General features: G+C 64.7%; 45 protein-coding genes and 1 pseudogene. 27 read left to right on the forward strand and 19 right to left on the reverse strand.

Annotated elements, in window-relative coordinates; all coding sequences use genetic code 11:
* Positions 1–318 precede the first annotated feature (318 nt).
* From CKO40_RS16475 to CKO40_RS16500, 5 genes are all read right to left on the reverse strand, one after another.
* Entirely contained in the window at positions 319–957 is a 639-nt protein-coding gene (locus CKO40_RS16475; protein ID WP_242477125.1) for a Uma2 family endonuclease, read from the reverse strand.
* A gap of 105 nt (positions 958–1,062) precedes the next feature.
* A complete protein-coding gene (locus CKO40_RS16480; RefSeq protein WP_200347518.1) occupies positions 1,063–1,659 on the reverse strand; it encodes a Uma2 family endonuclease in 597 nt (198 codons plus the stop codon).
* Between the two features lie 242 nt (positions 1,660–1,901).
* On the reverse strand, positions 1,902–3,497 hold the full coding sequence (gene bioA, locus CKO40_RS24495) for an adenosylmethionine--8-amino-7-oxononanoate transaminase (protein ID WP_242477126.1): 1,596 nt from the start codon (positions 3,495–3,497) through the stop codon (positions 1,902–1,904).
* Between the two features lie 47 nt (positions 3,498–3,544).
* Positions 3,545–4,615: a quinolinate synthase NadA gene (nadA, locus tag CKO40_RS16495; protein ID WP_200347520.1), complete on the reverse strand. Its 1,071-nt coding sequence runs from the start codon at positions 4,613–4,615 to the stop codon at positions 3,545–3,547.
* A gap of 103 nt (positions 4,616–4,718) precedes the next feature.
* Positions 4,719–5,414, reverse strand: a complete 696-nt coding sequence (locus CKO40_RS16500; protein ID WP_200347522.1) for an NUDIX hydrolase — start codon at positions 5,412–5,414, stop codon at positions 4,719–4,721.
* A 525-nt stretch (positions 5,415–5,939) separates the two neighbouring features.
* Between CKO40_RS16500 and CKO40_RS16505 the strand changes: the two genes are divergently transcribed.
* Positions 5,940–6,983 (forward strand): cytochrome-c peroxidase, encoded by a 1,044-nt coding sequence (locus tag CKO40_RS16505; RefSeq protein WP_200347524.1) that lies wholly within the window; start codon positions 5,940–5,942, stop codon positions 6,981–6,983.
* 82 nt (positions 6,984–7,065) lie between these two features.
* On the opposite strand, the gene CKO40_RS16510 is transcribed toward CKO40_RS16505, so the two are convergent.
* Both CKO40_RS16510 and CKO40_RS16515 read right to left on the reverse strand, forming a co-directional pair.
* On the reverse strand, positions 7,066–8,055 hold the full coding sequence (locus CKO40_RS16510) for an ROK family protein (protein ID WP_200347525.1): 990 nt from the start codon (positions 8,053–8,055) through the stop codon (positions 7,066–7,068).
* A gap of 28 nt (positions 8,056–8,083) precedes the next feature.
* Positions 8,084–9,553, reverse strand: a complete 1,470-nt coding sequence (locus CKO40_RS16515) for a dynamin family protein (protein WP_200347526.1) — start codon at positions 9,551–9,553, stop codon at positions 8,084–8,086.
* 580 nt (positions 9,554–10,133) lie between these two features.
* On the opposite strand from CKO40_RS16515, the gene CKO40_RS16520 reads away from it, so the two are divergent.
* From CKO40_RS16520 to CKO40_RS16570, 11 genes are all read left to right on the forward strand, one after another.
* Positions 10,134–11,273 carry an efflux RND transporter periplasmic adaptor subunit gene (locus tag CKO40_RS16520; RefSeq protein ID WP_200347585.1) on the forward strand — a complete coding sequence of 380 codons (1,140 nt, stop codon included), beginning with the start codon at positions 10,134–10,136 and terminating at the stop codon, positions 11,271–11,273.
* An 82-nt stretch (positions 11,274–11,355) separates the two neighbouring features.
* A complete protein-coding gene (locus CKO40_RS16525; protein ID WP_200347527.1) occupies positions 11,356–15,324 on the forward strand; it encodes an efflux RND transporter permease subunit in 3,969 nt (1,322 codons plus the stop codon).
* A gap of 684 nt (positions 15,325–16,008) precedes the next feature.
* Entirely contained in the window at positions 16,009–16,338 is a 330-nt protein-coding gene (locus CKO40_RS16530; RefSeq protein WP_200347528.1) for a hypothetical protein, read from the forward strand.
* An 80-nt stretch (positions 16,339–16,418) separates the two neighbouring features.
* Positions 16,419–17,051 (forward strand): ParA family protein, encoded by a 633-nt coding sequence (locus tag CKO40_RS16535; RefSeq protein ID WP_200347529.1) that lies wholly within the window; start codon positions 16,419–16,421, stop codon positions 17,049–17,051.
* Positions 17,052–17,244: 193 nt separating this feature from the next.
* Positions 17,245–17,769: a hypothetical protein gene (locus CKO40_RS16540; RefSeq protein ID WP_200347530.1), complete on the forward strand. Its 525-nt coding sequence runs from the start codon at positions 17,245–17,247 to the stop codon at positions 17,767–17,769.
* 24 nt (positions 17,770–17,793) lie between these two features.
* Positions 17,794–18,756: a 5'-nucleotidase gene (locus CKO40_RS16545; protein ID WP_200347532.1), complete on the forward strand. Its 963-nt coding sequence runs from the start codon at positions 17,794–17,796 to the stop codon at positions 18,754–18,756.
* A 656-nt stretch (positions 18,757–19,412) separates the two neighbouring features.
* Positions 19,413–21,419 carry an FAD-dependent oxidoreductase gene (locus tag CKO40_RS16550; protein WP_200347534.1) on the forward strand — a complete coding sequence of 669 codons (2,007 nt, stop codon included), beginning with the start codon at positions 19,413–19,415 and terminating at the stop codon, positions 21,417–21,419.
* 4 nt (positions 21,420–21,423) lie between these two features.
* Complete coding sequence (locus CKO40_RS16555) at positions 21,424–22,830, forward strand: cytochrome c3 family protein (protein WP_200347536.1); 1,407 nt, start codon at positions 21,424–21,426, stop codon at positions 22,828–22,830.
* Between the two features lie 54 nt (positions 22,831–22,884).
* Complete coding sequence (locus CKO40_RS16560) at positions 22,885–23,493, forward strand: Tll0287-like domain-containing protein (RefSeq protein ID WP_200347538.1); 609 nt, start codon at positions 22,885–22,887, stop codon at positions 23,491–23,493.
* 4 nt (positions 23,494–23,497) lie between these two features.
* Positions 23,498–23,881 carry a c-type cytochrome gene (locus tag CKO40_RS16565; protein ID WP_200347540.1) on the forward strand — a complete coding sequence of 128 codons (384 nt, stop codon included), beginning with the start codon at positions 23,498–23,500 and terminating at the stop codon, positions 23,879–23,881.
* 362 nt (positions 23,882–24,243) lie between these two features.
* Positions 24,244–24,672, forward strand: coding sequence for a CBS domain-containing protein (locus tag CKO40_RS16570; RefSeq protein WP_200347542.1), 429 nt, complete (start codon positions 24,244–24,246; stop codon positions 24,670–24,672).
* Between the two features lie 59 nt (positions 24,673–24,731).
* Here CKO40_RS16570 and epmB read toward each other — a convergent pair whose 3' ends face one another.
* Positions 24,732–25,802: an EF-P beta-lysylation protein EpmB gene (epmB, locus tag CKO40_RS16575; RefSeq protein ID WP_242477128.1), complete on the reverse strand. Its 1,071-nt coding sequence runs from the start codon at positions 25,800–25,802 to the stop codon at positions 24,732–24,734.
* A gap of 79 nt (positions 25,803–25,881) precedes the next feature.
* Here epmB and efp point away from each other — a divergent pair, with 79 nt between their 5' ends.
* Both efp and epmA read left to right on the forward strand, forming a co-directional pair.
* Positions 25,882–26,454 (forward strand): elongation factor P, encoded by a 573-nt coding sequence (efp, locus tag CKO40_RS16580; protein ID WP_200347544.1) that lies wholly within the window; start codon positions 25,882–25,884, stop codon positions 26,452–26,454.
* Between the two features lie 409 nt (positions 26,455–26,863).
* On the forward strand, positions 26,864–27,844 hold the full coding sequence (gene epmA / locus CKO40_RS16585; RefSeq protein WP_200347545.1) for an EF-P lysine aminoacylase EpmA: 981 nt from the start codon (positions 26,864–26,866) through the stop codon (positions 27,842–27,844).
* 68 nt (positions 27,845–27,912) lie between these two features.
* Here epmA and asd read toward each other — a convergent pair whose 3' ends face one another.
* The 3 genes from asd to CKO40_RS16600 form a co-directional block, all read right to left on the reverse strand.
* Positions 27,913–28,827 (reverse strand): archaetidylserine decarboxylase, encoded by a 915-nt coding sequence (gene asd / locus CKO40_RS16590; RefSeq protein WP_420827392.1) that lies wholly within the window; start codon positions 28,825–28,827, stop codon positions 27,913–27,915.
* On the reverse strand, positions 28,820–29,473 hold the full coding sequence (locus CKO40_RS16595) for an SCO family protein (protein ID WP_200347548.1): 654 nt from the start codon (positions 29,471–29,473) through the stop codon (positions 28,820–28,822). The genes asd and CKO40_RS16595 overlap by 8 nt, the downstream gene beginning before the upstream one ends.
* Before the next feature lie 146 nt (positions 29,474–29,619).
* Positions 29,620–30,807 carry a pyridoxal-phosphate-dependent aminotransferase family protein gene (locus CKO40_RS16600; protein ID WP_200347550.1) on the reverse strand — a complete coding sequence of 396 codons (1,188 nt, stop codon included), beginning with the start codon at positions 30,805–30,807 and terminating at the stop codon, positions 29,620–29,622.
* A gap of 150 nt (positions 30,808–30,957) precedes the next feature.
* On the opposite strand from CKO40_RS16600, the gene msrB reads away from it, so the two are divergent.
* The 4 genes from msrB (at position 30,958) to CKO40_RS16620 (ending at position 34,085) form a co-directional block, all read left to right on the forward strand.
* Complete coding sequence (gene msrB / locus CKO40_RS16605) at positions 30,958–31,365, forward strand: peptide-methionine (R)-S-oxide reductase MsrB (protein WP_200347552.1); 408 nt, start codon at positions 30,958–30,960, stop codon at positions 31,363–31,365.
* 262 nt (positions 31,366–31,627) lie between these two features.
* Positions 31,628–31,768 carry a hypothetical protein gene (locus CKO40_RS16610; protein WP_200347554.1) on the forward strand — a complete coding sequence of 47 codons (141 nt, stop codon included), beginning with the start codon at positions 31,628–31,630 and terminating at the stop codon, positions 31,766–31,768.
* Between the two features lie 493 nt (positions 31,769–32,261).
* Entirely contained in the window at positions 32,262–33,368 is a 1,107-nt protein-coding gene (locus CKO40_RS16615; protein WP_242477129.1) for a D-alanyl-D-alanine carboxypeptidase/D-alanyl-D-alanine-endopeptidase, read from the forward strand.
* A gap of 288 nt (positions 33,369–33,656) precedes the next feature.
* Entirely contained in the window at positions 33,657–34,085 is a 429-nt protein-coding gene (locus CKO40_RS16620; RefSeq protein ID WP_200347558.1) for an FKBP-type peptidyl-prolyl cis-trans isomerase, read from the forward strand.
* A 25-nt stretch (positions 34,086–34,110) separates the two neighbouring features.
* On the opposite strand, the gene CKO40_RS16625 is transcribed toward CKO40_RS16620, so the two are convergent.
* A complete protein-coding gene (locus CKO40_RS16625; protein ID WP_200347560.1) occupies positions 34,111–34,695 on the reverse strand; it encodes a hypothetical protein in 585 nt (194 codons plus the stop codon).
* Between the two features lie 134 nt (positions 34,696–34,829).
* Between CKO40_RS16625 and CKO40_RS16630 the strand changes: the two genes are divergently transcribed.
* On the forward strand, positions 34,830–35,729 hold the full coding sequence (locus tag CKO40_RS16630) for a RibD family protein (RefSeq protein WP_338074203.1): 900 nt from the start codon (positions 34,830–34,832) through the stop codon (positions 35,727–35,729).
* A gap of 268 nt (positions 35,730–35,997) precedes the next feature.
* Here CKO40_RS16630 and CKO40_RS16635 read toward each other — a convergent pair whose 3' ends face one another.
* Positions 35,998–36,528, reverse strand: a complete 531-nt coding sequence (locus tag CKO40_RS16635) for an EF-hand domain-containing protein (RefSeq protein WP_200347562.1) — start codon at positions 36,526–36,528, stop codon at positions 35,998–36,000.
* A 260-nt stretch (positions 36,529–36,788) separates the two neighbouring features.
* Here CKO40_RS16635 and CKO40_RS16640 point away from each other — a divergent pair, with 260 nt between their 5' ends.
* The 3 genes from CKO40_RS16640 (at position 36,789) to CKO40_RS16650 (ending at position 39,968) form a co-directional block, all read left to right on the forward strand.
* Positions 36,789–38,477: a glutamine--tRNA ligase/YqeY domain fusion protein gene (locus CKO40_RS16640; protein WP_200347564.1), complete on the forward strand. Its 1,689-nt coding sequence runs from the start codon at positions 36,789–36,791 to the stop codon at positions 38,475–38,477.
* A 12-nt stretch (positions 38,478–38,489) separates the two neighbouring features.
* Positions 38,490–39,068 carry a DUF1569 domain-containing protein gene (locus tag CKO40_RS16645; RefSeq protein ID WP_200347566.1) on the forward strand — a complete coding sequence of 193 codons (579 nt, stop codon included), beginning with the start codon at positions 38,490–38,492 and terminating at the stop codon, positions 39,066–39,068.
* Positions 39,069–39,209: 141 nt separating this feature from the next.
* A complete protein-coding gene (locus CKO40_RS16650) occupies positions 39,210–39,968 on the forward strand; it encodes an LOG family protein (RefSeq protein WP_242477130.1) in 759 nt (252 codons plus the stop codon).
* Positions 39,969–39,986: 18 nt separating this feature from the next.
* On the opposite strand, the gene CKO40_RS16655 is transcribed toward CKO40_RS16650, so the two are convergent.
* Positions 39,987–41,447 (reverse strand): cryptochrome/photolyase family protein, encoded by a 1,461-nt coding sequence (locus CKO40_RS16655; protein WP_200347568.1) that lies wholly within the window; start codon positions 41,445–41,447, stop codon positions 39,987–39,989.
* 139 nt (positions 41,448–41,586) lie between these two features.
* Here CKO40_RS16655 and CKO40_RS16660 point away from each other — a divergent pair, with 139 nt between their 5' ends.
* The 5 genes from CKO40_RS16660 to CKO40_RS16680 all read left to right on the forward strand — a co-directional run bounded on the left by CKO40_RS16660 (position 41,587) and on the right by CKO40_RS16680 (position 53,246).
* Positions 41,587–42,621: an LOG family protein gene (locus CKO40_RS16660; protein WP_200347570.1), complete on the forward strand. Its 1,035-nt coding sequence runs from the start codon at positions 41,587–41,589 to the stop codon at positions 42,619–42,621.
* Positions 42,622–42,735: 114 nt separating this feature from the next.
* The gene (locus tag CKO40_RS16665) at positions 42,736–45,606 is read left to right on the forward strand and encodes a putative bifunctional diguanylate cyclase/phosphodiesterase (RefSeq protein ID WP_200347572.1); all 2,871 of its coding nucleotides are present in this window, start codon (positions 42,736–42,738) and stop codon (positions 45,604–45,606) included.
* A gap of 103 nt (positions 45,607–45,709) precedes the next feature.
* Complete coding sequence (locus CKO40_RS16670) at positions 45,710–46,651, forward strand: phosphate/phosphite/phosphonate ABC transporter substrate-binding protein (protein WP_200347574.1); 942 nt, start codon at positions 45,710–45,712, stop codon at positions 46,649–46,651.
* A gap of 87 nt (positions 46,652–46,738) precedes the next feature.
* Entirely contained in the window at positions 46,739–49,183 is a 2,445-nt protein-coding gene (locus tag CKO40_RS16675; RefSeq protein WP_200347575.1) for an EAL domain-containing protein, read from the forward strand.
* Positions 49,184–49,547: 364 nt separating this feature from the next.
* On the forward strand, positions 49,548–53,246 hold the full coding sequence (locus CKO40_RS16680; protein WP_200347576.1) for an EAL domain-containing protein: 3,699 nt from the start codon (positions 49,548–49,550) through the stop codon (positions 53,244–53,246).
* 187 nt (positions 53,247–53,433) lie between these two features.
* On the opposite strand, the gene CKO40_RS16685 is transcribed toward CKO40_RS16680, so the two are convergent.
* From CKO40_RS16685 to CKO40_RS16705, 5 genes and pseudogenes are all read right to left on the reverse strand, one after another.
* Positions 53,434–53,685 (reverse strand): hypothetical protein, encoded by a 252-nt coding sequence (locus CKO40_RS16685; RefSeq protein WP_200347577.1) that lies wholly within the window; start codon positions 53,683–53,685, stop codon positions 53,434–53,436.
* Complete coding sequence (locus tag CKO40_RS25195; RefSeq protein WP_338074206.1) at positions 53,637–54,101, reverse strand: BREX system Lon protease-like protein BrxL; 465 nt, start codon at positions 54,099–54,101, stop codon at positions 53,637–53,639. Before CKO40_RS25195 ends, CKO40_RS16685 begins: the two co-directional genes overlap by 49 nt.
* Positions 54,102–54,152: 51 nt before the next feature.
* Positions 54,153–54,530 (reverse strand): annotated as a pseudogene (locus tag CKO40_RS25200) (anti-phage BREX system Lon protease BrxL); the annotation flags it as partial.
* A 105-nt stretch (positions 54,531–54,635) separates the two neighbouring features.
* Positions 54,636–55,034, reverse strand: a complete 399-nt coding sequence (locus CKO40_RS16700; protein WP_200347581.1) for a PIN domain-containing protein — start codon at positions 55,032–55,034, stop codon at positions 54,636–54,638.
* On the reverse strand, positions 55,021–55,323 hold the full coding sequence (locus CKO40_RS16705; protein ID WP_200347582.1) for a hypothetical protein: 303 nt from the start codon (positions 55,321–55,323) through the stop codon (positions 55,021–55,023). Before CKO40_RS16705 ends, CKO40_RS16700 begins: the two co-directional genes overlap by 14 nt.
* Positions 55,324–55,455 lie beyond the last annotated feature (132 nt).

Below are 55,455 nucleotides of genomic sequence, written 5' to 3' on the forward strand. Positions count from 1 at the left end.
CGCGCAGCAGTCCCGCGACGCTGAGGTGCTGGCGTGAGAACGGACCACTCATCAATACCTGCCTCGCAGCTTGAGAAGGTCGTGGCAGTATACTGATTCGGCTTCAAAAGTTTACGAAAGATTTTTTTCGGCTCAAAGCCAACTTATTGTTTCTAAAGCAGATATTTTTGCGGCGGGAATTGCTGAAGACCAGGTATCGAAGCGTTTGCGTCATCGTTAGTTCGCGCGACAGGGCGTGCGCACGGTCAAGGTTGCGGTGGGGCGAATGTGCGGCCCTTCAATGAGGGCTTCAATCTGGGCGAGCGCTGCCGCGAGGCCTTAACGAGCTGCTGTCAACGAACGGCGTAACTGCTGGATTGCCTCGGTCTGCGTCGGCGCGGTCATGCAGGATTCGATCAGCGCCGGATCGAGCGATGGCAGCTTCCGGCTGCGCTCGAGGGATTGGTACTGGTCGCCGTCGAGGCCGTAGACGTCGAGCCGCCTATCCTGCCAGAACCAGACCTCGGGCACCCCGAGCGCGCGATAGACCTCGAGCTTGTTCAATCCGCCGCTCGAGCGCACGACCTCGATGGCGATATCCGGCCGGCTGGGGTCGTCTCCGAGGGGTTCGAGCAGATAACACTCGTCGGGCTCGGCTCCCCGTTGTGCCAGCTTTGATTTGATGGTCCAGGAGCCCGCTCCGCTCAAGGCAACATCCATCTCGAGTGCCCAGATCTCGATCAGGCGGCCGATCGTTGTCTTATCGAACTCGTGATGCCGGGATGGGGTCATCAGCTCCAGCACTCCATCGATGAAGGTCAGCCTCGGGGTCGCGGATTCACCGCGGATCTCGAGCAGACGCTCGTAGTCGTTCCATTCGGCGTGATCGAGCACGACGAGTTGATCGTCCGCTTGCATGGCTCGAAGCGCGGGGCGGCGAGCCGATGAGTCGACGGTGCGTTCAGCGGTCAGGGTCATGGCGAGCCTCGGGTGAAAGGGATCTGCGAACCTTGAGCCTATCGCCGGATGGATGCCGGGACACCGAGATCCCCAACGCAGTTGATGCAGGCGAAGTGGATGCGATCACGACACCGTCGACCAGATCTCGGTAACAGGAATGCACAAATTCGGCAGTAGCATGGGCGTTACCACCTCTGTCGGGTCTGGCCGCAGCATCACGCGATAGCCGTCTGCCCCTGGCTCGCGATAGATCTCCAGACGCTGTTGCTTCAGATCGAGGAGCCAGACCTCGGGGACGCCGTGAGCGGCGTAAAGGGGAACCTTGATCTCCTGATCGTAGCGCGGCGAGGTATCGCAGATCTCGATCACCAGCAGGGTGTCAGCGGGCGTTGGATTCGCATTCTCATAGAAGTCTTCGCGCGGACGCAGCAGCATCAGATCCGGTTCGGGCTCCGAGTCGGGGCGTAACGTGAGCGGGTCTTGCACGGCGACCAAAGCGTCGTCTCCGGCACCGCGGGTTAGCAACCGATTCAGTCGTTTGTTCTTACCGGCGTGGTTCGGTTTGATAGGCGGCATCGCGCGGAGCTCCCCTTCGATCAGCTCGACGCGATCGTCTTCATCGAAGATCCCGGCGTTGATCATCTGGTGATAGGCATCCACCCCCAAACGGAACACCGGGCGGAGCTCTGTCAGGGTCGGTTGAGTGTCGACGACGGTCATTGTGGGATCTCCGGGGCGACAAGCAAAAACAGCTAACACCGATCGCTTCGCGCCGCGGCTTGCATCGGATCACCGAAGCGCGCCTGCAATGTTAGCCAATCGGGCCTGCCTTCGTAGACGGGAAGGAAGCCGTTACGGCGTGGTTCTGCGATACCGGCGGCTCAGCAATGCCGGATACCGTGAATCACACGGGATGCATCGTCCGGGGATGCATCGTCCGTGGAGGCACCGTGCCATGAGCGTTAGGACCGATCTGGCACTCGGGGCGCTTGCTCGGCGAGCACCTTGACAACCGCTGCGGTCAGCCGCTGGAGTTCGGCGTCGCTGATGGCGAACGGCGGCATCAGATAGACCAGGCGCCCGAACGGGCGCACCCAGACCCCGCGCTCGACGAAGCGGCGCTGGATCGCGCGCATCGTGACCGGCTGCACCATTTCGACTACGCCGATGGCGCCGAGCACGCGCACCTCGGCGACGCCGGGCAGGTCGCGGCAAGGCGCGAGGCCGGCCGCGAGGGCGCGTTCGATCCGCGCGATATTGGCCTGCCACGCTTGGCCTTCGGTTCTCCTGCTAACGTCTCCGCGCTGGTCGCCGACACGGGTCGCCTCATCGGAGAGTCCGGCGCTGCGGCGGTTGGTGGAGGCACCGACGGCGAGGCTGCCGACGCAGTTGCCGTGAGCGCGGCTGCTTGCCGCGACGCCCGGTTCCTCAGGATGGGGGCTCACGTCGAGGCTCGTCGCCGTCCTCGAACCGGCGCGGTCGGCGGCGCTTGCGCGAGTTCCCGCCTCGGAGGGTGTCTCCGATAGGGGATTCGGCTCAAGCAACAGGTCGATACTGGCGTTGGCGATCGCGCAGGCGAGCGGGTTGCCCATGAAGGTCGGGCCGTGCATGAAGGCACCCGGCTCGGCGCTGGAGATGGTTTCGGCGACCTGCTTGGTGGCCAGCGCTGCCGCCGAGGTCAGATAGCCGCCGGTGAGGGCCTTGCCGAGCGCCATGATGTCCGGGCTGATCCCGGCATGCTCGCAGGCGAATAGCTTGCCGGTGCGCCCGAAGCCGGTCGCGATCTCGTCGGCGATCAGGAGCACGCCATGGGCGTCGCAGAGCTCACGGACGCGCTGCAGGTACTCGGCCGAGTAGAAGCGCATGCCGCCGGCGCCCTGGACGATCGGCTCGAGGATCACCGCCGCGATCTCGTCGCGATGGGTCTCGATCAGCTGCTCGAACTCGGCGATCTCGGCGTCGCTGCAGGGCTCGCCGAAGCGCGGTGCCGGCGCCGGCGCGAAGAACTGCTGCGGAAGCACCTGGTTGAACAGGTGGTGCATGCCGGTCACCGGGTCGCAGACCGACATCGCATGGAAGGTGTCGCCGTGGTAGCCGGAGCGCACGGTCAGAAACCGCGCGCGGCGCGTCTCGCCGCGGGCCTGCTGATACTGCATCGCCATCTTCATCGCGACCTCGACCGCGACCGAGCCCGAGTCGCAGAGGAACACATGCTGCAACGGCTCGGGTGTGATCCAGACCAGCCGCTCGACCAGCCCCACGGCCGGGGCGTGGGTCAGCCCGCCGAACATCACGTGCGCCATCTGCTCGAGCTGCTCGCGCGCGGCCTGATTGAGCGCCGGATGGTTGTAGCCGTGGATCACGCACCACCAGGAGGCCATGCCGTCGATCAATCGGCGGCCGTCCATCAGCTCGAGCTCGCAGCCGTGCGCGGCCCGGACCGGATAGACCGGGTCGCGGTCGATGGTCGAGGTGTAGGGGTGCCAGGCATGGCGTCGGTCGAGCTCGAGCAACCGCTCGATCTCAGGTGGCTGCGGGGATGCGTTGCGACGGCTCATAAGCGATTATCGGCTGGCGGTGTCTGCGACTGGCGCTGTCGGCAGGCTCAGCGCGTATCGCGGCGCTGGCCGATGCCGTGCTCGCGCGCGAAGTCGAGCATGCGCTGGATCGGGATCACCGCGCGCTGGCGGGTCGACTCGTCGATCCGGATCTCCTGATCGCCGCGCTCGAGGACCGCGGCCAGGTTCTGCAAGGCATTCATCGCCATCCACGGGCAATGCGCGCAGCTCTCGCAGGTGGCGCCTTCGCCGGCGGTCGGGGCGGCGATCAGCTGCTTGTCCGGCGCGAGCTGGTGCATCTTCCAGAAGATGCCCTCGTCGGTGGCAACGATGAATTCAGCGTTGGGCAGGTCGCGCACGGCGTTGATCAGCTGTGTCGTCGAGCCGACGACATCGGCCTGATCGATGACCTCCTCGGGGGACTCCGGATGGACCAGCACGGCCGCATCCGGGTGCAGCCGGCGCACCCGCTCGAGCGCGAACCCCTTGAACTCCTCGTGGACGACGCAGGCGCTGTCCCAGAGCAGCATGTCGGCGCCGGTCATCCGCTGCACATAACGGCCGAGGTATTTGTCCGGGGCCCAGAGGATCTTCTCCCCTTGCGCGTGCAGGTGCTTGACGATCGGCAGGGCGATGCTCGAGGTCACGACCCAGTCCGCGCGCGCCTTGACCTCGGCGCTGGTGTTGGCATAGACGACCACGGTGCGATCGGGATGGGCGTCGCAGAAGGCGCTGAAGGCGTCCGCCGGGCAGCCCTCGTCCAGCGAGCAGGTCGCCTGCAGCGTTGGCATCAGCACCCGCTTCTCGGGGTTCAGGATCTTGGCGGTCTCGCCCATGAAGCGCACGCCGCAGACCACCAGGGTCTTGGCGTCGCTCTCGCTGCCGAAGCGCGCCATCTCCAGCGAGTCGGCGACATGGCCGCCGGTCTCCTCGGCCAGCGCCTGCAGGTCACCGTCGACATAGTAGTGCGCGACCAGAACCGCATCCTGCTCGGCGAGCAGGCGCTTGATTCGGTCTTTGAGCGCCTCCTTCGCGGTCCCGTCGAGGGCGGGCCAGGTCGGGTGGGCCGGGACCTCGATGCGGTCGCGGACGGGGGTTTCGGCGTTGGCGGTGTTCATACTGAATCTCCGGGCTCCCTGCATTGAGGGGCGCTGATACCTCGCTGCGCTTGGCGCCTGTAGCCGGACCCGAACGTATCGGTTTGGCCACGTGCGCGCGCGCTCATTTCAAGTACGTGATCCGATCGCGTCCGGTGAGGCGGTAGACGCGAGCCGGCCGGTGCTTGCCGCGGCGCCGCAGCTCGCCGGTCGCTTCGATCTGCTCCAGTGCCTGGGCCCACTTTCGGAAGTTACGCTTATCGATCTCGGCATCAACCAGGGTCTCGTAGACCTGCTGCAGCTCGCCGAGCGTGAAGGTTTCCGGCAGCAATTGGAAGGCGATGGTCGAATAGTCCAGCTTTGAGATCAGCCGCCGATGGGCGACCGCGATGACCTCGTCGTGATCGAATGCGAGCGGCGGCAGGGCCTTCACCGGGAACCAGGCCGCAGCGGCCGCATCGTCGCCGGCGCGCACTGACAGCTGCTCTTCCGGCGCCAGGGCGAGGTAAGCGACGCTGATGACGCGCTCGCGCGGGTCGCGCCCTGGTCGTCCGAAGGTCCCGAGCTGCTCGAGATAAAGATTCTCGACACCGGTCTCCTCGGCAAGCTCGCGCGCGGCACAGTCGTCGAGGTCTTCATCGATATCGACGAAGCCACCTGGCAACGCCCAGCTGCCCTTGAACGGCTCGTTGCCGCGCTCGATCAGCAGCAGCTGCAGCGCGTCGTCGCGAATCGTGAAGAGCACGACGTCGGTCGTCACCGCTGGATGTGGGTAGCGGTAGCAGTAGGGCTGGTCGGTGTCTTCGCGCGAATCGGTCATCTCGAGTTGGGCATGGTTGCGCTGTTGCACTCAACTGAAAAGCGGTCCGAACCGACGGCTAGGGGCCTGGCGGTTTCAACATCCCACTTCAGCTGAGCGGTTACCTGCTCTGGGCAGCGGCTAGCGACCGCTTCTCACTCAAAGTTAGTGTTAAAACTACACCTTTGCAAGCTCGAGATTGCGCCGCACTGCGAACCGTTTGCGAATGATGTCGGCAATGGATGTCAGGCTCGGCTCCCGCTCGCTCTTGCTGTGTCGCCGGATGAATGCGGCGGATGAATGCGGCGGATGAATACGGCACATGCCTGACTGGTGTAGGCGCTGGTTCCCTCCAGCAGTGGATGCTGACGGCCGCGTCGTCGGCGGCTTCCATGCAGCGGTTAATGGTGCGACGATTCAGCTGCGGTGGGCTGATTCAACGGTCTGCGGCGATCGGCCGCGTTTGGAGTAGGCCTTCCCTTGGAAGGCCGCTTCTCGGTACTGGCCAGCAATAGCAATAACACCATGTGAGAGAGGAATCCGGCGATGAAGATCACGACAATGTCGCTTGCGGTCACGTTCGCGATGACCAGTCTTGCCGCCTCAGCGGACGAGGCTGCACTGCGCCAGAAGGCGATCGATGCCGGGCTCGAACCCGTGCCCTATGGCCTCCAGCAGGTTGAGGACAATCCGGTCACGCGCGAGAAGATCGCGTTGGGCAAGATGCTGTTCTTCGATCCGCGGCTGTCGGCGAGCGGCGTGATCAGCTGCAACACCTGCCATAACGTCGGCACCGGCGGCGACGACAATCTGCCGACCTCGGTCGGGCATGGTTGGCAGACGGGGCCGCGCAATTCACCGACGGTGTTCAATGCCGTGTTCAATGTCGCCCAGTTCTGGGACGGTCGCGCAGAGGACCTGAAGGCGCAGGCAAAGGGACCGGTGCAAGCGGGCGTTGAGATGGCTAACGAGCCCGAGCAGGTGGTCAGGACCCTAAACAGCATGCCGGAGTACGTTGAGCGCTTCGGTCTTGCCTTCCCCGGCGAGGAGGACGCGGTCACCTTCGATAACATGGCCAAGGCGATCGAAGCCTTCGAGGTGACCCTGGTGACGCCCAACGCGCCCTTCGATCAGTGGCTCGAGGGCAATGACGGTGCGATGAGCGATGAACAGAAGGCCGGTCTCGAGCTCTTCATCGACAAGGGCTGTGCCGCCTGCCACAGCGGTGTCAACATCGGCGGACAGGACTACTATCCGTTCGGTCTGATCAAGCGGCCCGGCGCCGATATCCTGCCGCCCGAGGACAAGGGTCGCTTCCAGGTCACCGAGACCGCTTCGGATGAGTACGTGTTCCGGGCGGCGCCGCTGCGCAATATCGCGCTGACCGCGCCGTACTTCCACTCGGGCCAGATCTGGGATCTCGAGCAGGCCGTTGCGGTGATGGGCACGGCCCAGCTCGGTACCCAGCTCTCCGATGACGAGGCGGCCACGATTGCGGCCTTCCTCGAGGCCCTCACCGGCGAGCAGCCGACCATCGAGTATCCGACGCTGCCGCTGGAGACCGACGCGACGCCGAAGCCCCGCTTGTAGCGGTCGACAAACGGCGGCTGCGCTGCGCAGCCGCCTGCGCGTAGCCGCCGTTCAGTGCGTCAGGACCGGTCCTGTCTCGAATTCAGCGCGAATAGCTCGGCAGCGCGTCCGCGGGGTCTACCGCGGCATCCGGTCGTGCTGCGGTGATCTCCGCCGGGCGCGCGCCGTCGCGCCAGAGCCAGGCCGCGCCGCGCACGCCGCTGGAGTCGCCGAAACGCGGCGGGACGATCCGGGTGGCGAGCCCGTCGCTGAAGGCGTGCGGCTGGATGCGCTCCGGCAGGTTGGTGTAGAGCCTTCGCAGGTTCGAGAGCCCGCCGCCGAGCACGATCACTTCGGGGTCGAGCAGGTTGATGACGCTGGCCAAGGCCCGGGCGAGCCGCCCTTCGTGGCGTTCCAATGCGGCTTCGGCGTCGCGATCACCCTGCGCCGCCGCGTCCGCGATCTCCTCGCCGGTCAGCCGGCGGCCGGTGCTGCGCTCGAGGTCGGCGGACAACGCGGGACCAGAGACCCAGGTCTCGATGCAGCCGCGCTTGCCACAATAGCACTCAGGACCGGGGAGTTCGTCCGGGGCAGGCCAAGGAAGCGGGTTGTGGCCCCATTCGCCGGCGATCGCGTTCGGGCCGCTGAGTAACTGCCCGTGCACCGTGATGCCGCCGCCGGTGCCGGTGCCGATGATCACACCGAATACCGATGCGGCGCCGGCCGCGGCGCCGTCGGTGGCCTCAGAGAGCGTGAAGCAATCGGCGTCGTTGGCGAGCCGGACCGGACGCCCGAGGCGCTGCGCGAGGTCCGCGTCCAGCGCGCGGTCATTGAGCCAGACGGAGTTGGCGTTTCGCACGTGGCCCGTGAACGGCGACAATGCGCCTGGGGTGCCGACACCGACTGTTGTCTGGACGCCAAGCACTGATTCCAGCTCGGCGACGAGCTGAGCAATCGCATCGAGGGTGCCCGGGTAGTCGCCGCGCGGTGTGGCGATGCGCTTCCGCGCCAGCATGCGGCCGTCTGCGGCGAGCGCGGCGGCCTCAATCTTGGTGCCGCCGAGGTCGATGCCGATATGCACTGGCGCGCCCATCGAGCCGATGCCATCGAGCCGATGCGGCTCAGCCCTTGAGCGGCGGCGTCTTCAGTCCGCGCGGGTTGGTGAAGCGTTCGTTCAGGTTCTGCACATAGGCCTCGCAATCATGCAGGACCTTCGACACCCGGCCTTCTGACCAGTCGTTCCAGCCCAAAGGCTTACCGGAGAAGACGGTGCGCCAGCTGCGCGTGTTGAGCTGAAACGCGTTCAGCACATCGCCGGGCAGGCGCTCATCGCGCATCTGCTTGCGCAGCCAGGGCAGCACGCTCAGCGCGGCGAGCTTGCGCACCCCGAGATGGGCGGCCACCAGCATGAGCACGACGACGAGCTCGGCGCCTTCGAGCCCGTACGAGATGCCCATCCCTTCGATGGCTTGCAGCCAGCTTGGCTGATAGGAGAGCCCCTCCCAGTGGCCGGCTGAGACGCTCCAGAACAGGAACACGATCAGGAGCGCAGTCAGGATGAGCCCGTCGGCGAACAGGGTCCGGCTGCGCCAGCGGCGCACCGCGGTCTCGAGCAGCGGTACGGTCTCATCGGCGAAGGTGGTAGCGGTATGGCGCAGCGAGGCGACGATGCGATAGGCGCGCTCGATCTCGACCTGGTCCATGCGCTCGTAGATCTCGTTGAGGTCCTGATCACGCTTGCGCTCGAACCGCTCGCGCTTGGCACCGTCCTGAATCGAGGGGGCAGAGCCGCTGAATACCGTGTAGAAGCGTCCCGTGGTCATGCCCACCTCGCCCAGCGCACGGAGCCAGGCGGCGACGACATCCTCCGGGTTGTCTTCCTTGGCAGCTGTGTCGAGCTGATTCAGCACATAGAGGAACTTGCTCGAGTCGGGCCGGTTCTTGGTCCGGACGACGAGATGCTGCAGCGTGTCGCGCATCGCCCCCGGTTCGGGATGGCGGGCATCGAACAGCACCAGCACCAGATCGGAGAGGTCGATCATGTGGTCGGTGATGCTGAGGATCGCGTCGCGCTGGGCGTCGGCGTCGAAGCCGGGCGAGTCGATCAGGATCTTGCCCCGCAGCCGGTCGCTGCAGCAGGTCTTGAGCTGCAGATAGGCATCGATCCGCTTGCCTTCACCGCCCGCCACGCGCTCGATCTCGCGCGACATCTGATAGAACGGAAAACGCGGGTCGGAGTCGAGTGAGACACCAGGTAGCGCGTGGCTGCGGCTCTCCGGGCTGTAGACGATGACGGTGAAGCGGTCGTCGACGGCCTGGTTGCCAGTGCGTTGGATGGCCTCGCCGAGGAAATCGTTGATGAAGGTCGACTTGCCGGCCGAGAATGTTCCAAGCACCGAGATCAATGGCCACCACGGAACCTGACTTGCGAAGGAACGGTTCTCGGGCAGTAGACCCATGTCGTAGGCGACGCGGTCGAGGGTCCGGAAACTCTGCACCGTGTTGAGCAGGATCGGGTTTTCCTGCTCGAGGTGGGCCTCGAGGTCGTTGAGACGCTTCTGCACGCTTTCCGGACCGGCGGCTGAAGACATGAGTGCTGCTCCTGTCGGTGGGCTTCGTTGTCGTGAGGTGTCGCTGGCGTTAAAGCGCTGCCCGAAGGCTGTTTCAGGCGCGCGGGTGTCAAGACCGAACGGCTGCGGATACTATACGCTTTGGCCCAAGCCGGGTAGTGTGCGCGAGGCCTTTGGCCAGGGTCGACCGGCTGCTGTAAAGCGCTCCTTGGTCAAGGGCTTAGCGCTGCGCCGGGGCCTCTTCGAGCCTGGTATGGCCGTCGAATCGCCTTCGTCTAAGGGGCTGATTTTTTTGGGCTAAATGCCCGGCTCGCTTGATATCGCGCCGCGTTTTCAGGATACTCCGCGGCTTGGCCTGTGTGCCGCCAGCGATAACGATCCAGACCGATAAGAACACACTCCGCGAAGGAGCTTGCACTGCGACATGTCCCTCGGCAACGGTTCTTGCCGCGCGTTGATCCGGATGGCAGCGCGTGCGACTCCGTTTGTCCGCGCAACGGCGGGCCGCCGCCGACAATACAGTTCTTGGGTACCCCGGAAAATGGGAAATCTGACTATGCGTATGCTCTCGACAGGGCTCATCGTCACGGTGAGCGCCATCATGTCCATGAGCGCCGTCCCGATCACGTCGGCGCAGCCGGTAGAGGATATCTATGTTGTCAAGCAGGCCGAGGGACTCCCGACAGTATCGGTCGGCGGCACCGTTGTTCCATACAAGGAGGTGACCTTGGCGGCGCAGCTTCCGGGACGGGTCGACTATCTGGCGGGGATCGAGGGCGACGCGTTCGAGCGCGGTGATCTGCTGGTCTCGCTCGACGCCAGCGAGCTCAAGGCGAAGCGCGAAGCGCTGCTGGCCCAGTTGGCCACCGCCGATGCGCAGCTTCGCAATGCCGGTGTGCAATACAGCCGCGAGCTCTATTCGCCGCGTGCGCGCCAATCACCGGGCGGCATGGCGGTGCCGAACCTGTTCGACCAGTTCTTTACGCGGCCGATGGAGGATTTCATCGGTGATCGTGACGTTGACGCGGAGCTGTCCGCTGATCTGTTCGCATCCGGCACTCAGATCCAGAAGGCGCGTAACGCCCTCATGCAGCTCCAGGCCGAACTTCGGGCGATCGAGGCGAAGCTACGTGATGCCCGCTCGATCGCGCCTTTCGATGGGGTGATCGTGAAGAAGTTCATCGAAGCGGGTGACACCGTGCAGCCGGGCCAGCCGCTGCTTGACTATGCCGATGTCGAGTATCTGCAGGTCGAGGTCGATGTGCCGGCGCGTCTGCGACCGGGACTGCGCGAGGGCGCGATGCTGCGCGCTGAGCTGGATGTGCCCGTGCGCGGCGCCGACAAGGGTGACGGCGACCCAGGTAACGTGCCGGTGCGTGTCGCCCAGGTGTTTCCGATGGCCGATCCGCAGCGCCATACCGTCAAGGTGAAGTTTGACTTGCCGAAGGGTGTTTCCGAGCCCGGGATGTACGCCAAGGTCTTGGTCCCTGATTTCAGCGCGCCGGCCCGCGTCAATCCGGTCATCCCGCGCACCGCCATCCGCTACAACGGTAGCCTTCCGGGCGTCTACGTGTTGGATGAGGAAGGCAACGCGCAGCTGCGGCTGATCCGCGTCGGTGAGCCGACTCCCCGGGGCGGCGTCACGGTGCTTAGCGGGCTGCGCGCGGGCGAGCGAATCCTCAGCAACCCAGGACCAGGCGTTGCAACAGGCTGGTCGCCGGACGACCGTTCGAGCCGCTGAAGCCGCCTGCTCTTGCCGGGGCTCGACAGTGTGCCCGCAGCCCCGAACCCCTCTCGCCCGATCCTGACGTAAGAAGCAAACCATGAGCCAGGACGATAGCCCAAGCACTGCCCCTGCGGAACAAGATCGCAACCTCGCCTCGATGGACGGCGATGCACTCGGCCTCGCGGGTCGCACGGCCCGCTTCTTCATCCGCTCGCCACTTTCGCCGCTGCTCTATGTCGCGATGCTGATGATGGGTCTGCTCGGACTCATCGCGACGCCGCGCCAGGAGGACCCGCAGATCTCGGTGCCCATGATCGACATCATGGTCCAATACCCGGGGGCTGCGGCAGAGCAGGTGTCGAACCTCGCGATGCAGCCGCTCGAGCGGATCATGAGCGAGATCCCGGGTGTGAAGCACGTCTACTCGGCGGCCCAACGCGGACAGGGGATCGTCACCGTCGAGTTCGAGGTCGGCGAGGAGATGGGGCCGTCGCTGGTCAAGGTGAACGACAAGATCGCCTCGAACATGGACAAGATGCCGCCGGGGGTGATGCCGCCACTGGTCAAGACCAAAGGCATCGATGACGTGCCGATCGTGACCTTGACGCTCTGGTCGAAGGATGTCGACGGCAACGGCCGGCCGGATGTCGACGACGGGCAGCTGCGGCTGCTGGCGCAGGACGTGCTGCAATCCTTGAAAGAGGTCAAGGACACCGGCAACGCCTTCATCGTCGGCGGTCGGCGTGAGCAGATCACCGTCGACGCCTATCCGGAGCGCCTCTCGGGCTATCGCATCAGTCTTGACGAGGTCGCGAGCACGATCCGGGCGGCGAATGCCGAGACGACTGCGGGCGGGGTTGAGTCGAGTGGCTCGCATTTTTCGGTGACTTCCGGATCGTTCTTGGAAGGCCCCGAGGATATCGAGCGTTTGGTCGTGGGCACCTACAACGAGATTCCGGTCTACGTCCACGACATCGCCCGCGTTCGCCAAGGCCCCGAGGACGCCGACCAGCTTGTCGCCTACTACACTGGACCGGCGTTCCACGGGGAGCAGAGCGCCGATGGCGCGCCGGCGGTGACCATCGCGGTTGCAAAGAAGGAGCTGACCAACGGTGTCACCGTTGCCAACGCGATCCTTGAGAAGGTCGAAGAGATCAAGGGCGATCGTATCCCGAACAATGTCGAGGTCAGCGTCACCCGCAACTATGGCGAGACCGCCGACGAGAAGGTCTCGGAACTGATCTTCAAGCTCTTTATCGCGACCTTCTTCGTGTTCCTGCTGGTGCTGGCCGCGTTCCGGGCGTTGAAGCCGGCCATCGTGGTCATGCTGGTGATCCCGGTGGTGCTGCTGATGACCATCTTCATGGCCTGGATCACCGACTACACGATCGACCGTGTCAGTTTGTTCGCACTGATCTTCTCGATCGGCATCCTGGTCGACGACGCGATCGTCGTGGTCGAGAACATCTACCGGCGCTGGCTCGAAGAGGGCCGCACCGATGAATACACCGCGGTCGATGCCGTGCGCGAGGTCGGCAACCCGACCATCCTCGCGACCTTCACCGTGATCGCCGCGCTGCTGCCGATGGGCTTCGTCAGCGGGATGATGGGCCCGTACATGGAGCCAATCCCGGCCTTGGGCTCGGTGGCGATGCTGATCTCGCTGTTCGCGGCCTTCGTGTTCACGCCCTATCTCGCGATCTCGAAGTGGCTGCGGCCCTCGATGCGTTATCTGGAGGTGGCCGAGAAGCGCGAGCACAAGGAGGCCGAGAACCTCGAACGGCTCTACGTCGGCATCCTGACGCCGCTGATCGAGAACAAGACCAAACGCTTGATCTTCAAGCTCGTGCTCTGGGGGGCCTTCCTGTTCACCCTGACCTTCTTCTACTTTAAGTGGGTCCCGGTGAAGATGCTGCCGCTCGACAACAAGCCCGAGTTCTCGGTTGTGCTGGACATGCCCGAGGGGACGGCCTTGCCGGTGACGGCGAACCTGGCGCACAAGATGGCCGAGAAGGTTCGCGGCATGCCGGAGGTGACTGCGATCCAGCTCTATGCCGGTACCGCGCGGCCATTCGATTTCAACGGGATGGTGCGTCACTACTACCTGCGCTCCGACCCCTGGCAGGGGGAGCTGCAGGTCCAATTGACCAACAAGCATGACCGCGAGCGCACCAGTCACGAGATCGCGGTCGAGGCGCGCGAGCTGCTGAAACCGCTGGCGGACGAGCACGGCGCGCGGATCGCGGTGGTCGAGATGCCACCAGGCCCGCCGGTGCTGCAGTCGGTCGTCGCCGAGGTTCACGGGCCGAGTCCGGAGGTCCGGCGCGCCTTTGCACAGGAGCTGACCGATATCTTCTCGCAGGCCGAGAGCACTCGCGATGTCGATAACTATCTGCGCGAGTCGTTCGATTACTGGCGTTTTGACGTCGATACCGAGAAGGCGGTGCGCCGCGGCATCTCGGTCGATGCGATCAACCGCAATCTGACCATGGCGCTGGGTGGCTCAGAGATCGGCGACGTCAAGATGCGCGCAGGACACGAGCCGGTGAACATCGTCGTTCAGGTTCCACTGGCTGAGCGCTCCCAGATCGACCGACTCGGTGATCTGCCGATCCGCTCCAGCTCCGGTGTCACCGTGCCGTTGCGCGAGCTCGGTGATTTTGAGCGGGTCCCGGAAGAGGCGATCGTCTATCGCAAGGACTTGCGCGGCATCGAGTATGTTGTCGCCGATGTCGGCGGCACCCTGGCCGCGCCGGTCTATGCGATGCTGCAGATCGAGAAGCGGATCGACGAGATGGGCTATGTCGCCCCCGATGGCGTGAAGCCGGAGTCGTACTGGCTCGGCCCGCCGCCGTCGGATCAAGTCTCGTCGTTCGAATGGGGCGGCGAATGGACGGTGACCTACGAGACCTTCCGAGACATGGGCGCGGCCTTCGGTGTGGCCCTGGTCCTGATCTACATCCTTGTGGTCTGGGAGTTCGGCAACTTCCGCATCCCGCTCGTGATCATGGCGCCGATCCCGTTGACGCTGCTTGGGATCATCCCAGCCCATTGGGCTGCATTCGAGCTCGGTATCGGCGGTGAGTTCACGGCGACCTCGATGATCGGCTGGATCGCCCTCGCCGGCATCATCGTCCGGAACTCGATCCTGTTGGTCGACTTCTCGATCCATGAGGTCCAGAAGGGCGTTCCGGTGGCCGAGGCGGTGATCCGGGCCTGCAAGACAAGAACGAGGCCGATCGTGATCACCGCGCTGGCGCTGGTTGCGGGCTCGAGCGTGATCTTCACCGACCCGATCTTCCAGGGGATGGCGATCTCGCTGTCGTCCGGCGTGCTGGTCTCGACCATCCTGACCCTGATCGTGATCCCGCTCGGTTGTGTGGCGGCGAGCAAGGACCTCTGCGAGGTCGCCGTCGCCAGCGCGCCGCCTGGAATGAATGTTCCTTGTGCAGAAGGCCTCGACAGCGGTGAGGCCGAGCAGGCGCCATCGCGCAAACGGGCCGAAGGGACGACACCTGCTCCGCGCGGCGGCACAGTCTGGGCCAAGATTGGCAGCCTGTTGATGCTCGTTCTCTATGCGTTTCGCGGTATCTTTCTGCTGCTCTTCGATTGGATCAAAGGGATCTTGGTCAAGAAGCGCCGCGGCCAGGGCCCGAAGCCGGGTGGCGGCGGGAACGGGGGCTCCGGGACCTTGCCTAACGCATTGAGACGGGGTAACGCCGAGGTCGATGCCTCTTCGCCAACAGACGACGCCGGCGTACAGGCCGACAGGACAAGGACAGCTGAGCCGACTACAGTTAAGGAAGTGCCTGCAGAGGAGGCCGGAGAAACGGACGCGACGCCTACTCCAACAACGCGCAAGAAGGCACCGAGCAAGAAGGCGCCGAGCAAGAAGGGGCAAACGAAAAAGGCGACCAAGAAACGCGCATCCAGCAGCGGCACTGCTTCGGTGGCTAAAGGGTCGACCGCACCGAAGGCGGGCAAGAAGCCATCGAGACGGGGTATCCGTCTCAAGACCGACGAAGGCGACGGGCAGGCCGACGACGACGGGGGCTCAGGCGGTTAGGCGCGCCGCGCGTTGACGCCTCGGGTACGCCGGTCCTTGTCGGTTAGGCTGCGGTGTTGGTCGTGCTCGGACAGTCCGCGGTCTCCTTCTCGAGGCGGAAAACAGATTGATGCAGCGAACATTATGGCAGGATGGCAAATAAGACTCATGGCAGGTCCTCGCGGCAGGATAGGGTGGCCGCGTCGCCAATGGGTATCCTGGATACTCGCTGCATGGGTGATCATCTTGATCGGACTCCTCGGGACCACCGCGTGGGCCTGGAACCCGTACGATACCGATAGCAGCCGTGCCGGCGAGCCATACACTTGGCGCAGCTCGCCCGGCAGCTATCGGACTCCGAATGCTCCCCGGCGACCGGCGGCCGGAGCTAGGCATGATTCAGAGACCGGTTACGATCAGTGGGACCAATCAAGCCGGTGGTCCATGCCGGGTGACCGTTCCGATCAGCGTTGGCCCGACGAGCCGTCGAGCGTTGACTATGGCTGGGGGGATGCCTATGGTAGCTCCGACAACTGGTCTGGAGGCCAGCGCTGGCGGGATGAGCGAGGCGGCGCCTATGATGCGCCGTTGCCACCGGCGCCTCGAAGCGAGTTCCGATCGCGATCGTTGTATGAGGATTTCAGCCGGCATCGGCGGGGGCCTCAGGTGGGCTACCCCAAAGCGGGTGATCCGGGGCCTGATCGGATGGACTGGCGTGATGAGCGCTCGGGTCCGTGGGGCGCGATGTCTCGACAGACCGAAGTCGAAGCGGGGGTTCGTTATCGGGGTTACGAGTTCCGGCACGACCCCGATCTGGGCGCGCCGGGGCGACACCGTCAAAATGGTTGGGAGTTTCGACCTCTTACCAGCCGCGAGCAAGAGCGAATACGCAGCGAAGGACTCTATCCGCGCATCGACGAAGGCGACTATCGGCAGCGCGGGCCTTGGCGCAGTTACGAGGACGAAGGAACCGCATTCGGTTACCATTCGCGCGGCTCAGATTTCGGCGGTGAGCAGTACCCCGAGTTCCAGTGAGTCATGCTGGCCAGTCATGCTGTTCAGTCATGTTGGGCGAATGAGTGCAGGGTCTTGACAAGGGCTAGCGGCAAGGTCGGATGATCACAGTCATCGGGAGCCTGAAGGGCGGTTCGGGTAAGAGTACGCTGACGTTCAACGTCGGTGTCTGGTTGGCGATGGCCGAAGTCGACGTCCAGCTCGTCGACGCCGATCCGCAAGGCACCCTGACCGATGTCTGCGAGGTTCGGGATGAGGAGGGGTTCGAGCCTCGTCTCAAGCCCTGGGGAAGGTCTGAACTGACAACTGAGAAGCTGGCCGAGCATACCGAGACGGTGATCGATGTCGGCACCTCGGATATGGAGGGTCTGCGCACGGCGATCGGTCTCTGTGACCGGGTGGTCGTCCCGGTTCCTCCTTCCCAGGCCGACATCTGGTCGACCCAGCGCTTCATCCAGCTGGTCAAGTCAGTCGAGCGTGAACAGCCGGTGGAGATCGTCGGGTTCATCAATCGCGGGGATACCCATCATGCCGTTCGCGAGACCAACGAAGCGGCGGCGGCTTTGGTCTCGTTGCCCGATATCCGTTTTCTGAAGCCCCGCCTTTCGCAGCGCACCGTCTTCAGGCGTTCGTTTAGTGAGGGCCTTGCCGTCTTCGAGCTCGATCCGCGAGGCAAGGGGGCAAAGGAGTTTTATGGGCTTGCCGCGATGCTGTTCCCTCAGGTCTTGAGCTGAGCATCGAGGTGTTGCCAATCGAGCCGTTGCTTGTATAACCGAGCGTCCGTGTTAGGCTTTGCCGGTACGTCGACTGATCCGCTTGCGGCGGTCAGCCGCGTTTGGGCACTCAGAGAACAAGACAGCCGAAGGCCCGACGCGAGCTAACTACCGCGTGCAAGCGGTAGGAGCGGCATGAGAGAGGTCGTGAATGATGACAACGAAGACCCCGCACGAGCGAGATTCGCTGGAAGAGACGGGCGCGCCAAATGCGGAGGCAGAGGAGAACGAGCCCGTAGCGAGCCAGTTCGCGATGGATCGGTTGTCGCAAGCCTTCGAGACCAGCGCGCGCCGCTGGGAACTGATCGTCTACCCAACCCTGTTCGCATTTATCATCCTTGCGGCTTACGGCTTCTACCTGGTCTTCAGTTTGGCCAAGGACGTCCATTATCTGGCTATCAGCGTCGACTCGAATATGACGGTATTGGCGAGCAACATGCAGTCGATCTCGGACAACATGGGGCAGATCAGCTCCAACGTGCGCACGATGACCGTAGGGGTGGATTCGATGGCCCGCGACGTCGCCGTGCTCGAGCCGATGCTCAGCTCGATCGAGGCGATGGATCATTCGATGCGGTCGATGACCTTTACCACATCGACAATGCGCGATGATCTTGGCGCAATGAACCGAAATCTCGGCCGTCCAATGCACTTTATGAACTCATTCATGCCCTGGTGAGGGTGTCGGGTTAGGGTAGCGCTGATGGAAGGGGAAGTCGCAGCGCTTCAAGCAGAGGCCGAATGCGACGAGCCAGCAGCGACCCCTTCAGCGCCCATTCGGCTCGTCGTCGCGATCTCTTCGCGCGCGTTATTCGATCTCTCTGAGGCCCATCGGGTCTTCGAGGAGCAAGGTGTCGAGGCCTACCACGCCTATCAGGTCGCCAACGAAGGTGAGATCCTCGCTCCCGGTGTGGCCTTCGCGTTGACGCGCAAGCTGTTGGCGCTAAATGATAAGCTCGGCGAGCGCGGCCGGGTCGAGGTGATCCTGCTCTCGCGCAATAGCAGTGATACGGGCCTGCGCGTGTTCAACTCGATCCGTCACCACGGGCTCGCGATCCGCTGTGCGGCCTTTACCAGCGGTGCGAGTCCGTACCGGTATGTGTCGGCATTCGGCGCCCATCTGTTCCTCTCGGCTGATCGCGACGACGTGCGTCAGGCGCTGGCAGCCGGCTGCGCGGCCGCGACCATCTTGCCCGCCCCGGCGCGCGAATCGGTGGCGGGCGATGAGCAGCTGCGGCTCGCGTTCGACGGTGACGCGGTGCTGTTCTCGGACGAGTCCGAGCAGATCTTTCGCGCCGAAGGGTTGGAGGCATTCACCGCCAATGAGGTCGCCTCGGCGCGGCAACCATTGTCCGATGGGCCGTTCAAGGGCTTTCTGCTGGCGCTTCGGCGCATCCAGGCGCTGTTCCCGATCGACGAGGTGCCGCTGCGCACAGCGCTGATCACCGCGCGTGGCGCGCCCACCCACGAACGGGTCGTGAGGACCCTCCGAGCCTGGAATATCCGTATCGACGAGTCGCTGTTTCTCGATGGCCTCGGTAAGGGGCCGTTCTTGGCGGCATTCGACGCCGACATCTTCTTCGATGACCAGGAGCATCACTGCCGCGATACACTCGGCCATGTTGCGACCGGGCATGTGCCGCACGGCGTCGCCAACGCCGGCTGAGGTCGAATCCGGCGACGCGCTGCTGTCGGAGGTGATCCCAGTCCGGCGTCGGCTCGGACACCTCTTCCCAGGTGGGCTGTCCTCGTGCGGGCATCATCGCCGACGGACGCGTCGGCTCACGCACTCGTGCCAGCAGCGTGGCCCAGCGATAGCGCGCCGCGGAGTCAGCATTCGGAATGTGCTCGTTCGAAAGGACTTCCTCGCTGCGTACCCATTAGCCCCGCGTTGAACGCAGCATCCTCCGCATTGATCGTCCGGGCATTGGGGGTCTTTGAAGGACCAATCCTGTGTGACGGACAAAATGACCCGCTCGGCGAACGCTGGAGGGACACATTGTCTCGTCAGCGTTTCGGTCGTTCAGCTGCAGGGGGGCTCGGCAGCGAAGTGGTGCGCCGCCATGGCCTCCTCATTCCCGGTGAACAGGTAGGGTTGATTGATTGCTTGCGCGGGCACGTCCTGGGTAAATCGAGTCAATGGCATGCTGCTTGCTGAATCCCTTCTAAGCCGCTCCGCAGCGGCTTGACACAAACCCGGCTAACGGTGTCCGCAACCGGACAAAGGCGTTTATTCGGGGACGTGGCCTTCTGTGCCCGGGGCGGACCATAGATGCCCGGGGCGGACCATACATTTTTCTGGCTTCGAGCGGCGAGAAAGGTATGCAGCAGGCGGGTGAACGACTTGCGGAGGTCCAGGCGCTTGGTGCCCCGGAGCAGAGCGAGAGGCCTGTGGTGGTGGTGGGCAACGGGCCGGTCGGTATGCGGGTGGCGCAGGAGCTTCTGGAGCGTCTGCCCGACACTCCGGTCGTCATCTACGGCGACGAGCCCCACGAGCCGTACGATCGGGTGCGCTTATCCTCCTGGCTAGCGGGCGAGCTGACACTGGAATCCTTGGTCCAGCCCCTCAACTGGCCCTTCGGCGCCCGTATCGAGGAGCACATGGGCTATCGCGTCGAGTCCATTGACAAGGAAGCCAAATACGTCACCGACAACACCGGCCGCGTCCAGTCCTACTACAAGCTCGTGTTGGCCACCGGCTCAACGCCTTTCGTGCCCAAGCTCCCAGGTGTTGACCTGGAGGGCGTGTTCACCTTTCGCAACCTGCGCGATGCCCACCGGCTGCTGGCGCGGCGGTTTCGCAGTCATCATACGGTGGTGCTCGGGGGTGGCCTGCTCGGTCTTGAGGCGGCCCGTGCCATGCAGCGGGGTAACACCCCCGTTACCGTGATCGAGCATTCAGACCGGCTCCTCAACCGGCAGTTGGACGAGGCAGGGTCGGCGCGCCTGCAGGCCGAGGTGGAGGCTCTCGGGATCGAACTCGTCATCGGCGAGGGGGTGGCGGAGGTGCTCGGCGATGTGCGCATTAGCGGTGTGCGCCTGCGTTCGGGCCGCGAGCTCCGTTGCGACACCCTACTGCTGTCCACTGGCATTCGCCCGAATATCGAGCTGGCCCGCCAGGCGGGCCTGGATATCGGTCAGGGCATCAAGGTGGACGATGCCATGCGCACCTCGGCGCCGGATATCTATGCCGCAGGCGAGTGCGCCGAGCACCGCGGCAAGGTCTACGGCCTGGTGGGTCCGGGCTTTGAACAGGCTGCGGTGGCGGCGGCGAACATCGCCGGCACCGAGGGCCACTACAGGGGCTCGATAGCGGCCAGCCGCCTCAAGGTGGTTGGCACCCAGGTGTTCAGCATGGGACCCATGGGGGCCGGCGAGGACCCCCAATACGGCACCGCTCACGTCTACCGAGACGATGCCCAGGGCATCTACCGCAAGATCCTGGTGCGCCAGCATCGTCTGGTGGGGATCATCGGTATCGGCGACTGGACCGAGACCGTGCGCCTGCAGACCATGATCGATGGCGCCCAGCGCATCTGGCCCTGGCAGATATTGCGCTTCCGGCACAGCGGTAGGATCTGGCCCGAGGGAGAAGGCGAGGGGGTCTCGGACTGGCCTGCGCAGGCGGTGGTGTGTCAGTGCACGAGCACCACCCGGGGCGCGATCGGCAAGGCCATCGACCTGGGTGCCTGCTCGGTGTCCGAGGTCTCCAAGGCCACCAGTGCCAGCACGGTGTGCGGTTCCTGCAAACCCCTGGTCGAGGAGCTGCTGGGCGGCCAAGCCGTGCCGGAGCCGGTGGCCATGCACCGCACCCTGGTGGGGGCCGCGGTCGTCAGTCTCCTAGGCGCGCTGCTGGTGGTGTTCGCGCCGGCGCTGCCCTATGCCGACTCGGTGCAACACAGCTGGCATTGGGACATCCTGTGGCGCGACGGCCTGTTCAAGCAGATCAGCGGCTTTACGGTGTTGGGCCTGTTCGCCGTCGGCCTGCTGCTGTCGCCGCGCAAACGCATCAAGAAGCTCAATGCGCTGGGCAAGTTCGATGGCTGGCGCCTGGTACACATCGTGCTCGGGGTGCTGGTGATCCTGGCGCTCGTCGCCCATACCGGCTTTCGCCTGGGCGATGGCCTGAATTTCCTGCTGCTCGCGACCTTCTCCGCCACACTGCTGCTGGGCGCCCTGTCCACCGGGGTCATCGCCCTCGAACACCGCATCGACGGGTCTCAGGTCCGGCGGCGTCTGCGCCGCCAGTCGGTGCTGTGGCATATCCTGCTGTTCTGGCCGGTGCCTGTGCTGCTCGGCTGGCACGTCCTCAAGAGCTACTGGTACTAGGATCGTGTCGGAGCAGGCATTCACCCCTGGTTTTTGGACGGCATGGCTGATCGCCAGCGTAGCCCTGGCCGCCTATCTCGCCTACACCCTTTTCGTCGGAGAGGATAAGACCCTGTTCATGCCGGGGGAGCTGAACCCCGGCCACCACCAGCTTGCGGAGTCTTGCGACGCTTGCCACCGCGAGGGCTTCGGTGGCGGCGAGGTGCTCGACGAGGCCTGTCTGGACTGCCACGGCGAGGAGCGGGTCAAGCCCGTGGATTCCCACCCGCGCACCAAATTTTCCGACCCGCGCAACGCTGACCGCTTGGAGAAGATCAACGCCCTGGAGTGTGTTACCTGCCACGTGGAGCACCGGCCGGAGATCACCCAGAAGGATGGTCTCACCCAGCCGCGGGACATGTGCTTCCACTGCCACGCCGGCATCGGCGACGATCGGCCTTCTCACCGGGAGATGTCCTTCGAGACATGTAAGGACTCGGGCTGCCACAACTTCCACAACAACCGCGCCCTCTACACGGACTTCCTCGTCAAGCACATGGATGCGCCGCCCACCGCAGCGCGCCCGCGGGTGCCGGGCAGGGAGTTTGCGGAGGTGGTGGAGGAGATCATGGAATATCCCCGCGACCACTATCCCGTGGAGCCCCTAGGCGCCGCCGCCAAGGATGCCCCGCTCGATGTGCTCTTCAGTGTCAGGCTGTGGCGCCAGTGGCTCGAGACCGCCCACGCCCAGGCTGGGGTCAATTGCAGCGCCTGCCATCAGCAACGGGACGAGCAGGGCGAGCTCGGGCCCTGGAACGAACACCCGGGACCCGAGGGGTGCGTTGCCTGCCACGGCCTGGAGGTGCAGCGCTTCCAGCAGGGCAAGCACGGCATGCGCCTGGCCGCGGGCCTGTCGCCGATGACCCCGGCCCAGGCGCGGCTGCCGATGCAGGAGACCGCCGCCCACGAGGAGCTGGACTGCGTGAGCTGCCACGGCGCCCATGACTTCGACGTGACCCGGGCCGCGGTCGAGGGCTGCCTGCGATGTCACGCCGACGAACATTCCCTGGCGTACGAGGATTCGCCCCATCACCGCCTGTGGAAGGCGGAGGTGGCGGGAGAGGGCGAGGCGAACAGCGGGGTCTCCTGCGCTACCTGCCACATGCCCCGCATCGACTTCGATGTCAGCGAGTGGATGAGTCGCACCATGGTGGACCACAACCAGAGTGCGAACCTGTCTCCCAACAGCAAGATGATCCGCTCGGCCTGCATCCATTGTCATGGCCTGGGTTTCACCCTGGACGCCTTGGCCGACGAGACCCTGATCCAGCGCAACTTCAGCGGGCAGCCGACGGTGCAGGTACGCAGCATCGACCTAGCCCGCGCCGATCAGGAACGCTACCAGCGCGAGCTGGAAGCGGCCGGTCAGTGACAGCACCCAAGCGCCGATCCCTTCGGCAGTCATCAGCGAGAACGAGGTGAAACCATGAAAGTCATGAGCAGAAAGAAATGGACGGCCGTGGCCGCGGTCGCCGGCCTTTGCACGGCCGCCGCCGTGAGCGCCGTCCCTGATGTGGCCAACCAACCGGTCATCAGCCCGAAGGCCATGGCCGATGCGCTGCACGTGGTGATGGACTCGGATCGCACGGTCTACACCCGGCAGATCGTCAACCGCCTCGTGAAGAAGGATAAGGTCATCGAGGCCAGTGAGCATTTCGAGGACGACAAAGCCCTCGTGCTGCCGGCCCAGATGTTCCGCTTTGGCTCCGAGCTGGTGGCGGAGCGCACGGAGAAGCTGCCCGACGTGGCTTTCAGCTACTCCCTTCAATCCCTGTGGCCGATCAACAAGCAGAATGAGCCTAAGACCGATGCGGAGAAGGAAGGGCTGGAGTATGTGGCCGACAACAAGGGCGAGAACTTCTACACCGTGGAGGAGTTGGGCGGTAAAAAGTACTTTACCGCCGTCTACGCGGATACCGCGGTGGCCCCGGTATGCGTCTCCTGCCACAACGACCACAAGGACTCGCCTCGCCGTGACTTCGAGTTGGGCGATGTCATGGGCGGGGTGGTGATCCGCATCCCGGTGCAGGGCTGAACCCGTGGCCCTGCGGGCCTGGTGCAGTGTTTTGGGTCTGCTGCTGGCGTCGGTGGCCGGGGGCGGGGAGTCGGCCTACGTGAACCTGAGCGGTGAGACCATGGCGCAGGGACGCGCCATCTGGCTCGCGAACTGCGAGCGCTGCCACGGCTACGGCGTCGCCGGGGCCCCGATCCCTATGACGCCGGCGGACTGGAAGCCACGCCTTGAGCAGGACCAAGCCACCCTCTACCGCCACGCGATCGAGGGGTTCTTTGGCCCCCGCTACACCATGATGCCGCCCCGGGGCGGCAACGCCCAGCTTTCCGACGCCGAGGTCAAGGCCGCCGTGGACTATATGACCGGCCTGGCGCGGCATTACATCAACCAACAGGAGCAGACGAAATAATCCCCGCGCAGTGACAACTACAAACACTGCCAATGTGGGATGAGCTGTTCGATAAATGTGTTGGTAACGTGGCCTGATTTTTCCTGTAAGCCGCCGTGGCCGGGTGGCGCCCCGCAGGCGTGGCAAGGGATGTCAGCTTGCGCCGACAGGGGCTCAGGATCAACCGTTATTGAGTGCCGGACGCTGCGCCGCAATGACATGCGCGCAACGCGTGCAACCTGTACTCGGGATCGACATCGAGATATGCCTGACCTGCGGCGGTGGATTGCGGATTATCGCCTGTACCGAAGGTCCGATGGTGATCAAGAAGCTTCTTGCCAACCTGATGAAACAGGGAGTCTCTTATGCGAATCGGATATTACATGACTCAGAGCCCGATCACTGTGTCCGAGCAGACGAGCATGAAAGAAGCCGTCCTAACGCTTCAGCGGCATCGTATCCGCCATCTGCCGGTGACCAACGGCACCAAGCTCGTCGGGATCGTGACGGACCGCGACCTGAAACGAGCGTCTCCCTCCCTGCTCTTAGAGATTGAGCGCGAGGAAGTCGAGCAGGTGCTCCGGACCACCCTCGTCTCCAGCATTATGACCAGAGAGCCGGTAACGGCGACGCCGGATACCCCGCTGGTGGATGCGTTGCGGCTGATGGTCGAGGGGAAATTTGGCAGTGTCCCCGTAGTGAACGGTGACGATCTCGTGGGCATTTTCACCGAGATCGATGCGTTGAAGGTTCTCATAGAGAAAGAGGAAAAAGACTCGGGGGACAGCAGTAGCGGCAGTCATTCCCTATGATGGACCGGGGCATCTGCCCGCTCCGTTTTCGGGGGCGCTGGGGCGGGCATTTTGACCCTTTAGAGCACGACCGTCTTCGCAGCTGCGCCGGGGTCCTCGCGCACGAGTCTTGGCACCAGATAGCCTGGCAGCCGGCCGCGCAGCGCCGACATCAGCGCTCGCGCTTCGGGCGCGGGGACATCGAAGTGTGCGGCGCCGCTGACCGGGTCGAGCAGGTGTAAGTAGTAGGGCAGAACACCGGCGTCGAACAGGGCCTCGGAGAGCGCGGCCAGCGTATCGCCGTCATCGTTGACGCCGCGCAGCAGCACGCTCTGATTCAGCAGCATCGCCGGAACCTCCCGCAATGCGGCGAGCGCCCGCCGCGCGTCCATGTCGATCTCGGCGGGATGATTGATATGGACGACGGCAATCAGATCCAGGCGGCTGGCGGCGAGCCTGTCGCAGAGGGCGCGGGTGATCCGGCTCGGCAGGATGCTCGGGATTCGCGTGTGCAGACGCAGCCGCTTGAGACCAGGTTGCTGCTCGAGTGCGTTGATCAGTTCCGCGAGCACGCGGTCATCGAGCATCAGCGGATCGCCGCCGCTTAGGATGACCTCGTTGATCTCCGGGGTGGTCGCAAGCGCGGCCAGCGCGCCGGCGAAGCGGTCGCGCTGCGCGCTCCCGTCGCGATAGGCGAAGTGTCTGCGAAAGCAATAGCGGCAGTGCACCGCGCAGGCGCCCGTAGCGATCAGCAGCGCGCGTCGGGCGTACTTTTGCAACAACCCGGTTGCGCGCCTTGCGGCGACGTCCCCGACCGGGTCGGTCACGAAGCCCTCTTTCGGCTGCGCTTCAGCAGCGCTTGGCAGCACTTGGCGAAGCAGCGGGTCGTGCGGGTCGCCGCGCTGCATCAGCGAAGCGAAGCGGCGCGGGACCAGTAGCGGAAAGCCCTGAGGTCCTTGCTGGGCCTGATCGCGCGGGGCCAGTAGCCCCGCGCTGATCTGCTCAGGCGTGATCGCGAGGTAATCCAGCAGCGCGCGGGTGTCGGTGAAGGCGTCCCTGAGCTCCCGCCGCCAATGCTCTGCTGCCGCCTCCAGACCTGCCATCACTGCCGCCTTCGCGCTACCATTAGGGGTTTGGTTTCCGTCCGGCATCGGCGCCTGTTCGTTTGTTCGTTCATCGCTGCTGGGCTGAACATCGCATTGATCGCACGATGCACTGCAAGAGGATCTGATGGCAAGTTACAAGACCAACGAGTTCAAGGGCGGGCTCAAGATCATGCTCGATGGTGATCCGTACACCATCGTCGAGAACGAGTTCGTCAAGCCTGGAAAAGGCCAGGCGTTCAATCGCGTGAAGGTTCGCAACCTGAAGACCGGACGCGTGGTCGAGCGCACCTTCAAGTCCGGTGAATCGGTCGAAGCGGCAGACGTCCACGAGACCGAGCTGCAGTATCTCTACAACGACGGCGAGCTGTGGCATTTCATGGACCCGACCAGCTTCGAGCAGCTCACCGCCGATGAGGCGGCGCTCGGCGAGGCGGCGAAATGGATCAAGGAGCAGGATATGTGCGCGGTCACGCTCTATAACGGCCAGCCGATCAGCGTTGAGGCGCCAAGCTTCGTCGTCCTGGAGATCACCGAGACCGATCCCGGGCTCAAGGGCGATACCTCCGGCGGCGGTGGCAAGCCGGCGACGCTCGAGACCGGGGCGGTGGTCAACGTCCCACTGTTCGTCCAGACCGGAGAGATGATCAAGGTCGATACCCGCACCGGCTCCTATGTCTCGCGCGCCAAAGACGACTGAGCGCTGCGGGCGCTGGCGCGGCACCAAGTCGCTCAGCCTAAGAAGGCCCTATCAAAATGCCCGGCTGCTAGCCCGCACAAATGGCTGATTTGTTAGGCCATAGGGAGCATTCGGTGAGTGCTTTTAAGGTGCTCAGTCGCAGGCCCTCAGGCCCCGGTCCCGCCGGTCCTAGGCACCAGGTCCTAGGCATCAGGTCCTAGGCATCAGGCCCTCGGCATCATGTGTTCCACGCCCGTCGCGACAGGGACGCGAGTGAAGCCGATCGCCGAGTGGCTCTGCTCTGGCGCAAGGGTTGGCGGGCCACAGTCGTCACGATGCGCCTAAGCCGCCTGATGCATTCACCCGAGCTCGCTGATCCCATACCAATGGACCCCGAACTGCCGGCCCCGCTGCGGCATCGGGGGGGGCGATGACCATTCAGCCCTGGCAGCCGAGCGCTGGGCGAGATGTCCTGCGTGCACGCGCCCGGATGCTGCAGCGCTTGCGTGCGTTCTTTGCCGAGCGTGGCGTGTTGGAGGTCGAAACCCCGGTGCTGTCCCGAGCCGCGGTGACCGATCCGGCGCTCGCGTCGCTCACTACAGCCTGGGCTGGCTCAGCGGGGACCCAGAGCGAGCGCCTGTATCTGCAGACCTCGCCAGAACTGCCGATGAAGCGGCTGGTGGCCGCTGGCAGCGGGCCGATCTATCAGGTCTGCAAGGTGTTCCGCGACGGCGAGCGCGGCCGCAGGCACCATCCGGAATTCAGCCTGCTCGAATGGTATCGGCCTGGATGGACACTCGATGCGCTGATCGACGAGGTCGCCGATCTGGTGCGTTGGCTGCTGGAACGGCCGGCACTCGGGGTCGAGATCGTCCGTTATCGCGACCTGTTTCGCGAGCATCTCGATGTCGATCCCTGGTGCGCAGAGGTCGATGCGCTCAAGGCTGCAGGTCGGCTGGCGGGCCTGGGCGGCTGCGACCGGCTGGAGCTGGATCGTGACGGCTGGCTAGACCTGCTGATGAGCCGCTGTTTGGAGCCCATGCTCGGCCGCGACCGCATGACCTTCCTGCGCGATTATCCGCCCAGCCAGGCTGCTTTGGCCCGGCTGGACCCAGGGCCTCCCAGTGTTGCGGCGCGCTTCGAGCTCTATCTCGACGGCATGGAACTGGCCAACGGCTTCGATGAGCTGACCGATGCGCAGCCGCAGCGGGCGCGCTTCGCAGCCGATCTGGACAAGCGGCGCGAGGCTGGTCTGCCGCAGCCGCCGCTCGACGAGGCATTCCTGGCTGCGCTGGAATCAGGCATGCCGCCGACGGCCGGTGTGGCACTGGGTCTCGATCGGCTGCTAATGTGTAAGCTCGGTGCAGAGCATATCGACGCGGTGCTCGCGTTTCCGGTCGAGCGTGCCTGACGGGCGGGTGATGGCTACATCGCAATCGCAATAGCGCGATCGGCGATCCAATGGACGCTGCGCTGGATTCAGGCTCGCGCGGTTGCCGGCGCCTCGGTCTGCCCGATCGAACCGCCAACACGGACCTGGGCGCCTGGCCTCAGCGACGAGGTCCAAGCGACGGCATCGGCGCCGAACAACAGGATCACGGTCGAGCCCATGTTGAAGCGGCCGAGCTCGTCGCCGCGCGCGAGCCGAATCGGCTCCGGCCCCGCCTCGGTGACGGTAATGGTCTTGATCCGTGGCGGCGTCATCTTGCCGGCCCAGACCGTCTCGATGCTGCCGACGAAGATCGCGCCCACCAGGACCAGGGCCATCGGCCCGGCTGCGGTCTCGAACAGACAGACGACACGCTCATTGCGGGCGAACAGCCCCGGCACGCCGGCGACGGTGGTCGGATTGACGCTGAACAGCCGGCCCGGGACCTGAATGGTCCGGACCAGCTCGCCGCTGACCGGCATGTGGATGCGATGATAATCGCGCGGCGACAGATAGACCGTGGCGAAGCGCCCGTCGCGGAAGCGTCCCGCGAGCGAGGCATCGCCGCCGAGCAGGCTGTCGAGCCGATAGCGCTGCCCCTTGGCCTGCAGCAGCTGCTCGGCGCGGATCGCGCCGACCTCGCTGACCCGTCCGTCGACCGGGCAGGCGATCGCGTCCGCCGCCTCTGGCATGAGGCGCATGCCGGGGCGCAGTGCGCGCGTGAAGAAGGCATTGAAGGTCGGGTAGGCGCTTGGGCTCGGTTCGGCTGCCTCTGCCAGATCGACCCGGAACAGCCGCGCATAGACTCGGATCACCCAGGGCAGCAGCCATGGCAGCCGGCGGCGGGTCAGCCAGTGCATCGCGTTCGACAGCGTGTGCTGCGGCAGTCCGTATTGCAACAGCACGAAGAGCCGTTCGCCGACACCAGTGAAGCCGGGGTTGTCGGTCGCGGATCGCTTAGCCACCGTCGCGCTCGGCCGCAGACGTGAAGGCATCCGGCCGCTCGGCCAAGCGCCCAAGGTCTTCCGCGATCTGCGCGGCGGGTTGGCTGCCTGGGAACAGTGCCACCAGACGTGCCTGGGGGCCGATCAGAAAGAGCGTCGGCGGCAGCTCATCGCCATCCTCCTGAGCGTCGCCGCTGGCTCCCATCGCCTGCCGTAAGCGCCCGAGCTCGGCCTGGCTGGTGCTGAGCACGAAGAGGTTCGGCGTCAGGCGTTCGAGATCCCGGGCGAGACCGGGGACGTCATCGGCGCTGACGAGCAGGAGCCGCAACTGCTCGCGTAGATCGGGCTGATCGGCGGTGCGGTTCCAGACCGCGATCAAGCGCGCGACGCCGCGATGCCCGCGTGCACTTCCGGGCCGGCCGAACGCGAGCAACGACCAGGGCGTCTCTAGATCATCGGTCGTGAACTGTCCGCGCGGCCCCCGCAAGGCGATCTCCGGAAGCACAACCGACGGGCTCAGCAAGACCCCAGCGATCTGTGGCGGTCCCTCCTGCGCGCGCTGGTATTGATTGCCCCACTGATAGCCGACCAGGAACAGCCCGACGGCGGCGACTGCCATGACCACCCGCACGAGCAGCGGCCGCGGAGAATGGGAACGACTGGCCACGGATCAGGTTGTGCTGAGCCGGGTTATGCTGGACCTTGATCGGTTGCAAGGCGACAGCCCGGAGGCGGCCATGCAGGACGAGCTGAGGCCGGGTAATGTGAGGCCGTTAGAGGTCAGGCCGCCCCGGGAACTGCTCAGTGCGCTTGTCATTGCGAAAGGGCCTGCTGCGCCTGAGCGAGCGCCGCGGTTGTATCGACACGCTGACCCAACTCGTTCAGGATAGCGCCCAAGGCGCTGATACAGAGCAGGATGTTCTCGGCGCGGCTGGAGAAGCCCATCAGGCCGATGCGCCAGACCTTGCCCGCGAAGTCGCCGAGTCCAGCGCCGATTTCCAGGTTGTAGCGCTCGAGCAGCAGACGCCGGACGCTGGCGTCGTCGACGCCTCCTGGGATCGAGACCGCATTGAGCTGCGGCAGGCGCTCGTCTGCAGGTACGACCAGCTCCAGCCCGAGGGCCTCGAGTCCGTCGCGCAGCGCAATGTGGTGTTGCTGATGCCGCGCCCAAGCCTTCTCCAGACCCTCTTCGGTCAGCATCAGCAATGCCTCGTGCAGCCCATAGAGCGCGTTCACTGGTGCGGTGTGGTGATAGCTGCGCCGGTTGCCGCCATCGCTGGTCCAATAGCCGAGCACCAGATTCAGGTCCAGGAACCAGCTCTGGACCGGCGTCTCGCGCGCCTTGATCTTCGCGACCGCGCGCTCGTTGAGGCTGATCGGCGCGAGTCCTGGCGTGCAAGAGAGGCACTTCTGACTGCCGGCGTAGACCGCATCGACTCCCCAGCCGTCGACCTCGAGCGGGGAGCCGCCGAGCGCGGTGACTGCGTCGACGATCGTCAGGCAATCGTAGCGATGTGCGAGTCCGACGAGCTGGCCGGTATCGGAACTGGCGCCGGTCGAGGTCTCGGCCTGGACGAAGGCGACGATCCGCGCCTCGGGGTGCTGCTTCAGTGCATCCTCGAGCCGATTCGGATCGACTGCGCGGCCCCAGGGTGAGTCGACCCGGACCAGTTTGCCACCGGCGCGGGTGACGTTCTCGCACATCCGGCCGCCGAATACCCCGTTCACACAGACGATCACGGTGTCACCAGGCTCGACCAGGTTGACGAAGCAGGTCTCCATCCCAGCCGAGCCGGGCGCCGAGACCGGCATGGTTAGCGCGTTCTCGGTCCGAAAGGCCGTGCGCAGCAGGTCCTTGATCTCCTCCATCATCGCGACAAACCGCGGATCGAGATGGCCGATCGTCGGTCGCGCCAGCGCCGACAGCACCCGCGGGTGGACATCGGCGGGGCCGGGCCCCATCAGGGTACGTACAGGAGGCTGGAACGATGTGGGAATCATGGCAATTTCCAGATGGGATGGCGAGCGTTTCGACATCGAGCGGGATGGCCGGCGAGTATAACGACGCCCAGAGCGGCCTCTCAACCGCGGCTGTACCGCACCGACGGGCGCTCACGGCCGACATTTGATGCTGAGATCAGGAGCCGAAAGATGGCTAACGATATTGAGAAGATCGAAAAGACCGAAGCCGAGTGGCGCGCCTCATTGTCCGCCGAGCAATACCGTGTGCTCCGTCAGCACGGTACTGAGCCGGCCTTTACCGGTGCCTATTACGCCAACAAGGACCCGGGTCGCTACCGATGCGCTGCCTGCGGCGCCGCATTGTTCGGCTCTGGCGAAAAGTTCGACTCCGGCACCGGCTGGCCAAGCTTCTTCGCACCCCTGGACGAATCCGCAGTCGAGACCGAGACGGACCGCAGCCACGGCATGGCCCGCACCGAGGTCCACTGTGCGCGCTGTGGCTCGCATCTCGGTCATGTGTTCCCAGACGGGCCGAAGCCGACCGGACTGCGCTACTGCATCAATTCGGTGTCGCTCGAGTTCGAGCCGGAAGGATAAGGCGATCTCGGTCGCCTCTCATAGGGAGTTGCCGGTCTTTGCCCCGCCTTCTTTCTGGTGCCGTCGGCCACAGGGCATCAGCGATGCTGCCAACGACAGCAATCAGCAGTCGCTATCGGCCGCAACCGGCCCGGACAGAGGTTCTGGATCAGCTGCCTGCGACACCGTTGAGCCGGGTCCCAGCGGTGGCGGACTGCTCCAGCTCCGCGGACGACGCATAGGCCTCGACCTGCGCTCCCGAGATCCTGAGAATCGATCCATCGTGGAAGCAGATTGTTCTCGGGCCAGCGGGCTCGGCGTGGTCCAGCTCTGGCTGCAAAAGTCTGGCGCGCGCAATGGCGTCATCGACGTCGTCCGCTATCCGAAGGATCTGCTGCGCAAGCAGCGCACGCTTCTCCTGTGAATCCCTTGGCATCGGTCGCGGTCCTGAGCGATGGTGATAGGCGAAACGCATGCGATGACTCCCCACGGTAAACATCGTTCAATGCTGCCGGAGGGGCCGAGATGGCCTCGCGAGGCCGATACGCCCACATGACGGCAGTGCATCCACCTCAGATTCTGCGCGCTCGGGGTCAGTTGATCTGTGCCCTGCTGCTCAGAATCCACTCGACGCAGGGGAAACGAGTCGCAACGTCGGATCGGATCGCGAGATGAGCAAGCCGATCCGGATTACCCGGGCTGCTGTTCGGCGGTACGATACGCTCAAGAATCGAAGCTCGGCGGCGGTCATTGGCGGGCGTCGCGGCTGGCATCTGGAAACTCGACCTTGGGATCTGGCGGTGATCACTTCTTACAGACCCATTCTGCGTTTGGCGCTTGGCTCGGTGTCGGCTGCGTTGGTTGCGATGGCGCTAGCCGGAGTGGCTGCAGCTGACCCGGTTGCGTGGGTGTCAGCGATGCCGAATGCCAGCCTGGCGGTCAGCGATGGCAGGCGTCTAGTGATCGCCGAGCGGCCCGACCGGGCGCTGATACCCGCCTCGACGATGAAGCTGATCATCGCGCTGGCGGCGATTGAGCGCTGGGGGCTCGCGCATCGATTCGAGACTAGGTTCTATCAGGATGCAGCGGACCGGCTCTGGATTCGCGGGGGCGGTGATCCCTATCTGGTCTCCGAAGAGCTCGATCGGGTCGTGCAGGGGCTGAAGGCAGCGGGCGTGCGGTCGGTGGCCGGGATCGGGCTCGATGCCGAGCTGTTCGGCACCGAGGTCATGATCCCGGGGCGCTCGTCGAGCAACAATCCCTATGACGCGCCGGTCACGGCGCTGGCGGTCAACTTCAATACCGTCAGCCTGCTGGTCTCCGGCGGACGCGTCGAGAGCGCTGAGCCGCAGACACCGCTCACCGCAACCGCCGAGCGGATCGGGCGCGGGCTCGGTCCCGGCCGACATCGTGTCAATCTCGGCGACAGCGAGAGGGCGTTGGCCCATTTCGGGGAGCTGATCCAGGCGAAGCTGCGGCAGGGTGGGATCACTGTGGCGGGCCCGGTCGAGATCGGCGCCGTGCCGCGCTCGGCGACAGGCGTCTACACCCATCGCAACGGCCTGACGCTGGAGACGGTGCTCGCGAACATGCTCGAGTACTCGACCAACTTCATCGCCAATGACCTGTTCCTGCTGTTGGGCGAGCAGAACGGGCGGGCGAGCATGGCGCGCTCGCAGCGTGCCCTGGAGCAGTGGGCGCGCAGGACCTTCGGCTGGCGCGATGTTCGCATCGAGGACGGCGCCGGCCTTTCGCGCGGGAACCAGCTCAGCGCGCGGCAGCTGCTCGATGTGCTCGAGCGGCTGCGGCCGCACCGCCAGCTGCTGCCGCAGCAGGACGATGAGCCGGCGGTGCGGGCTAAGACCGGCACCCTGACCGGTGTGAGCACCTACGCCGGCTTCGTGCGCCGCGGCCGCGAGTGGTTCCCGTTCAGTCTGATGATCAACCAGCCGGTTGCCTACGGCCTGCGTCTGCAGCTGGCCAGTGAGCTCGCCCGCAGCCCGACATTGGGCGCATGGCAATGAGCAATGGTTGCCCGGCCATCAGGTGCGGACGCCGAGCGGTCGCGCCGAGCGGCCGATGAGGCGTATCCTGGAGCAGCGCTGAGGCCATTGTTTGGCCCGCTGCTCGGCATCCGCTGGGCTGATTCGTAGGCCTGTTTGCGGTTGAAACAGACCTCTGCCGGCGCAAGGTCAACGCCCTAGCCAGTCTATGCATTGGTACGAGCGGCGTTGACAAGCTGGCGCTAGCGCCACGACGCCAGGCCTGACGTGCCTTCATCCACTCCTCCTCATCATCATCGGAGATTTTTCATGTCTGAAGCCAAGACCGGCGACACAGTCAAGGTCCACTACACCGGCACACTCACCGACGGCACCCAATTCGACTCGTCCCGCGGCCAGGAGCCTCTCGAGTTCACGCTGGGACAGAATCAGATGATCGGGGGCTTCGAAGAGGCGGTTGTTGGGATGTCGCAGGGCGAGAACAAGACGGTGACGATCCCGTCGACCGAGGCCTACGGTGAGCGCAACGAGTCGATGGTGCAGCAGGTCCCGCGCAGCGCGATCCCACCTGAGATCGAGCTTGCCCCGGGCCTGATGCTGCAGGCACAGGGGCCGGATGGTGAAACGCTGCGCTTCACCGTGGCCGATTTCGACGACGAGTCGGTGACCGTCGACGGCAATCATCCGCTGGCAGGCCGCGACCTCGTGTTCGAGCTGGAACTGGTCGAGATCGCCTAATCGCGATCAACCGAGTCGCAATCGACTAGTCGGGCTCGAACACGAGGGTTTCCTCGATGCCGAGCTCGCGCGCGGCGAGCCGAGCGATGCTTTGACCGAGCCAGTTGGGCTGGTGCGCATCCGAGCTGATCACGAAGCGGAAGCGATTCCGATAGGGGCCATAGAAGGCCATCCAATCGCAGCGCCAGATGTAGCGGTTGTTCAGCTCGATCAGGCATTCGTTCGGTACCCGCTCGAGATCGGTATCGAGGGCATTGGGATGGGCGACGATCACCGGGATGTCGTCGGCCAGCAGGCTTTCGAGCGCGCGATAGTCGGCACCCTGGTCGTAGCAATGGAAGATCCGGTAGTCGCAGGGGCAGTCCAGTGCGGCCGGGACCGACCGATGCCCGTCGATCTCGGTGCCGACGCGCAGCCCGGCGGCTGACACCGCGCGCCGGTACGCATCGAAGCGGTCGGCGATGTGCTCAAAGTGATCGCTGATGCCTCGGATTCGGGCGTGCTCGGCGGCGGCGATCAGTTCAATGGTCTGCTCGGGGACCACCGAGCTGTCGGCATGTGACCAGGTCGTATGGATATGCAGGTCTTGGGCGAGCTGACTGGCTGACATAATGATGGGTCGATCCGGTCTGCAATGGCGAGCGTTGTACTGGTAGGGCCTATGACAAAGCAAGCTGCAGGCGCGTTCGTCGAGTCCAGTCGCCGGTCGCGTCGCGTCGCTCGATCATCTGGGGTCATGTTGCCGTGAGCGCCGCCTCTGGACTCGATGCGACATGGCAGGCCTTGCTTGCCGCGGCCGCGGGCGATGCCGCCCGTGCCGCGCGCTTCGGGCTTGCCCTCGACGCCGAGACCGGATGGCAATGGAGAGATGCGACGTCCGGTGATGCCGCCGGCGCGGCGCTTTCGGCCTTGTATCTGCCGTTTATTCAGCCGCTTCACCCTGCCTCTGCATTCAGGGTCTTTGGGCATCTCGGGCAGAGTCTGGACGGCTGTGTCGCGACCGACAGCGGCGATGCCTGTTTCGTCACCGGCGAGGCGAATATCGTCCATCTGCACCGGATGCGAGCGCTCGCCGATGCGGTGATCGTTGGTGCCGGGACGGTCGCGAACGATGATCCGCTGCTGACGACACGGCTGGTACCGGGACCGAACGCGGTGCGGGTCGTGATCGATCCGAATGCGCGACTGCCAGGGCGGCACCGGCTGTTCCAGGACGGCGCCTGCCCGACGCTGCATTGCTGTCGAGCGGCTTGCACGAACGGTCCACCCCTGCCTGGGGTCGGGCGCCTCGACCTGCCGGATCATGATCCGGATTCGGGCGCCCTCGGTTTGGATCTGCATGCGCTCTGTATGCGGCTGAGTGAGCGCGGCCTGCGGCGGCTGTTCGTCGAGGGGGGCGGGGTGACCGTGTCGCGTTTCCTTCGCGTCGGCTTGTTGGAGCGGCTCCAGGTGGCGGTAGCCCCTGTGCTGATCGGCCACGGACGGCCAGGCGTCAGTCTGCCGGGTGTCGACCGCCTCTCTGAAGCGCTGCGTCCGGCGAGCCGGGTCTTCCGGATGGGTTCGGATATCCTCTACGAACTGGACCTGACCGAGGCGCCCAGTCCTGCGGAGACGCGCGATCAAACACTGGCTCGGGTGCGCTGAGCAGCGGTACGGGACCCTAGACGCCCTAACAGAATGCCTCTGCAGCCCAAAGAGATCAGGGGATTGCTCGGGTCAAGCGGCCGTTTTGATAGGGCGTCTTAGCGTCCGTTGAACCCGGCCGCGAATCATCATCCCTGATGGCGGCCGTCGTCCGGTGCCGTGAACACGCGGATCGCGCGGTTGGTGACAGCGCTTAGCCCAGGTTGAGCTGCGAGTTTTGTGCCGGGCTCGTCAGTGCGAGGCCGGCTACGGCGATGCTGCTGCCCCGCTACTGCTGTGGCACAGCACCCTTCTGCTGCTGCATCTTCTGCATCTGCTCCTGCATCCGCTGCTGCATATCCTCGAAGAAGGCTGTCGCCTCCTCGTTGGTCGCGACGCCGTCGTCGTTGGTGTCCATCCGCTCGAATGAGGCGACCGTCGGCGCTTCGAACTCGCCACGATCGATCTTACCGTCGCCGTTCTCGTCGAGATTCTTGACAAAGGTCTCGCCGGGATCAGGCATGCCGCGCTCTTCCATCGCCTTCAGCATCTCTTCCGGGACCTGTTCATTGAACGCGGTGCCAGCCTCCTCGGCGTCTACGAAGCCATCGCCATTCAAATCGGTTTCGTCAAAGCGAGCCTTTTGCGGCGCAACCGCCTCCTCCAGGCTGACCTTGCCGTCACCATCGGTGTCAAGCTGCTCGATGAAGGCGTCGGCAGGCGCCTTGTTGGGGGCTGCCTGCTCGGCTTGAGCAATCGCAACGGTGCTCGCAAGGGTTCCAGCGATGGCGGCGGCGAGGATCGAATAGGCTCTCTGCATGGTCAGGCTCCGTGAGTGGTGGATGTGGTCGTTGAGACTCTTGGTCAGTGGAGAAGACGAGCGACAAGGATAGCCGGTGAGATGAGACGGTCGAATCCGGCAGAAACGCGCCGCGCGCCTGGATACTGACCGCAACAGGGTAGTAGTCAGCGCGCGCGCTGGCAAACCGAGGGTTCTATGAAATGCGGCAAGCCAGTATGCTGCGCCTTTCAACTCGGACCCTGACTAACCTGCCGGGTGAGACTGACTGAGCTCCTGCTATGGCCGATTCTGCCGTGACGCCGACCCGTACCAACTTCATCCGCCAGATTGTCCAGGACGACCTCGAGAACGGGCGCCATCAGCGCGTGGTCACCCGCTTTCCGCCGGAGCCGAACGGCTATCTGCACATCGGGCACGCTAAATCGATCGTGCTGAACTTCGGCATCGCCGAGGATCTCGGCGGCATCTGTAACCTACGCTTCGATGATACCAATCCGCACAAGGAGAACGTCGAGTTCGTCGAGTCGATCGAGGCCGACGTCCAGTGGCTCGGCTACGAATGGGGCGGGCGGGTGCGCTTTGCCTCGGACTATTTCGAGCAGCTCTATGGGTTTGCGGTGGAGCTCATCGAGAAGGGCCTGGCCTATGTCTGTGATCTCTCGGGCGAGGAGACCCGCGCCTATCGCGGGACGCTGACCGAGCCAGGGCGCGACAGCCCTTATCGCGACCGCAGCATCGACGAGAATCTGGACCTCTTTCGCCGGATGCGCGCCGGCGAATTCCCGGACGGGACGCGCACGCTGCGGGCGAAGATCGACATGGCGTCGCCCAACATCAACCTGCGCGACCCGGTTCTCTATCGGATTCGCCACGGCGTGATTCACCACCAGACCGGCAGCGAGTGGTGCCTGTACCCGACCTATGATTACACGCACCCGATCTCGGATGCGCTGGAAGGGATCACCCATTCGCTGTGCACGCTGGAGTTCGAGGATCACCGGCCGCTCTACGACTGGTGCGTGGCCAATGTCTCGGTGCCATGCCGCCCGCGCCAGATCGAGTTCAGCCGGCTGAACCTCGAGTACACGGTGATGAGCAAACGCCTGCTCACACAGCTGGTGACCGAAGGCATCGTCAGCGGCTGGGATGATCCCCGTATGCCGACCATCGCCGGGCTGCGGCGTCGCGGCTTCACGCCGGGTGCGGTGCGCGGCTTCTGCGAGCGCATCGGTGTGACCAAGGCCGATAATCTGGTCGAGATGGGCATCCTGGAGAGCGCGATCCGCGATGAGCTCGATGCGAGCGCGCCGCGGGCGATGGCGGTGCTGGACCCGCTGCGGGTGGTGCTGACCAATCTGCCTGCCGATGCGCCGGCGGCGGTGACGGCCAAGAATCATCCGAAGGACGACAGCATGGGGACACGCGCGGTGCCGTTGAGCGAGGAGCTTTGGATCGACCGCAGCGATTTCGAGGAGACACCGCCGAAGGGCTTCAAGCGGTTGGTGCCGGGCGGCGAGGTCCGGCTGCGCAATGCCTATGTGATCCGCTGCGATGAGGTGATCAAGGATGCCAGTGGAGACGTGACCGAGCTGCGTTGCTCGGTGGATGTTGAGACGCTGGGTAGGAACCCGGAAGGGCGCAAGGTCAAAGGCGTCATCCACTGGGTACCCGCCGAGACTGCCGTGAACGCCGAGGTGCGGCTCTATGACCGGCTGTTCACGGTGCCGCAGCCCGGCACCTCCGGGCGCGACGTGCGCGAGGACCTGAACCCGGATTCGCTGCGGGTGATCCCCAATGCGAAGCTTGAGCCGAGCCTCGGCGCGGCCAAGCCCGGTGATCGCTTCCAGTTCGAGCGTGAGGGGTATTTCGTCGCTGATCCGGATTCGCTTCCGGAGCGGCCTGTGCTCAATCGCACCGTGACGCTGCGTGATACCTGGGCCAAGGTACAGGGTGCCTCCAAGGGCTAGAGGGTTGCTACGATGACCGATACGAGGACACCGCGCCCAGGCCCAGCTGGCGCCGGCATTCCCTGGCCCGAGCGGATGCTGATCGGCTCTGGCATCCGCAGTGCGGCCCGCTTTCTGCCCAAGGATCGCCTGACGCGGATGTTTCGCAGCGAGGCCGAGCAGGCGATCGAGGTCGCGCGCGGTTTGAGTGTGGACGAGGGGCGGCAGCGCGTCTTGGTCGAGCGCTTCATCGGCATTGAAGAGAGCAGCCGGCACTGGTCCGTTTATATGGCCCTCGAGCACCTTGTGATCGTCAACAGCGCGATCGCGGCGATTTTGCCGCAGCTCTATTCGGGACGCGTGATCACGGGCGAGGTGGGTATCGAAGATGCCGAGCCGGTTCCGGAGGCCGGCCCGGAACAGATCGACGACCTGGAGAATCTCGTCGAGCGTTACACCGATCTCGTCGATAAGCTGGGGAACCTACGCGCAGGAACCACGCTCGAGCACCCCTGGTTCGGAACCCTGTCGGCGGCGCACTGGCATGCGCTGGCGACGATCCATAACAGCACGCATCGCCGCCAAGTCGAGCGGATCAGGCAGGCGTTGTAGCTCGCCGCGTCTCCGTGCGGTCCCGGTGCGGTCCCGGCTCGGTCCTGGCTCGGCTCAGGCCCCGAAGCCCTCAACGAGACCACCCCCATCGGTTGCGGTGGTGCCTCATCCTGCCCATCAGCCAACCGGAGCGATGCAGTCTTGCTCGAACCACGCCTCGCCGCCTCCCGCGCAGATCAATCAACCCCTGACACGGAGCGATCCGTTGCGCCTGCCGAGCGTGAGCATGATCTGCTGCGCGGCGCCGATGATCTGCTCGCCGACTTCGACCGCGGCGTCACGGTGTTCAATGAATTCGTGCGGGGCTGTCGCAGTCTGTTCGATCTCGGACGCTGCGTCACGGTGTTCGGCTCGGCGCGCTTCCCTGACGGACATCGCTGGTACCGGCTCGCGCGTGAGATCGGCGCCGAGCTGGCGCGCGCCGGCTGCACCGTGATGACCGGGGGCGGCCCCGGCGTGATGGAGGCAGCCAATCGCGGTGCGCATGAGGCCGGCGGACTGAGCATCGGCTGCAATATCCGTCTGCCCCACGAGCAGCAGCCGAATCCCTACCTCGATCGGACGCTGACCTTCGATTACTTCTTTGTGCGCAAGGTCATGCTGCTCAAGTACTCGTCCGGATTCGTGTTTCTGCCTGGCGGTTTCGGCACCATGGATGAGCTGTTCGAGACACTGACCCTGATCCAGACCGGTAAGGTCGAGGCCTTTCCCTGCATCGCAGCAGGGACGGACTTCTGGCAACCGATGGTCGATGCGGTGGCCGAGCAGCTCTATGCGGCGGGTACCGTCTCCCGCGGCGAGGTCGCGATCGGCCTGCTCGATGATCCGGCCGAGATCGTCGCGCATCTGCTTGCGGAGCAGCCGCGGCCTGAAAACCGGCCTGAACAGGCGCCGGATTAGCCCCGGATTAGCGCCGGATCACGAGCGAGCCCTCGTCGCCGACCCTCCACGTTTGATCTGGTCGTAGGCCGCGAGCGCCTCGGCGCGGCTGGCCTTGAGGTCGACGATAGGCCAGGGATAGTCCCGCCCGAGCCGGACCCCGCACGCCTCGCGCTCGGTCTCGGAGGCCTGCCAAGGCTGATGGATGAGCTTATCCGGAAGCCGATGCAGCTCGGGGCACCAGCGTCTTACGTAACCTCCTTGAGGGTCGAACCGTTCGCCTTGCCGGACCGGATTGAAGATCCTGAAGTAAGGCGCGGCATCGGCGCCGCAGCCGGCGCTCCACTGCCAGCCCTGGGTGTTGTTGGCGAGATCGGCATCGACGAGCGTATCCCAGAACCAGCGCGCGCCCTGCTGCCAGGGCTGGCGGAGGTTCTTCGTCAGCAGCGAGGCGACGATCATCCGCACGCGATTGTGCATCCAACCGGTCTGCCACAGCTCGCGCATCCCAGCGTCGACGATCGGGATGCCGGTGCGGCCTTGCTGCCAGGCCGCGAGCAAGCTGTCCGCATCCTCACTGCGCCAGGGAAACGCGGCGAAACGGGGATCGAGCGGCTCAGCTGGGGTCTGCGGGAAATGATACAGCAGCTGATAGCTGAACTCCCGCCAGCCCAATTCGCGCAGGTAGGGCTCGGACAGCTCAGGGTCCGGGCGTCCCGCTTGCACCTGTTCGATGACCTGGCGCGGGCTCAGCTCGCCGAAGTGCAGATGGGGCGACAGGCGCGAGGTGCCCTCGACTGCGGGTAGGTCACGGGCCTCGGCGTAGTGGTCGAGCCCATCTGAGACGAAGCGGCTCAGCCGCTCCAATGCGCCGGCCTCACCAGGCCGCCATTGCTCACGCAAGCCCTGATCCCAGGGGATCGTCGGCTGCAGCGCCAGCGCATCGACGTCGAGGCGCTCAAGCGTGTCCGAGATCGGTGGCAATGCTGCGGGCGCCGGCGTCGGTGGCGGCTGCTGCGCGAGCCGCGGTGCGAGCTGCCGCCAATAGGGCGTGAAGACCCGGTAGGGAGCGTCCTGGCCGGTCTTCAATGTCCAGGGCTCGTTGCACAGCAACCCATTGTAGCTGGCGCACCAGAGACCCTCAGCGCGCAGCGCTGCCTTGATACGGCTATCCCGCTCGGTCGCCGCCGGTTCATAGCAGCGGTTCCAGTGGACCTCGGTGGCGCCGGCCTCCCGAGCCAGGGCGCGTAAGGCCCCCAGGCTGTCGCCGCGACGGATGATCAGCCTGCTGCCGCGTTCCTGCAGCGCGTGATGCAGCGCCTCGAGGCTGTGATGCAGCCACCAGCGGGATGCCGCACCAGGCTGCCAGGGCGCTTCCTCATCCGGCGAATGGATGTAGACTGGGATGATTCGTTCGCAACGCTGCCGTGCTCCCTCCAAGGCCGGATTGTCGCTGAGCCGGAGATCACGGCGCATCCAGACGAGGGCGGTGGTCGGCATGGTTGCTCCCGATCAGGTTTTTGCCGTTGCAGAAGGATGATCCTGCACTTGTCATCAAATGATAATGGCGGCACTTGGTCGCAAGGCGCTACGATCTCCATTTGGCTAAGGCGTAAGCCCAAGGTGGGGTTCCCGATCGATGTCCAGCCCAGAGCCGGAGCCCCAAAGCGTCTTCTATGACGCGCTGACCGAGCTGAAGACCGCCGAGCAAAGCGAGGCGGTCGATTCGCCTCAGACCAGCTCACCCTCTTATCAACTGGCCTACGCAGACAAGGCGTTCCTGTCCCGGGACGAGCTGCGCGGCGTGCGCCTGCAGTTGGAGCTCCTCAAACCGGAGCTGACCCAGCGCGATCTTGGCATCAGCTCGACGGTCGTGATCTTCGGCAGCACCCGCATCCCGGAGCCAGGGGTCGCTGAGTCCCGGCTCGCTGCCGCAGAGGCCGCCGTCGAGCGCGCGCCCGGTGATGCCGGCTGCGTTCGCGAGCTCGCGGTGGCGCGGCGGATCGCCGAGAAGGCGCGCTACTATGAAGAGGCGCGGCGGCTCGGACAACTGATTACGCAGGTCTCGCAGCACAATGGGCATCGAGACCTCGTTGTCGTCACCGGCGGCGGCCCAGGCATCATGGAGGCCGCGAACCGCGGCGCTCAGGATGTCGGCGGCAAGAGCATCGGCCTCAGTATCGCCTTGCCCCGTGAGGAGCGGCCGAATGCCTATGTCACGCCGGAGCTGAGCTTCCAGTTCCACTACTTTGCGGTGCGCAAGATGCACTTCCTCCTGCGCGCCAAGGCCCTGGTGGTCTTCCCGGGTGGCTACGGCACGCTGGATGAGCTGTTCGAGACGCTCACCTTGATCCAGACCCGCAAGGTCAAGCCGGTGCCCGTGCTACTGTTTGGCCGTGCCTACTGGGAGCGCGTGATCCGTTTCGACGAGTTGGCTGCCGAAGGGACCATTGCGCCTGAGGACCTGGAGCTCTTCCAGTACGTCGAGAATGCGGAGGATGCCTGGCGTCTCATTCAGGCATTTCATCGCCCGCTGAGCGCTCATTCGGAAGAGGCCGCCGGAGGGAATGAGGGGGCGACCGGGGGGGCGACTGGTACGGTGGGGGCGACTGGTACCGTCGATGGCAGCGATGGGGCGTCCAAGGCTCGGACGCACCGAGGCGGGGCCGAATGAGCCCGCCGCTCAAACTTGGAGTGGGCGCCGCGGGAGTCGGTGCCCGCGTCCGGAACGCTCGATCACAATAAGACCTCTGGCCGCGGTGACGAGCTCCGCACGCGGCCAAACTCGATGAACGACTCTGCTCTCAAGACTAGGACGACACGCAGTCTTCGGGTTCGCTACGTGATCGGTCTGAGCGCGATCGCGCTCTTGGTCACGGCCTCGTTCATGACGATGCAGCGGGTGGTCTCGGAGCAGCGCAACTTTGCACGGCTCGTGAATCTTGCGAGCCATCAGAGTGGTCTGGTCAACCGCGTTGCCTATTTCGCGAGTCAGATGGCCCTCGCCGAGGAGCCAGCCGAGTTCAATCTGGCGCGGGCGCAGGTTGGCAGGACGATCAATCGGATTCAGGAGGCCCATCGATTACTGCGCGAAGGCTCGCCGGAAGAGGGGATACCGCAGGTTACGAATGAGAGCCTGCGCATCATCTACGAGGACCCGATGGTCGGCCTCGATCGGGCGATCAATCGCTTCCTGGACCGCGCACGGACGGTCTACAAGACCGAGCTCGAGGAATTCAGTCCGGACTCGGCCGCCTATCTCTTCCTCAACGTCTACGGTCCCCATGCCCTCGAGCCCATCCTGGATGCGGCCGTCGAGGAGTATGAACGCATCGGTCGAAAGGCCATCCTGCGCATCGAGCAGTTCGAACTCGCGATCTGGCTGGCCGCGCTCGCGACGCTCGTCATCGAGCTGTTCGTCATCTTTTGGCCGCTCGAGCGTCGGGTGCGGGAGTCGATCGCGTCACTCGAGGATACCGTCGCAACGCTGCAAGAGACACGTGAACGACTCGTCTCAGCGCAAGCGCTCGCGCATGTCGGTGATTGGCAATGGCATCCGCAGACGCAGACGTTGGCATGCTCGCGTGAAGCGCAACGGATACTGGGGCTCGGTCCGGATGACCTGGCACGTGGCATCGAGTCGCTCTCGCGGCTGGTCAGGCCGGCGGACCGAGGGCTTTGGCAGCGTCAGACGGAGCAGGCGCTGATTCGAACCGGTGCAGGGCCGTTCTCGCTCGAGTACCGTATCCTGCGGCCGGATGGTCAGGAGCGCACGATCAGCCAGCAGATCATCGCGCGGCACGATGACAGCGGCGCGCCGCTACAGCTGGCCGGGACGATCCAGGACGTGACCGAGCGGCTCGAGCTCTCAAAGCGGCTGCAGCGGTTGTCGCAGAATATCCCTGGCTTCATCTACGAATACGAGCTCTCTCCCGACGGCTCGTCGCGGTTCCCCTATGCCAGCCAAGGTATCAGTGAGCTCTTCGGGGTTTGGCCAGAGCAGGTCTACGAGGACGCCTCGATGATCTTCGCCTGTATTCATCCCGAGGACGTCGAGCGTGTCTCCAACTCGATCTTCGTCTCGGCGCGGGAACTGAGCCTTCGAGGCGAGCAATATCGGGTCCAGCATCCGGAGCGCGGCGAGATCTGGCTCGAGAGTCACGCCACACCCGAGCGTCTACCTGAGGGCGGGACGCGCTGGTACGGCTATGTTTGGGAGGTGACTGACCGCAAGCGGTCCGAGGAGCAGATCCGCGAGCTCGCCCTGTTCGATCCGCTCACCGGGCTCGCCAATCGGCGTTTGCTGCGCGATCGGATCGAGCACGCATTGGCGGCCGCGCAGCGCAGTGGGCAGATCGGTGCGGTGCTGATGCTCGATCTCGATAATTTCAAGACGCTCAACGACACCCAGGGACATGATGTCGGCGATGCGCTGTTGGTCGAGGTCGGGCAGCGTATGACCCGGCGCGTGCGGGCCTCGGATACCATTGCCCGGCTCGGTGGCGACGAGTTCGTCGTGCTGCTGGAGTCGTTGAGCCCCAACAAGGGCGAGGCCCGGGAGCGCTCACTGCAGGTGGCCGAGAGCATCCAGCAGTCCCTGAACCAGCCCTATCAGCTCGGGGACGACCAGCCCTCTTATCATACGAGCGTCAGCATCGGCGTCAGCTTCTTCAAGGACGGCTCGATCAGTGTCGATGACCTGCTCCGACAGGCCGATATCGGCATGTTCCAGGCGAAGGAGTCCGGCCGCAACCGAATCTGCTTGTTCAGCGAGCAGCGGCTGCTCGCGATCCAATCGCGTACCTCGCTGCTCCAGGAGCTCAGGCAGGCGCTGCAGGAACAAGAGTTCCTGCTCTACTATCAGCCGCAATTCCACGCCGACGGCGCCATCTGTGGTGCCGAGGTCCTGCTGCGCTGGCAGAGTCCAACACGCGGCCTGGTGTCACCCGGTCATTTCATCCCGCTGGCCGAGGATACCGGGCTGATCGTGCCGGTCGGCGAGTGGGTGCTCAAGGCGGTCTGTGGGCATCTGCGCGTGCTTCGGCGCGCCGCTCTCCCGGAGGACTTCTCCATCTCGATCAATATCAGCCCGCGGCAGTTCTCTGATCCGGGCTTCCTGACCAAGGTCGAGCAGGCCTTGGCGAGCGAACCCGATGCTGCCCGTTGCTTGAGCTTCGAGCTCACCGAGAACGCGCTCTTCGTCGACATGGACCATGCCATCGAGGTCCTCGGTCAGTTACATCGTCTTGGGCTCGGGATCGAGCTCGACGATTTCGGCACCGGCTACTCGTCGTTGAGCTATCTGAAGCGGCTGCCCCTGGATGCGCTGAAGCTGGATGGCTCGCTGGTAGAGGACAGTACCGGCGATGCGCGGGATGCCGCGATCGTCCGAGCGGTGATCGCGATGGCCAAGACATTGTCGCTGAAGGTCATCGCCGAAGGCGTCGAGACGCATGCGCAGCGGGACTTCTTGGCGCAGGAGGGCTGTGATGTGCTGCAAGGCTTTCTGCTGGCGCGGCCGATGCCGTTCGACGAGCTGAAAGCCCTGTTTGACTGCTCAGCCCCGCCGCGCTTCGGCAAGCAGGCAGAAGACGGACCCGGTGGCGTTGTCGGCCGATCAGGGTCCGCTGCCGGCAACAGCTCGACCTCGCTTGGCTGACCCGAATGCTGCACCGGTGCTCAGCGGGACCTCGGGCAGCGCCGGCAGACGAGTGATCGGACATTGATTCCGGCAGGCCGCCAAGATGCGAGGTGATTCGACGATGTCAGTCCTCTCCCGACAGTCCACGCCGCTCGCCCTGCTGGTCGGTCTGACGCTCTGCTGGCCGGTGCTCGCGCTCGAGCCGCTTCGGCTCGGCGTGATCAACGAGCGGCCGGACCGACCGGCCTATGCGCTTGGGCTTTATGGGCCGCTCAATGCCTACCTCGATGCGCAGCTGCGGCCGCTGGGGCAGCGCATGGGCGACCTCGTCATCGCGCGCAGCCTGGACGAGATGGCCGTGCGGATCAGCGACGGCGCTGTCGATCTCCTGCTCGAGGGCGTGATGCCGACGCTCAAGCTGCGGCGCAGGACGGGCCGGATCGACGTGCACCTGCTCGTCTGGCGCAAGGGGCAGCGCCAATACCATACGGTGTTCTTTGCGCGCCGTGAGAGCCCGATTCAGCGCATCGAGCAACTGCGGGGCAAGGTCCTCGCCTTCGAGAGCCCGCGGTCGACCTCGGCCTTTGATGTGCCGCGCGCGGCATTGATTGAGGCTGGCTTGGAGCTCGCCGAGCAACCGGTCGCAGAACCGGTCGCTGCAGAACATTCGGGGGCGGTCGATGGCGACCAGGTGCGGTTCCTGTTTGCGGGATCGGAGCTGAACCAGGCGTATTGGGTCCACTCCGGTCGTGCCCATGCTGGCGCCTTCAATAACGGCGACTGGGAGCGGGTGCCAGCGGCGATCAAGCCAGAGCTGCGCGTCTTCCACCGCACACGGCCGATCCTGCGTTGGCTGTTCTCGTTTGCCGGCCCAGTCGATCCGGGCCTGCGCGCGCAGCTGGTCGAGATCCTGAACGGGATGCACCAAGACCCGGAGGGGCGCGCGGCGCTTGCCGCCGCGTCGCGGATCGCGAAGTTCGAGCCGCTGACCAGCGCCGATCGCGCCAACCTCGCCTATTGGGATGAAGCGCTGGAACGGCTGGAGGCTGATGCAGGCGAATGAAGGCGTCTATTTCAGGTCTTGCCGCCCGCGGCAGCAAGCCAGGGGCGGTCTCGACGGGGCGGCCGGATGTCTGCTGATGAGGCGAGCATGCCTGCTTTCCGCCGGTTGAGCACCAAGTATGCGGTGGCGATCGCCGCCGTGCTGCTGCTCGGGATGGCGCTCGTCTTGGCGCTCGCGGGCTATTTTGTCTATCGCGGGACGAACGAGTTGCGCGATGAGCTGGCCGCATCCTTCTCCGAGATCCAGGGTCAGTACGACCAGCGCACGCTGCGCGCGAGCAGCACCTACCTGAGCCGACGGCTGTTCAACCCGCTCTATCATCTGGACATGACGGCACTCAACGCCGAGATCGCGCGAATCAATGCCTGGCTCGAGCCGCGCTCGGTGCTGATCCTGGACGAGCAGGGGCGGGTGGTCACCGATGGGACGCTCGCCAATGCGGGGCATGGACGCATCGAGTCGGTGCCGGAGAGGCTATCGGAGCAGCCGTCGTTGATCGAGGAGACCGAGAACGGGGATCGGCTCTATTTCCGGATCGCCCATGGTGATGAGGCGATCGGCTATGGACGCATCGACTTCTCCGATGCGCGCGAGCGTGCGTTGCTAAAAGGGGTGCATGCGCAGATCGAGGCGGCTTGGGAGCGCTTCGAGGATTGGTTTCTATCGATCGGCGCCATCGGGCTCATCGTCGCCCTGTTGGTGAGTCTGGCGATTGGCTGGCGCTTGTCGGTCTCGTTATCGCGTCCGCTGCGCGAGATGAGCGATGCGGCCGAACAGTTCGCCTCCGGAAACCTGAGCCACCAGTTACCGACGCAGGCGGAGGACGAGCTGGGGCGACTGGCTGCCTCGCTCAACCGGATGGCGGCCGATCTGCAGAAGGCCGGACGCGTCCTCCATCGGGCCCAGGAGATCGCCGCGTTCGGCAGTTGGGAATGGCGTCCCGGACGCGAGACCCTACAGCTCTCCCATGGCGTCTACCTGATCCTCGGACTGGACAGTGGGACCGAGCCCTATCGAATCGATGACCTGGTCCAGGCCGCGATACCGCAGGACCGCGATCAGCTCGCCCAGGTCCTGCAGGGCGCGTTCGAGACGACGGTCTCGTTCGAGCTCAGGATTCAGCGCCGCGACGGCGCGTTGCGGATCGTGCGGATCAAGGGTGAATCCGAATGCGAGGAGAACGGGAGGCTGGTCGCCAGCTTTGGCACCATCCAGGACATCACCGAGCAGCAACAGGCGCAAGTGCAGCTGATGCGTCTGGCGAACTTCGACACCCTGACCGGCCTGCCGAACCGCAATCTCTTCTACGACCGGCTGCGGCATGCGGTGCAGAAGACGAGGCGCAACGGCGGTCAGGTCGCCCTGTTCTTTCTCGATCTGGACCGTTTCAAGGAGATCAATGACGCCCTCGGCCACGATGTCGGGGATGCGCTGCTGCGCACGGCAGCTCAGCGCCTAAGCGACATGGTGCGCGATTGCGACACCCTGGCACGCATGGGCGGCGACGAGTTCACGCTGATGATCGAGGGTGTCTCGGCAACCCTGTCTCCCTCCGCGGTTGCCTGTAAGCTGATCGATGCGCTCAGCGCGCCGTTCGAGCTTGCCGGCCAGGAGCTCTTCGTGTCCGCCAGTGTCGGAATCGCGCTCTTTCCGCAGGATGCGGACGACCTCGAGACGCTCATCAAGCACGCGGATATCGCGATGTACGCAGCCAAGGAGAAAGGCGAGGGGAGCTTCCATTTCTTTACCTCGGCGCTTCAACGGGCCGCGAGCGAGCGCCTGGTGTTGGAGCACCAGCTCCGCGCCGCGCTGGACCAAGGCGAGCTGCGGCTGCACTTTCAGCCGCAAGTGCGTGTCGAGGATGCGGTGCCGGTCGGTATCGAGGCGCTGCTGCGTTGGGGTGACGGTGAAAGCAGTGTGTCGCCGGGGCGCTTCGTGCCGGTGCTGGAGTCATCCGGTCTGATCACACGAGTGACTCAGCCGGTGCTGCGTGAGGCCGGCGCGGCGCTGGCGGCATCGAGGGCACGCGGCTTCGCCGATCTCAGGGTCTCGGTGAACCTCTCTGCCCGCCAGCTGCGCCAGCCCGAGCTGATTGGACAGATCGAGTCGACGCTTGCGGAGTTCGACCTGCGCCCCGAACAGCTGGAGATCGAGATCACCGAGAGCACCCTGCTGGACAACGAGCAGTGCCAGAGCAACGCGGTGCAGCTCGCTGCGCTCGGCGTTCGGCTCGCGATCGATGACTTCGGCACCGGGTATTCGTCGCTGACCTATCTGAAGCGCTTCGACGTCGATGCGCTCAAGGTCGACCGCTCGTTCGTCAAGGACATGCTCGACGATCAGGACGATGCGCTGATCGTGCACGCGGTCGTCGGGCTCGCGTCCGGGTTGGGGATCGAGAGCGTTGCTGAGGGCGTGGAGCTTGCCGCCCAGCGCGCCCAGCTCCGGAAGCAGGGCTGTGATTTGATCCAGGGCTATCTGATCGCGCGCCCGATGCCGTTGCCGGAGCTATTGGACTGGCTCGATGCGTGACCGCCTGATCATGACGCTGCAACCATGGGTCCGAGCTGGCCCGCGACCCATCCCAGCTCGGTCGCATCGCGGTCGGCAGATTCACCGCGTTTCGCTCGATCCCGTCAACTCAGGGGCGCACGGCGTCCCGCGCCGATCGGTGTGACGTTCAGGGCTGCCTGCGCTGCGCCAGCGATACCGCCAGGGCCTCGAGAGCAAAGCCCCGCTGACGTGGCGACACTGTGACGAGAAACGGTCGCTGGACGGCCGTCAGTAACGGCTTGCATGCTTTGCGAAACGCTCAACTTACAGTGTAGGTTTAAAGGACAATGTAGTGCTCGCGGCGTTGCGGGTGCCGACCGACCGCGTCCCGAGCGCACACGCCATGCCCTTCGCCCGTTCGCCTTCCGAGCCCGAACAGACCGCGACCGCCCAGGCTGCGAGCCTGGATGCGCTGCTTCAGGCGTCCCCGATCGGTGTGGCGGTAACGGTCGAGCGGCAGATCCGCGAGGTCAATGATCAGCTCTGTGCGATGACCGGCTATTCCCGGGCTGATCTGATCGGTCAGACGACGCGGATATTGCACATCAGCGATGAGCACTATCAGGCGGTTGGGGCGGCGCTCTATCCGCAACTGCAGCTGCAGCGCGTGGCCCGCATGGACACCGAGATGCGCTGCAAGGATGGTCAGATCCTCGATGTCGTGCTCTGCTTGGCGTTGATCGACCCGGATCGGCCAGCGCTCGGCGTCGTCTCCACTGTGATCGATGTCAGTCAGTCGCGGCGCGCCGAGCGACTGTTGCGGACCCGCCTGGCCCTCTCCGGCTTCACGGCCATGCGCGATGGCCGCAGCATCGTCGAACGGGTCTTGACCGACACCCTGCAGCTGACCCGCGGCGCGGTGGCTCGGTTGCGGCTCTACGAGCCCGGCCGTAAGGAACGGCTCGATGCCCTGCTCGTCCAGTACCCGGAGGGGCTGCAGTTCTCGATGGAAGCGGTGGAGGATCGGGACGGTGAGCGATTACCGGGGCTGAGCAGCATACGGGCTGGGCGGCACGCGGCCGAGCATCTGGTGGGGCTGTTCGCCGGCCGTCGACTCGAGGTCGAGCTGCCCGCTTCCAGCGGGGGGTGCTTGTTGGCGCGCCTGGAGGTTGGCGGCAAGCGCGCAAAATACCTGGATACCGAGCGATCCTGCGCGCGTCAGCTCGCCTCGATGGCCGCCGATGCGCTCGAGGCGGTGCGCACGGCGGAGGCCTTGCGCCGCAGTGAAGACTGGGCGCAGCTCGCGATCGAGGCGGCGGGTGATGGCGTCTGGGACTATGACCCGCGCAGCGGCATGGTGACCGTGAATGCGGCCTATCTGTCGATGCTCGGTCGAGGCGCTGAAGGCCTGCGCCTGCATATCGCCGACTGGCAGGCGATGCTCCATCCGGATGATCGCGAAAGGCTGCTGCAGCAGGTCTCGTCGCTGATGGAGAGCGAAGACCAGATCGAGATCGAATACCGCTTGCGGCGGGCCGATGGCGATTGGTGCTGGGTGCTGTCGCGGGCGCGCGTGATCGAACGTGACGAGGCCGGTCAGGCGCTGCGCATGATGGGTATCCACGTCGATATCACCGAGCGCAAGCACGTCGACCAGCAGCGTGAGCGCTTGCAGGAATTGCTCGCCCGCACCGAACAGATCTCGCGGGTAGGCAGTTGGGAGTGGGAACTCGAGAGCGGGCATGTGCTGTGGTCGCCGGAGCTGTTTCGGTTGTTTCAACTCGAGCCTGCGCAGGGGCCTATTCGGTTTGCCGACAAGGGATGGGTCTTCGATGCGGCCGACCGTGAACGGCTCGCGCAGGCCTTGGACCAGGCGGTCGCGGACGGTCAGCCCCTGGATTTGGAGCTCAACGCGGTTCGCCAGGATGGGTCGCGGTGGCTGTGCCGAGTCTGCGGTTATCCGCAGCGGGACCTGAATGGGCGCATCGTCTCGGTTTACGGCTCGATGCAGGACATCACCGACCGGCGCGCCGCAGAGCATCAATTGCGCTTGGCCGCGAGCGTCTTCGCCCACAGTCTGGAGGGCATCCTGATCATGGATGCGCAGCGGCGCATCCTCGACGTCAACCCCGGCTTCAGCCGCATCACCGGCTTCGGCAAGGACGCGATCCGCGGTAGCGATCCCGCGCTGCTCTCATCGGATCAGTACCCGCGTCTGTTCGATACCGCGCTCTGGGCCGCGCTCGAGCACAGCGGCGCTTGGCAGGGCGAGGTCTGGCTGCGGCGTCAGGACGGTACTCCGGCTCCTGCGATCCTGTCTGTCTCCCGGGTGCTCGATCATGCCGGGGCGGTGCAGAACTATGTCGCGGTCTTCTCCGACATCACTCAGGTCAAGGCGCATGAGGCCGAGCTGGAGCGTATCGCCTACCATGATCCGCTCACCGGCTTGCCCAATCGGCGCTTGCTCACCGATCGGCTCACACAGGCGGTCGCCCTGGCCGATCGCAGCGGGCGCGCGCTGGCGGTCTGCTATCTCGATCTCGACGGCTTCAAGCCGATCAACGACCGCTATGGGCATGACGTCGGCGACCAGCTCCTGATCAAGGTGGCCGAGGCCCTGCAGCAGGCGCTGCGGGTCCAGGATTCGGTCGCCCGCTTTGGCGGTGACGAATTCGTCCTGATGTTCCCCGAGCTGCACGATCCTGAGGCTTGCGAGGTCCTGCTCGAGCGTGTCCTGACCAGCGTCAGGCAGCCGATTCGCATTGGCGATGCCAGCCATCAGGTCTTCGCGAGCATCGGCTTTACGCTCTATCCGATGGATCGCTCGGACCCCGATACGTTGCTTCGTCATGCCGATCAAGCGATGTATCACGCCAAGGAGACGGGGCGTAACCGCTATTGCCGTTACGACAAGGTAGCGGTTCAGGAGTATGCGGTCGCTGGACCCGATCAGGATGCGCTCGAGCAGGCGCTCGAACGGAATGAATTGGTGCTCTACTATCAGCCTCAGGTGGACCTGATCAGCCGTGAGGTGATCGGCGCCGAGGCCCTGATCCGCTGGCAGCATCCGAGCAAGGGGCTGCTGGCGCCCGGTCTCTTTCTGCCTGCGGTCGAAGGCCGTGCATTGGAGCGAGCGCTCGGCGACTGGGTGATCGGCTCGGCACTCGAGCAGCTTGCACTGTGGAATCAGCAGGGACTGAAGCTCGCCCTTGGCATCAACATCAGTGCGGGCCACCTGACGGAGCCGGGGTTCGCGAAGCGGTTGAACGAGCAGCTCGCGCGGCATCCGTCGGTCACGCCGGAGGATGTGGAGCTCGAGATCGTGGAGACGACCGCGCTCAGCGATTTCAAGCGGGCCGACCGTATCCTCAGCGAATGCCAGGCGCTCGGGGTGCGGTTCGCATTGGACGACTTCGGCACCGATTATTCGTCGCTGGCCTATTTCCGCGCCTTGGCGGTCGATGTGCTCAAGATCGATCAGAGCTTCGTGCGCGATATGCTCGATGATCCCGGCGACATGGAGATCGTCGAGAGCGTGGTGAGGCTGTCCCAGGCCTTCAGCCGGCTGGTGATCGCCGAGGGGATCGAGACGCTGGAGCATGCAGTGCTGCTGACCTGGCTAGGATGCCGACACGGTCAAGGTTACGGGATCGCTCGGCCCATGCCGGCTGCGGAATTGCCCGATTGGTGCCTGCGCTGGCCGTCATGGAAGGAATGGCCAGACGCCGATCAGAGTGGCGACTGCGCCGATATCGAGCTGATGATGGCGGCGCTGAATCACCGCCAATGGGTGAACCAGGTCATGCGCGTGCTCGAGGGGCGTGTGGTGCCTGATGCCGTGGTCGCCATGAGCGCGGCCGATTGCCCCTTTGGACACTGGCACCAAGTTCATGAGACGGCTTGGTACGCTGCGCTGCCGGAGTTTCAGGAGATCGGCCCATTGCATGAGCATGTCCATGCGCTCGCGGAAGCGTTGTTGCTCTACGCGCGCAGCGGCCAGCGTCAGATCGCAAGGAACCGCCTCGCCGATCTTCACGCAGCGCGCCGAGAGCTGACCGCCAAGATGGCGCAACTGATGCGGTTGATGCAGCGCCGCGATTGAGCCGCAGGGCTTGATCGAGATGGGGCGCGCCGTTCGCAAGCACCTTGGCAGGCGCTGAAGCGCAGAGAGGCTATACTGAATAGAGATGACCCCATCGGAATCCTAGATGCCCATTGCGCGCAAGCCAGCGGCCGCACTCCACAGCGCTTCACGGTCATTACGACGGACAGTGGGGCCTGCTGCCGGTTCAGCTGAGCCCCAACGCCTTGAACGCCGCCTGGCGCATGTCCCCAAAGAACACTGGATCGACCTGCTCCAGCACGTCCGCGTTCACCTCCAAGAACTGCCGCTTGTTCTCGATCGGGATCAGCGCGCGCTTGCCACCGTTGTCCATCGCGACCTGGAGGGGCTCGGTCAGTGAACGTACCGGCTTGATGTTGCCCTGGATGCTCATGTTGCCGAGCACCAAAAGCGCGGGCTGGGGAGGCGCCTTGCGCAACGCCGAGTAGGCGGCAACGAAGAAGGCGACGCCGATCTCGGCCTCGACCTTTTGCCGTCCATGTGGCCGAACAGGTTGGCGACCGTCGTCGGGCCGGTGAGCAGGAACGCATAGGGCGAAAGCTCCTGCACTGCGTAGCTCTTGCTCGTGCCGCGCGGGCCCAGCTCGACCAGGTTGTAGTTGCGCTCGCACAGCGGGATCAGGCGGCTCAGAAACAGCGGCTTCAAGCGACGCTCCATCACCGTCGGCTCGTAGCCCATGCTGCGTAGGATGAAGTCCAGCGACTCGTCAGTGGTGAACTCGGCGCGCAGCCGGCGGTATTCCTCCAGGTCGAAGGTCGCCAGCTGGATCGGCGTCAGCTTGTCGATCCAGAACGGGTTCTTGCCCCTGTTCTCCTCGTCGTACTCGAAGCGCATGTCGATCTGCGCCCAGATCCCGCCGGTGAGCAGGCGGTCGAAATCGCGCACATCGTGATCCGGGATATGCACAAACTTGTGGCCGAAGTTCGTCAACTCGGCCCAGTACTGCGAGTCCACTAGCCGCAGCTTCACCTTGTCGATGAAGGTGTGCTTGCCGTTCTACTTGACCTTACTCTGGGCGCGGGTCGACTCGTCCGGGCGGATATAGTTTTCCGCCAGGGTATCGTTGACCACCTGAAGTCCCATCTGGATCGCCATCTCGTCGGACGAGGCGCAGTACTTGCCGAGCAGGTATTCCAGCACGAACACCGGCACATTGGCGCCGACCTTGACCGTCCGAACCAGGTCCTTGCGCACCACTTTGCCCGCGAAGATGCAGTTTGCCTTGTCGTCGAAGGGGTCGCGGGAGCGGCGGGTGTCGTTCATGAAGGTCCGGGGGGCCGGGGTCCGGGAGCTAGGCTATTGGTTTTGCGAGTGGGTTTCTGGGCTTCTGTTGATCACTTAGCACCGCGAGCGGCGCCGTTGGCACGTCTATTCGGCTAACCCTTTGGTACCGTCTATTCGGGTGAGGCGCTGGTCGAAGCTGTACAACGGCAGCGCTTCTGCCGCCCGCACAGATTCAAGGATGACACAATCTGCGAAGTCCGCGGATGAGATGGCATACAGATTCACAGCAGCATTGACCACCTCTGCCCGCTCGACAATGACGCCCTGCATATTGGTCAGGCGCATCAGCTCCGAGTGGATTCGTCGACGATCCAGGCGCGCAACCTGAGCGAGGACCCAAACCAGCTCGACCAACACAACAACAGGGAGAAAAACCTCTCCCGACTTCAAGGCTTCCGACCAGTAACGCGCAGCCAGAGCAGCTTGAGCCGGGTCGTCGCCCAGCACCAATCTGACTAGCACATTGGTATCAAAGGCTTGCACTATCGACTGCCCCCTGCCTGATGCCTGCCTCAATTTCGTCCAAGGTCAATGCGGGTCGGTCCGACGGCCACGCGGGTCGTGTCGCAAGGAATTCGTCGAAGGTGAGCTTGCCTTGTGCCGGCGCTTCAGCGCCCACCGACTGAGATGCATCAATACCATCAGGGATCGTCGACTGTTCCAAGTCGAGTGCGATCACCTGCACACGATGTCCGAGCAAAGGCTTGAGGGCAGGGATTGCGTCGACCAATGCTTGGTCGACCTGGGTTTGAATCTGAAGGGCTTGTTGCATGGTCGGGGTTCGGGGTTCGGGGTTCGGTATGAGTGAGCGCGGTCATCGCAATCTTCGAGTTTGGCAGCAGGCGATGGATTTGGCAGGCGTCGCTTATCGTTCAACGGCTACCTTTCCACGCGAAGAGTTGTT

Source organism: Halochromatium glycolicum (genome assembly GCF_016584085.1).
GTDB lineage: Bacteria > Pseudomonadota > Gammaproteobacteria > Chromatiales > Chromatiaceae > Lamprobacter > Lamprobacter glycolicus.

Bases quoted from the DNA above. Each gene is read 5' to 3' on its own strand.
- msrB (WP_200347552.1), top strand. From the start codon at position 30,958: ATGGCTAACGATATTGAGAAGATCGAAAAGACCGAAGCCGAGTGGCGC.
- CKO40_RS16600 (WP_200347550.1), bottom strand. From the start codon at position 30,807: ATGATTCCCACATCGTTCCAGCCTCCTGTACGTACCCTGATGGGGCCC.
- CKO40_RS16620 (WP_200347558.1), top strand. From the start codon at position 33,657: ATGTCTGAAGCCAAGACCGGCGACACAGTCAAGGTCCACTACACCGGC.
- CKO40_RS16655 (WP_200347568.1), bottom strand. From the start codon at position 41,447: ATGCCGACCACCGCCCTCGTCTGGATGCGCCGTGATCTCCGGCTCAGC.
- CKO40_RS16535 (WP_200347529.1), top strand. From the start codon at position 16,419: ATGATCACAGTCATCGGGAGCCTGAAGGGCGGTTCGGGTAAGAGTACG.
- bioA (WP_242477126.1), bottom strand. From the start codon at position 3,497: ATGAGCCGTCGCAACGCATCCCCGCAGCCACCTGAGATCGAGCGGTTG.
- CKO40_RS16475 (WP_242477125.1), bottom strand. From the start codon at position 957: ATGACCCTGACCGCTGAACGCACCGTCGACTCATCGGCTCGCCGCCCC.
- CKO40_RS16520 (WP_200347585.1), top strand. From the start codon at position 10,134: ATGTCCATGAGCGCCGTCCCGATCACGTCGGCGCAGCCGGTAGAGGAT.
- CKO40_RS16625 (WP_200347560.1), bottom strand. From the start codon at position 34,695: ATGTCAGCCAGTCAGCTCGCCCAAGACCTGCATATCCATACGACCTGG.
- epmA (WP_200347545.1), top strand. From the start codon at position 26,864: ATGACCATTCAGCCCTGGCAGCCGAGCGCTGGGCGAGATGTCCTGCGT.
- CKO40_RS16480 (WP_200347518.1), bottom strand. From the start codon at position 1,659: ATGACCGTCGTCGACACTCAACCGACCCTGACAGAGCTCCGCCCGGTG.
- efp (WP_200347544.1), top strand. From the start codon at position 25,882: ATGGCAAGTTACAAGACCAACGAGTTCAAGGGCGGGCTCAAGATCATG.
- nadA (WP_200347520.1), bottom strand. From the start codon at position 4,615: ATGAACACCGCCAACGCCGAAACCCCCGTCCGCGACCGCATCGAGGTC.
- CKO40_RS16515 (WP_200347526.1), bottom strand. From the start codon at position 9,553: ATGTCTTCAGCCGCCGGTCCGGAAAGCGTGCAGAAGCGTCTCAACGAC.
- CKO40_RS16660 (WP_200347570.1), top strand. From the start codon at position 41,587: ATGTCCAGCCCAGAGCCGGAGCCCCAAAGCGTCTTCTATGACGCGCTG.
- CKO40_RS16705 (WP_200347582.1), bottom strand. From the start codon at position 55,323: ATGCAACAAGCCCTTCAGATTCAAACCCAGGTCGACCAAGCATTGGTC.
- CKO40_RS16560 (WP_200347538.1), top strand. From the start codon at position 22,885: ATGAAAGTCATGAGCAGAAAGAAATGGACGGCCGTGGCCGCGGTCGCC.
- CKO40_RS16615 (WP_242477129.1), top strand. From the start codon at position 32,262: ATGCCGAATGCCAGCCTGGCGGTCAGCGATGGCAGGCGTCTAGTGATC.
- CKO40_RS16540 (WP_200347530.1), top strand. From the start codon at position 17,245: ATGACAACGAAGACCCCGCACGAGCGAGATTCGCTGGAAGAGACGGGC.
- CKO40_RS16510 (WP_200347525.1), bottom strand. From the start codon at position 8,055: ATGGGCGCGCCAGTGCATATCGGCATCGACCTCGGCGGCACCAAGATT.
- CKO40_RS16525 (WP_200347527.1), top strand. From the start codon at position 11,356: ATGAGCCAGGACGATAGCCCAAGCACTGCCCCTGCGGAACAAGATCGC.
- CKO40_RS16550 (WP_200347534.1), top strand. From the start codon at position 19,413: ATGCAGCAGGCGGGTGAACGACTTGCGGAGGTCCAGGCGCTTGGTGCC.
- CKO40_RS16645 (WP_200347566.1), top strand. From the start codon at position 38,490: ATGACCGATACGAGGACACCGCGCCCAGGCCCAGCTGGCGCCGGCATT.
- CKO40_RS16665 (WP_200347572.1), top strand. From the start codon at position 42,736: ATGAACGACTCTGCTCTCAAGACTAGGACGACACGCAGTCTTCGGGTT.
- CKO40_RS16545 (WP_200347532.1), top strand. From the start codon at position 17,794: ATGGAAGGGGAAGTCGCAGCGCTTCAAGCAGAGGCCGAATGCGACGAG.
- CKO40_RS16680 (WP_200347576.1), top strand. From the start codon at position 49,548: ATGCCCTTCGCCCGTTCGCCTTCCGAGCCCGAACAGACCGCGACCGCC.
- CKO40_RS16570 (WP_200347542.1), top strand. From the start codon at position 24,244: ATGACTCAGAGCCCGATCACTGTGTCCGAGCAGACGAGCATGAAAGAA.
- CKO40_RS16530 (WP_200347528.1), top strand. From the start codon at position 16,009: ATGGACTGGCGTGATGAGCGCTCGGGTCCGTGGGGCGCGATGTCTCGA.
- CKO40_RS16505 (WP_200347524.1), top strand. From the start codon at position 5,940: ATGAAGATCACGACAATGTCGCTTGCGGTCACGTTCGCGATGACCAGT.
- CKO40_RS16500 (WP_200347522.1), bottom strand. From the start codon at position 5,414: ATGACCGATTCGCGCGAAGACACCGACCAGCCCTACTGCTACCGCTAC.
- CKO40_RS16635 (WP_200347562.1), bottom strand. From the start codon at position 36,528: ATGCAGAGAGCCTATTCGATCCTCGCCGCCGCCATCGCTGGAACCCTT.
- epmB (WP_242477128.1), bottom strand. From the start codon at position 25,802: ATGCCGGACGGAAACCAAACCCCTAATGGTAGCGCGAAGGCGGCAGTG.
- CKO40_RS16675 (WP_200347575.1), top strand. From the start codon at position 46,739: ATGCCTGCTTTCCGCCGGTTGAGCACCAAGTATGCGGTGGCGATCGCC.
- CKO40_RS16640 (WP_200347564.1), top strand. From the start codon at position 36,789: ATGGCCGATTCTGCCGTGACGCCGACCCGTACCAACTTCATCCGCCAG.
- CKO40_RS16670 (WP_200347574.1), top strand. From the start codon at position 45,710: ATGTCAGTCCTCTCCCGACAGTCCACGCCGCTCGCCCTGCTGGTCGGT.
- CKO40_RS25195 (WP_338074206.1), bottom strand. From the start codon at position 54,101: ATGCGCTTCGAGTACGACGAGGAGAACAGGGGCAAGAACCCGTTCTGG.